Raw genomic sequence first — 52,992 nt, 5'->3', positions numbered from 1 at the left:
AGGCCTGCGCCTCATAGCGCCCGAGGCCGGTCAAAAACGACCGGATTCTGGAAGGTTACCTCCCAGAATGACTGACGCCTTGGGCTAGAAAACGGCGAAAGCGAGGCCAATGGCCGGCTCTGCCAACCCTTTTTCCGCAGCCTGTTAGGAAGCTTTAAAAAATCTTGGTTAAGCGCCTAATGTCCTGAATCGCGGACCGACATGAGCCAGGGAATTGTTGTATTGAGCCGTATCGACGCTTCGCCTTTTGCCAAATTGCTCATGGCCCTGCTTGTCTTCGCGGTCATTATCGTCGGCTGGCGCCTCTATGGCCGCTATCGCGAATCCCACGCGGCCCTGCCCGAAGCGGGCGTGGCAAAGGGCGATTGTGCGCTCTGGTTCGTGGGCAGCTCGTCCATCCATCGCTGGACCAGTCTGGAAAAGGACATGGCGCCATGGGCGACGGAAAATCGGGGCATCAACGGTGCGGTGCTGACCGACATCCTGCCCCGTTTCGCCAATATCAAACCCGGTGAAGGGCGTCCGCGCGCGCTGATCCTCTATGTGGGTGAAAATGACATCGCCAGCGGCGTGCCGGTGCGCACCGTGATGCGGCAAATGGCCCAGCTGTTCGACCTGCGCGACCGGTTGCTGCCCGATGTGCCGGTGCTGCTGCTGTCGGCCAAGCCCAGCCCCGGCCGCGCCGCCTTTCTGGGCGAACAACGGCTGTTCAACGCGGCGGCGCAGCATTTCCTGCCCCATATGCGCAGCGCTTATTATGGCGACATCACCACGCCGCTCTTCGCCGACGGCAAGCTGGGCGACAATTATCAGCCCGACGGCGTCCATATGAATGCCCATGGCTACGCCATATGGTCCGATGTGGTGCGCCAGCGCCTGCACGCTATCCTGCCACCGGACGTGACGCGCCATTGCGCGCCCTGACGCTCAGCCCAAAGCGCCGCGCATCAATATGACGTGCAGGAATCGCGGCCCATGGGCGCCGCGCACATAGGTGCCCTCGATATCCGTGGTCCCTGACACGCCGGTGATCCAATAATGGGCGCGGGGCTGCGGCCCGACTAATGGGGCATCCTCCAGATGCGCGGCGATATCCTCCACCGCCAGCAGCACGATATGATGCAGCGCCAGGAAATTGGGTAGCATCGGCGCCTGCGGTGTCGTCTCGAACACCAGTGATCCGGTTTCGGCGATCCCTTTGCGCGCGATCGCCAGCGCGGCGACCTCGTCCGGCGCGGCAGCCTCATGCAGGGTGAAACCGCTCCAGTCGCATGCGCTCAGGCGCGGATCGCGCGGCAGGCAGAGGGTATGCGGCTCGCCCTGCGCCGCCAGATAGCGCGCGACCGCCGCCGGCAGGTCGGCAATCGTGTCGATCGCATCATGGCTGGCGCTGACGCTGGGGAGCGCCAGCCGGGCCAGAAATTCCGCCTCCAGCGCGCCTGTATCCACCGCCGGCCGCTCCGGCGCGATCAGCAGCGCGTCGGCCGCGGCCTTGTCCGGCGCCGCGCCTTTCAGCTTGGCCAGAATGGCGTCCCGCGCGCTCATGTGCGGCGCCCCTTCTTATATTGGTTCATGAAGGTCTGCGGCGCAGGCTTGGGCATGTCGCGATAGCGCGTCCATCCGCCCGCCAGCGGCATGCTGCCGATCCAGCCCTTCGTCCCCAAAATCTGCATCACCCGCACCGCAACGCCGGTGCCGAATCGATACAGTGCCGGCCGCCGCGCCACCCAGGCCCAAATCCCCAGCCCCCAGCGCATCGACGTCGGCTCCAGCCCCTCGCGCCAGCTCTTCTCGCGCCACCCGCGCAGCAGCGTGGGCAGGGGGATGCGCACCGGACACACTTCCTGACACTTGCCGTTCAATGTACAGGCGCTCGCCAGTTCGCGGCTTTGCTTCAGCCCGTCGAACACGGGCGTCAGCACCGCGCCCATCGGTCCCGGATAAGTGCCGCCATAGGCATGGCCGCCAATCTGCCGAAACACGACGCAATGATTCATGCACGCGCCGCAACGGATGCAGCGCAGCATCTCAGCCAGCCCCTCTTCGCGCATCTTCGTGCGGCCATTGTCGACCAGCACGATGTGCATCTCCTCCGGCCCGTCGCGATCATCCGCCCGCTTCGGCCCGGTATAGAAGGTCGTATATTGGGTCAGCGCCGCCCCGGTGGCCGATCGCGCCAGCATCCGCAGCATATGGATGGCGTGCGGCATGCTCGGCACGATCTTCTCGATCCCTGCCGTCACGATATGGACGCGCGGCGGCACCAGCGACAATTCGGCATTGCCCTCATTGGTGACGGTGCAGACCGCGCCTGTATCCGCGATCAGGAAATTGGCGCCCGATATGCCGACGTCCGCGCCCAGCATCTGCGTGCGCAATTCCCGCCGCGCGCTTTCCGCCATGGCGGCGATCGTCTCTTCCTCATGCGGGCTGCGATGCTTCGCCTTGAACAGCGCCGACACCTGCTCGCGCGTCTTGTGCATGGCGGGCCAGATGATGTGCGACGGCCGTTCGTCGGCCAGCTGGATGATATGTTCGGCCAGATCCGTCTCGACCCGCACGATCCCCGCTTCGGCCAGCGCATGGGGCAGGCCGATTTCCTCGCCCAGCATCGATTTGGACCGCGCCACGCTCTTTGCGCCCGCCGCCTTGCAGATGTCGATGACGATTCGGCAGGCCTCGTCCGCCGTGCTGGCCCAATGGACCTTGGCTCCTGCCGCTATCGCCTTGGCCTCGAACTGCTCCAGATAGGCGCCCAGATGCGCGACGACATGGTCCTTGATCGCCGCCGCCCGGTCCCGCGCCGCCTCGAAATCGGGAAAGGAGTCCACCGCCACCGCGCGCTTGGCCTCGGCCGTGCCGGCGGTCCGCTCGACCGCGACCTTCAATATCCGATCGGCCAAAGCCAGATCGACGCGATCGGTGAAGCCGCTCATGCCTCTTCCCCGATCGCCGGGCCGTCGCCCATGCCGGCGATCAGCTCGATCGCGTGGAACGCGCGCACCTTGCTGCCCTTTCGGTTCAGCTTCCCCGCCATGTTCATCAAACAGCCCAGATCGCCCGCCAGCAGCAGGTCCGCCCCCGTCGCGTCGATGGCATCGGCCTTTTCGCCGACGATCGCATTGGAAATGGACGGATATTTCACGCAAAATGTGCCGCCAAAGCCGCAACATGTCTCCTCGCCCTGCAATGGCGCGAAGCTGAGGCCCGCCACGCTTTTCAGCAACCGGCGCGGCTGGGCCTTGATCCCCAGTTCGCGCAGGCCCGAACAGCTGTCATGATAGGTCGCCTTGGCGTCCAGGCTCACACCCTCGGGCCGCCAGCCGCAGACTTCGTCCAGATAGGCCATGATCTCGAACGTCTTGCCCGCCACCGCCTGCGCGCGCGGCAGCCATGCCGCATCATGTTCGAACAATTCGGGATAATGGCAGCGGATCGTCCCCGCGCACGACCCCGACGGCGCCACCACCGCCTCATAGGGTTCCAGCGCCGCGATCGTCTGCTTGGCCAGCGCCACCGCATGGTCCCGGTCGCCGCTGTTCAGCGCGGGCTGGCCGCAGCAGGTCTGCCCTTCCGGCACCACCACCTCGCACCCAGCCGCCTCCAGCGCGCGGATCGCGGCAAAGCCGATGCGCGGCCGCATCAGGTCGACAAGGCAGGTGACGAACAGGGCGACTTTATGTGTCATAATCCATGGCGTTTCGCGAAATCGAGGAACAGGTCCGGCCAGGGTGCCGGTGCGGCGGGCGGGGCGACCAGGCCAAAGCCATGGCCGCCATTTTCGAACAGATGGCATTCGGCCGCTATGCCGCGTGCGCGCAGCGACGCCAGCATCGCCAGGCTGTTGTCCACCGGCACAGCGGGGTCGTCGATCGCATGCGCCAGGAAGACGGGCGGCGTCTCCGCGCTGACATCCTGATCCAGCGAATAGTCGCGCATGCGTTCCGGCGACGGCGTCTCGCCCAGCAATTGCGTGCGCGACCCGGCGTGCACGAACGGCCCCTCCATCTGGATCACGGGATAGATATAGGCGGCGACGGCGGCCTTGATCGGTTCCCGATCGGCGGAATCGACCGGCTTGTAACTTTCGACCGGCGTACGGCTGGTGAGCCAGGCGGCCAGATGCCCGCCCGCCGAAAAGCCCATCACGCCCACCCTGTTCGCATCATATCGCTCGCGCGGCGCCAGCGCCCGAACCAGCCGCAAGGCGCGCTGGGCATCCTGCAACGGCGCCTCCGCGCCTGCCGCCCAACCGTCAGCGGGCAGGCGATAGAGCAGCGAGAAACAGGCATAGCCCGCCGCCGCCAGCCGCCGCGCCACATTATAGCCCTCATGGCCGATGGCGACCCGGCTGTAACCGCCGCCGGGGATCAGCAATATCGCCGCGCCATTTGGCTTTGCGGGCCGCAGCAACGTCAGGGTCGGCGTCACGACATGGGCAAAGACGCCATCGTCCGGTCCGCTATCGGGCCGGCGCAGCGTCTCCACCTCCTGCACGGTCACCTGCTCGCCGCCCGGCGCCTTGCCCGGCCAGATCGGAAAGCGCTCGAACCCCTGGGGCAGCGGGAAGGGGCCGGTCTTGACCGTCTGGCCCAGCGCCGGCCCGGCCATCGCCGCGCTCGCTATGGTGCCGGCCAACAAGGTGCGGCGATCGATCGAAGTCATCGGCGATGGGTTCCTCTCCGGTTGGCGTGTCGCCCTTATTGCAGGTTCACATACATGCCGCCATCGACCAGCAGCGCGGCGCCGGTGATATAGGCGGCCATATCCGACGCCAGAAACACGATCGGCCCGGCCAGATCCTCCGGCTGGCCCAGACGGCCGAGCGGCGTGCGCGCCTCCATATATTGGCGCTTCTCCACATCGGCCAGATCATCCTTGTTGATCTCGGTCAGGATGGTGCCGGGCAGCACGCTGTTGCAACGGATGCCATATTTGCCCAGAGCAATGGCCGTGGACTGCATCAGCGAATGCACGCCCGCCTTGGTCGGGGTGTAATGGGTCTGATATTCCCCGCCGACCAGGGCGGAAATGGACGATACGGCCACGATCGACCCACCATGGCCTTGCTTGACCATCTGCTGCGCGGCGGCCTGCACCATGAAATAGGCGCCGTGCAGGTTCACCTTGAAGGTCCGCTCCACCACATCGACCGGCATGTCCAGGAAGGCGTGGAAGGGGCAGATGCCCGCATTGCTCACCATGACGTCGACCTTGCCGAAGGCTTCGACCGCCTTGGCCACGAAATCCTGCGCCGTCTGCGGATCGGCGACATCGCCCTTCACCGCTATGGCGCGCTGGCCCAGCGCCTCGATCTCCGCCACGCAGCTGGCCGCCGGTCCATCGCTGTTCGCATAGTTGATGACGACGTCGGCGCCATGCTGGGCGGCGCCGATCGCGGCGGCGCGGCCGATGCCGGTCGATGCGCCGGTGACGAGGACGGTCTTGCCTTCAAGCAGCTTCATGGGATCGCTCTTCCTTCAGATGATATCTATCGCCGCACCGGGCGGCGGGGGGATTTGACGCCGGGGGTCCAGCCCAGGTCGCCGCTGATCTTCTGCGCCGTCTCGCGAACGGCGGTGCTCAGATCCTGCATCCGCTCGTCGTCCATATATTGGGCGGCGCTCGACAGACTGATCGCGGCGACGATCGCGCCGGACGCGTCGCGGATGGGCGCGGCGACGCAGCGTATCTGGTCCTCATTCTCCTCCAGATCGAAGGCGCGGCCTTCGCCGACATAGCTGCGCATCCGCTCCAGCCACACGCCATAATCGGCGGCATGGGTGCCGGTTTCATATTCGGCATCGAACATCCGGCGCCACACCGGCTCGGGGTCGTCCAGCAACAACGCCTTGCCAAGGCCGGTGGAGGTCAGCGGATGGCGGTCGCCGATCCGGCTGGAAATTTCCACGCGACGGCGGCCGGGTATCTTGTCCAGATAGAGCGCCTGTTCGCCATCCAGCCGGCCCAGATGCACCACATCCTCGCTGGCGGCGGCCAGCATTTCCAGATGCGGCCGGGCGATCTGCACCACGTCCGCCTGACTCTGCGCCAGAAATCCCAGCTGCAATAGTTTCGGCCCCAGCTGATAGCCCTCGCGCGGCAGGAAGGTCAGGAAACCCCGCTCCACCATCGCATTGGCCAGCCGATGCGTGGTCGACCGGGTCAGGCCCATCCGTTCGGACAGGTCGGCCAGCTTGATCGGCCCGTCGATCACCTGGTCGAGCAGGTCCAGCCCACGGTGCAGCGTCTGCGACCCGCCCGCTTTCGCGGCAGCCTTATCCTCTCGCGCCAAATTTTCCGACCCATCCGATTCTGGGTTTGACGTTTTCTGTCTCATCTAATAACACTCTATCCCACAAAATGAGAAAAACAAGGGTGAAGGAGAGGCCGACCTGATTCTTCCGGTCCCGCCAAACTGACACTCTGGTCCCGCTCTCTGCGGCACCTATCATATTGTGAAAGTTTTTGCCTGCCGTTCCCACATGTTGAACGCGGGCTGGGTTGAGGGAGTTTTCGCGTGCCGATCGTGACGTTGCCTAAGATCAAGCATGTCCGCGCTTTCACCGTGCGCGGCGGTGGTGCCGACTATCATGACCAGGGCGAAGGCCACTGGATCGACGACCATATCGCGACGCCTATGTCGAAATATCCCAAATATCGCCAGTCGCGCCAAAGCTTCGGCATCAACGTGCTCGGCACGCTGGTGGTGGAGATCGAGGCGGAGGACGGCACGGTCGGTTTTGCCGTGACCACCGGCGGCGAACCGGCCGCCTATATCGTGGAAAAGCATCTCGCCCGCTTCCTGGAAGGGCGCGCGCCGACGGATTATGAGAAAATCTGGGACCAGATGTATTTCTCGACCCAATATTATGGGCGCAAGGGGCTGGTCATCAACGCGATTTCCGGCGTCGATCTGGCGCTCTGGGACTTGCTGGGCAAGCTGCGGCAGGAACCGGTCTATCATTTGCTGGGCGGCGCGGTGCGCGACGAACTGCAATTCTACGCCACCGGCGCGCGGCCCGACAAGGCGAAGGAATTCGGCTTCATCGGCGGCAAGATGGCGCTGCACCACGGCCCGGCCGAAGGTGTCGAGGGCCTGAAGAAGAATATCGCCGAACTGGCCGATATGCGCGCGAAGGTGGGCGACGATTTCTGGCTGATGTGGGATTGCTGGATGGCGCTCGACGTCGACTATGCCACCCGCCTCGCCATCGCCGCCCATGACCTCGGCCTCAAATGGATCGAGGAAGCGATCAGCCCGGACGATTATTGGGGCTATCAGCAGCTCAAGCGCAACGTGCCCAAGGGCATGCTGGTCACGACCGGCGAGCATGAAGCCACCCGCTGGGGCTTCCGCATGCTGCTGGAAATGGATTGTTGCGACATCATCCAGCCCGATGTCGGCTGGTGCGGCGGCGTCACCGAATTGCTCAAGATCAGCGCGCTGGCCGACGCCCATGGCAAGATGGTCGTGCCGCATGGCTCGTCCGTCTACAGCTATCATTTCGTCATCACCCGCCACAACTCGCCCTTCGCCGAATTCCTGATGATGCATCCGGGACCGACGGAGGTGGTGCCGATGTTCTCGCCCCAATTGCTGGGCGAACCGGTGCCGGAAAATGGTCGGATGAAGGTGAGCGCGCTCGACAAGCCGGGCTTCGGCGTCGACCTCAACCCCGACATCGCGATGCACCGCCCTTATACCCACTGATTGCCTGAAGAGAGAAACCTCCCATGAAATTCGTTCGTTTCGGCCAGCGTGGCCAGGAAAAGCCCGGCGTCATCGACAGCTACGGTAACATCCGCGACCTGTCCGGCATTGTCCCCGAACTGACCGTCGCAACCCTCGCCACGGCGCAGGCCGCCGACATCGCGTCCTTGCCGATCGTCGAAGGCGAACCGCGCTATGGCGTGCCGGTCAAGGGCATCGGCAAGATCGTCGCCATCGGCCTCAATTATGAGGATCATGCGATCGAATCGAACCTGCCGATCCCGACCGAACCGATGATGTTCATGAAGGCGCTGTCCTCGCTGAACGGCCCGAACGACGAAGTCGTGCTGCCCAAAAACAGCACCCATGGCGACTGGGAAGTCGAACTGGGCGTCATCATCGGGCAAACCTGCCGCTTCGTCAGCGAAGAAGATGCCCTGTCGAAGGTCGCGGGCTACACCCTCGTCAATGACGTGTCGGAACGCTTCAACCAGAAGCAGCGCGGCACCCAGTGGAGCAAGGGCAAGGGCCACGACACCTTCTGCCCGGTCGGCCCCTGGTTGGTGACACCGGACGAAGTGGGCGACGTCCAGAATCTCGACATGTATCTCACCATCAATGGCGAGCGGATGCAGACCGGCAATACAAAGACGATGATCTTCAACGTCGCCCAGCTCATTGCCTATGTCAGCGAATATATCACTCTCTATCCCGGCGACCTGATGATCACCGGCACCCCGCCGGGCGTGGGCGAGGGCAAGAAGCCAGAAGCCATTTACCTCAAGGCCGGTGACGTCATGGAACTGGGCATCGAAAAGCTGGGCGTCCAGACCCAGAACGTGTCGCAATGGCGCCACCTCGGCGACGAGGTGCTCGGATGAGCGTCTATGCGGGCCGTTTCGCGGGCCGTAACGCGATCATCACCGGCGGCGCGTCGGGCCTCGGCAAACAGGTCGCCGCGCGCATCGTTGCCGAAGGCGGGCAGGTGGCGCTTTGGGATCTCAATCCCGAAGCGCTCGCCGCCACTGGGCAGGAGGTCGGCGCGGCCCATGTCGTCGCCCTCGACGTCAGCGACTATGCTGCCGTCGCCGCCGCCGCGAAGGAAACGGCCGCAGCGCTGGGCAAGGTCGATATCCTGATCTGCTCGGCGGGCATCACCGGTGCCACGGCCACGGTGTGGGACTATCCGGTGGACAGCTTCCAGCGGGTGATCGACATCAACCTCAACGGCCTCTTCTACTGCAACCGGGAAGTCGCGCCCTTCCTGCTCGAAAATGGCTATGGCCGGATCGTCAACCTCGCCTCCGTCGCAGGCAAGGAAGGCAATCCCAACGCCAGCGCCTATAGCGCCAGCAAGGCAGGCGTCATCGGCTTCACCAAGTCGCTCGGCAAGGAACTGGCGGGCAAGGGCGTCATCGCCAACGCGCTGACCCCGGCGACCTTCGAAAGCCCGATCCTGGCGCAACTCCCGCAGAGCCAGGTCGATTATATGCGCTCGAAAATCCCGATGGGCCGCCTCGGCCTGATCGAAGAATCGGCCGCCATGGTCTGCTTCATGGCCAGCGAGGAATGCAGCTTCACCACCGCGTCCACCTTCGACACGTCGGGCGGCCGCACGACCTTCTAATGCGCAACAACCGTTCGTCCTGAGTAGCCATTGAGCGAAGTCGAAATGGCGTATCGAAGGACCGCTCAGACAGTCCGTCGATACGGGGCTTCGACAAGCTCAGCCCCTACTCGGGACGAACGGCATGTTTTTGAAAAGCGGTATATCCGGCCGAAGACCGGGCTGTCCGCAGGGGAGATTTGATGGCTGACCTGCCCTTTGTCGATGCCCATATCCATCTGTGGGACTTGCACCATATCCGCTACGACTGGCTCAGTCCGCCCTTCTCGGACTATGGCCCCAATGGCAGCGTCGAATCCATCGCGCATGATTATGGCATCGCCCACTATCGCGCCGACCTCGCCCGCTGGAACGTCGTAGGCGCCGTCCATGTCGATGCCGGCGCCGCTGCGGACAGCGCGTTGCGCGAAACCCAGTGGCTGGATGGCCTTGGCCAGATCGAAGGCCTCCCCACCGGCCTCGTCGCCTTTGCCGCGCTGAACGACCCCGATGTAGACGCGCTGCTGGCCGCGCAGGCCGCCCATCCCCGCGTCAAGGGGATCCGCCACATCGTCAACTGGCATCCCGATCCAAAGCGCACCTATGGCCCGGTCGACCTGACCGTCGATCCGATATGGCAGGCGGGCTATGCGCTTCTCGCCAAACATGGCCTCTCCTTCGACCTGCAATGCTATCCGGGGCAAATGCCGGGCCTTGCCGCGCTGATCGAACGCCATCCCGACATTCCGGTCATCATCAACCATATGGGCATGCCGGTCCTGACCGACGCCGATGGCCTTGATGACTGGCGCCGGGGCATGAAGGCGCTCGCCGCGCTCCCCCATGTGGCGGTGAAACTGTCCGGCATGGGCTTCATCCGCCGCGACTGGAGCCTCGATCACGTAGGCGGCCTCGTCCGCGAAACCATCGACCTGTTCGGCATCGACCGCTGCGCCTTCGCCAGCGACACCCCGACCGACAAGCTGTTCGGCCCGATCGACCGCTATATGGAGGCCTATCACGCCATCGTCGCGGATTTCCCGGAAGCCGACCGCCGCGCCCTCTTCGCCGGCAACGCCAATCGCCTCTATCGTCTGGGACTGGACCTATGATCGGAAATCCCCTGCTCGGCGTCCTCTTCCACTGGCTGGGCGGCTTCGCCTCGGCCAGCTTCTATGTCCCCTTTCGCGGCGTCAAACGCTGGAATTGGGAGATTTTCTGGATCACTGGCGGCCTTTTCTCCTGGGTCGTCGCCCCCTGGTTCTTCGCCTCTGTCCAGACCAATGACCTGATGGGCGTGATGGCTCAGGTGCCGTCCTCGGTCGTCGGCTGGTGCATCTTCTTCGGCATACTCTGGGGCTTTGGCGGCCTCACTTATGGCCTGACGATGCGCTATCTCGGCCTCTCGCTCGGCATGGCGGTGGTGCTGGGCCTTTGCACCGTCTTCGGAACCCTGATCCCGCCCATCTTCGACGGCAGTTTCATGACGGAAATCGCCGGCACGCTGCATGGCCAGATCGTCCTCCTCGGCCTCGCTGTCACGGTGCTGGGCATCGTCGTCGTCGCCCGCGCCGGCGCCCGCAAGGATGAAGCCCTGTCCTCAACACAAAAGGCTGCCGCCGTCGCCGAATTCGATTTCAGGAAGGGCATCGCCGTCGCCATCTTCTCCGGCATCATGTCCAGCTGCTTCGCCTTCGGGCTGGCGGCGGGGGAACCGGTCAAGGCGCTGTCTGCCGCCGCGGGCACCGGCCCGCTCTGGACCGGCCTGCCCACGCTGTGCCTCGTCATGTTCGGCGGCCTCATCACCAATGCGCTCTGGTGCGGCTGGCTGATTATGAAGAACAAATCCGCCGGCCAGTGGTTCGGCGCCCCCGACGCATCGGGTCAGCGCCCCAAGCTGCTCCCCAATTTCCTGCTCTGCGCGCTCGCCGGCACCGCCTGGTATTTCCAATTCTTCTTCTACACCATGGGCGAAAGCCAGATGGGCCGCTTCGGCTTTTCCAGCTGGACGCTGCACATGGCCTCGATCATCATATTCGGCACATTATGGGGCTTCGCCTTCCGTGAGTGGAAGGACGCCGCCCCCGCTATCCGCCGCATGGTATGGAGCGGGGTTGGCCTGCTGATCCTGGCCACCATCATCATCGGCTACGGCAACCGGCTCGCCTGATGCTGGGGGCTGATCTGGTCTGGCCGCTGCACGGTGCGGCAACGGGCGCCTTCACGCTGGCGGATGAAGCGGCGGTACCTGAACAGGCCCCCGAAAAGGCCGTCGTGACCGCCGTCGATCGCCCGGTCCTGCTCGGCTATGCGCCCGAAACGCCCAATGGCCGCGCGATGCTGATCCTGGGCGGTGGCGGCTATACCGCGCTGATGGCGGGGCGGGAGGGGGTGCAGGTCGCGCGCTGGCTGACCACGCTCGGCTATCACGCCTTCGTTCTCATCCACCGTTTCCCGCATGCAGGCACCAGCCCCTCCGCGCCGCTGGATGACGCACTGGCGGCGATGCGGATGATCCGCGCCATCGCCCTCGCGCCGAACGGACTGGGCGTGGTCGGCTTGTCCTCGGGCGGTCATCTCGCCGCCTGCCTGATCGCCGACTATCCGGCCGAATGGGGTAAGGCGGCCCCACAACGGCCCGACATACTTGTGATCGGCTACGCCCCCATCTCCACCAATGCGAAGGGGCGCACGATCATCGCGGACAAGCCGCCCTTGCCACCGCTGGAGAAACAGGCGCTCTACGACGCGCTTCAGCCCGACGCGCAGCTTTTGCCCGACCCACCCCCGACCTTCATCGTCTATGCCGGCAATGATCCGGTCGTGCCGGTCGCCAACGCCCACCGCCTGCACGACGCGCTCAGGGCAGCGGGCGCTAGTCCGGAACTCCATATCTTCGCCGACGCCCCGCACGGCTTCGCGCTCGATACGCCGGACCTGCCGGTATCGCTCTGGCCCCGCCTGTGCGAAGCCTGGCTGCGGCAGATGGGGTTTCTTTAGGCCAAAAAATGCCCGGCCCTCAATGCCGCGCCGGCACCGCATCCGACTGGCGACGGATCAGCTGATAATCCAGCTTCACCTTGCCGATCACCCCGTCCGCGCCCTCATCCTGGCTGCGGAACCGCATCGCCAGCAGGCCGATCGCCTCCCGGCTCATGTCGCGGATCGGCTGGCGAATGGTTGTCAGCGCCGGCCAGATCGCGCTGGCCAGCGGCGTATCGTCGAACCCGCAAATACTGATCTCGGCCGGCACATTGACCTTGCGTTGATGCGCCACCGTGATCGCGGCGGCCGCCATATCGTCGTTGCAGGCGAAGATCGCCGTCGGCCGCTCGTCCAGCGCCATCAACCGCTCCGCCGCATCCAGCCCCGACCGGTAACTGAAATCCCCCGGCACGATCAGCGCCTCGTCCAGGTCCAGCGCATGATGCACCAGCGCATCCTTATAGCCCTGCAATCGCCGCGCGCTCGACCGGTGGCGCGGATTGCCCTCGATAAAGCCGATCCTCTTATGCCCCAGTTCGATCAGGTGCCGGGTCAGGTCATAGGCGGCATGGCGGTCGTCGGTGCTGACGCTCAGCATATCGGGCACATCCTGGTCGGTGGCGATGGCCACGATGGCGATGTCGCGCGCGCGCAGCCCTTCGACCAGTTCCGCCCAGTCGCACAGCGGCGGCGGCAGGATCACGCCCGCGACATGGGCCTGCGCCACCTGCTCGACGATTTCGGCGGCAAAGGCGCCCGGCGCGCATTGCTCGACCACCAGATGCAGGTGACGCTGCGGCGCCTCGCTCATCGCGCCGAGCAGCAATTCGCCCAGATAGGCGGACGTGGTCGAATGGCTGTGGAGCAGCGCCACGCGCCGGTCCGCGCTCCCCGCCAGCGCGCGCGCCGATGCGTTGGGAACATAGCCCAGCGCCTTGACCGCCAGGTCCACCGCCCGCCTCGCCTTGGCGCTGACCAGCGCCTTGCCGTTGACCGCGCGTGATGCGGTCATGATCGACACGCCCGCATGGGCGGCGACTTCCTTGATCGTGGGCGGTTTCTTCTTCGGCTCGCTCTTCTGCATCGGCCATGCCTAGCCGCTTTTACAGCGGGTTAAAATCATGGGATGGGATTAGATCGTCGATGATCTGTCCTATCCGCGATCGCCCATGATAGAATGCCGGAAACAGGGACGCGCGATTGATAGATTATGTCCAACTGCGATTCTAATATTTCAACCTTGGCGGGAACTGTGCGAAGTTAAGCGCCGCCCGTTCCTTTGCCGGCCGCCCACCGACAAGAAAAAGGCCCGCCGGTCGCGGGGACCGGCGGGCCTTCTTCATGCCTCGATCGAACGATCAATATTGGATGGTGACAGTCACCGCGCGGCGATTCTGCGCCCAGCTGGCTTCGTCCGACCCCAGCGCCGCCGGCCGTTCCTTGCCATAGCTGACGGTGGTCAGCCGGCCCGGATCGATCCCCAGCGAGGCGAGATAGTTCTTGGCCGCATTGGCGCGGCGCTCGCCCAGCGCGATATTATAATCGCGGGTGCCGCGTTCGTCGGCATGCCCCTCGATCGTCACGCGCACCGACGGATTCTGGCGCAGCCAGGCCGCCTGACTCTGCAAGGTCGCCTGATCCTCGGCATCGACATCATATTGGTCCAGGCCAAAGAAGATGCGGTCGGCCGCGACCGACGCCAGGAAATCTTCCTGGCTGCCCTTGACCGGGCCACCCGAACCGACCGGGCCGGTGGGGGCCGTCGTGCCGCCGGTGCCGCCGGGGGCGGGGGGCAGTTCGGCCGGCGGCTTCTTCGAACAGGCTGCCAATGCGATGATGGCGGTGGCCATCACCAAGGTCCGGGACAGTTTCATGGGTGTCTCCTTCGATATTTTTTTATGCCGCCCGCTAAGACGTCATCAGGGTCCGTGAAGTTCGTTACGCTGTCAAGACGACTAGGTTCCCCATGAACATCGCCGCCTGAACGCAGGATTACGGCAGCAACGGTCCCCAGGCCGGGTCGGATCCGCTGAGCGGCGTCGGAATCCGGCGCTCGTTCACCCCCGTCAGATCGACCTGCCACACCTGGCTGCTGCCCTGCTTGCCGGGCGTCGTGCGGAAAAATTGCAGCACGCGGCCGTTGGGCGACCAGGTCGGCTGCTCGTCCTGCCAGCCATTGGTCAGGATGCGCTCATTGTCGCCGCTCGGCGTCATCACCGCGACCTTGAAGTCGCCCGACAGCTTGGTGAACGCGATCAGGTCGCCGCGCGGCGACCATTCGGGCGTCGCATAGCGGCCGCCGCCATGGCTGATCCGGCGCTGGTTGGAACCGTCTGCGTTCATGACATAGATTTGCTGCCCGCCAGACCGGTCGCTTTCGAACACGATCTGGCTGCCGTCGGGCGAATAGCTGCCGCCCACGTCGATGCCCGGCGATGTGGTCAGCCGGACTGGCGTGCCGCCATTGGCCGACACGCGATAGATGTCGGTATTGCCGGCCACCGCCATCGAAAACAGGATATTGCGGCCATCGGGGGACCAGCGCGGCGCGAAGGTCGCGTTGCTGCTTTCCGTCACCAGCTTCTGCTGCCCGGCGCCGATGTCGTAGATGAACAGCCGTACCCGGCTGCCCAGATAGCTGACATAGAGGATCGATTTGTAATCGGGCGAGAAGCGCGGCGTCAGCGCCATCGACTGGCCGTTGGTGATGAAGCGATGGTTGGCGCCGTCGCTATCCATGATGGCCAGCCGCTTGACGCGATTCCCCTTGGGACCGCTCTCGGCGATATAGGCGATGCGGCTGTCGAAGAAGGGGCTTTCGCCCGACAGGCGGGCATAGATGGCGTCGGCGCATTTATGCGCGGCCCGGCGCCAGTCGCGAGGTGCGACGACATAGCCCTGCCGCGTCAATTCCTGCTTCAGCGCCACATCGTACAGGTAGCAGCCCACGGTGATGTCCGCCTCGCCGCCGGTCGTGCGCACGAAGCCCTGCACCAGCGCCTGATAGGCGCCCCATTTGGCATAGACCGGGTTCGTCACCTCGGGAAAGGCGAGCGCTGGCAGGCCGCCCGGCCCGGAAGGATCGAACAGGCCGGAGCCTTTCAGGTCGGACGCGATCACTTCGGCGATCTTGCGGCCCAGTTCGCTGGCCGTACCGGCGGGCGTGGCCACATCCTGCTGCGCGGGCAGGGATGGCACGGCGACCTTGACATTGCTGTCGATCTCGCCGGTCACATCGACCGACAGCTGTGCCATGGCGGGCGCAGACAATATGGCGGTCAGCGCGACGGTGGCCATCGCCAGGCGGCGTAAAATGCTGGTCTTCATCGGTTCAGCCTCGCGTCAAAGCGGAGTGGCCGGAGCCATTTCCATTGGTCGTAAAATTCGGGTGGCATGTTGCGGAAGGGGGATGCCAGCTTCACCGCCTGGATCGCCCGTTCCGCATGCAGCTTGGCTTGCGGTCGGTTGCTGGCGGTCACGCCCTGCTGGTCGATGACTTCGGGCGTGCCGATAACCGCGCCGCTCTTGTCCAGCCGTACTTCCAGCAGCGTCACCAGCTGATCGGCATCCGCGCCCGAAGGCGGGCGCCAGTGCGGCTTCAACTGACGGCGCAATTCCGCGTCCAGCGCCGACTTCTGCGCCGGCCCCATGGCGGCGGCGGGCGGCGGCGCGGGCGTGCGCGGCGCATCCTCCTTGCTGTCGATGCCTTTGAGGAAATCCTTGCCCAACAACGATCCCTTGGGCTTGTCGGCCTTGCCGGCGCCAGCAGCCTTGGCCGGCGCGTCGCTCTTGCCCTTGGCATCGCTCTTCGCCTTGGACGGTGCGGCGGCGGTCGCCTTGGGCTTTTCAAGCGCAGGCTTCGCCTTGGCGGCGGGCTTTTCCGGGGCCGGCTTCGCCTTGGGCGCGGGTTTTTCCGGCGCCGGCTTGGGCTTGGCCGGTGTCTTGGCGACCTCTTTCTTGGGCGGCGCGGGCTTGGGGGCGGGTTTCGGCACCTCCTTCACCACTGGCTTGGGCGGCGTCGGCTTGGGCAGGGGCTTGGGCACCGGCTTGGGTTCGGGCGGCGCAGGCGTTGGTTCGGGCGCCGGGGCCGGCTCGGGCGCCGGCTTGGCGTCCTCGGTCGGTCCCTGCTCCGGCGCGACGCTGGGGGGCGGGGGCTGGGTCGAAATCTGCGGCGCGGTCGATTGCAGCGCGACCTCGTCCACCAGGCTGATGTCCATCGGCGGGGACTTCAGCTTCAACGGGTTGGGGGTGGACAGGAAACCGGCAGACAGCAGCCCGAACAGCAGGACATGTCCTGCCGTCGCGACGCCAAGGCCGATCTTTTCCGTACGCTCCATATTGCTGACCTATGGCCCCTATTCTGAACTGCCGCTGTCCGAACCGGCGCTATCCGCACCGCCGGCATCGGTGCTGACCAGCGATACCTTGTTCAGGCCGGCGCGGTTAAGCTCACCCATCACCCGCATCACCCGGCCATAATCCAGCGCCGTGTCGGCGCGCAGGAAGATTTGCGGCGGTTCGGGCTGGCCGGCATGGGCCGATGCGATCTCGGCCAGCCGATCGGGCAGGTCTGCGTCGCCGATCTGGTCGTCGTTGATGAACAGGCCGCCGTCGCGGTCGATCGACACGATCGTCGGCTTGGCGTCCGCATCCAGCCCCTTGGCCCGCGTTTCCGGCAGGTTCACCGGCACGCCCGTCACCAGCAGCGGCGCGGTCACCATGAAGATGATCAGCAACACCAGCATGACGTCGACCAGCGGCGTCACGTTGATGTCGGCCATCGGCGCACGCCCGCGTCCGCGCCGGGCGGAAGGAGGACCGGACATCGCCATCAGCGCGCTCCCTTGTTTGCAGCGATGCCCAAGGTCATCGCTGCGCCTCCAGTTCACGGCTCAACGTCGCATAGAAGCTGTCGGCAAAACGGGTCAGCCCCGCTTCCAGCCGGTTGATGCCATGGCTGAACCGGTTGTAGGCGATCAGTGCCGGGATCGCCGCGAACAGGCCGATGGCGGTCGCGAACAGCGCTTCCGCAATGCCCGGCGCCACGACGGCCAGCGAACTATTCTGCTCCGCCGCGATGCTGGTGAAGGCGCGCATGATGCCCCACACCGTGCCGAACAGGCCGATGAACGGCGCGGCCGACGCGACCGTCGCCAAAATGTTCAGCCGATCCGACAGCCGATCCACTTCCGACGCGATCGTGCTCGACATGGATGTCGCCAGCCGGTCGCGCGTGCCGTCGCGGTCGATCACCTTCTGCGCGGTGGAGCGGCGCCATTCGGTGACGCCTGCCGCCATCACCTTGGCCGCCGGAAATTCCGTCTTGCCGCGCGATTCATAAAAGCGGTCGATATCCTCCGCCTTCCAGAAATCCGCCTCGAACTTGCGGCTTTCCTTGCTCGCCTTGCGCAGGCTGAAGCTGAAGCTGATGATGATCGCCCAAGTCCAGATGCTGGCCAGCAACAGGCCCAGCATCACGCCTTTCACGACGATGTCGGCCTGAAGGAACAGGGCCAGCGGGGAAATGGTCGCGGCGTCGGTAATGGCGCCGGCAGGCAGGTTGAGCGTCATGGGTGAAGGTCTTCCCCTTGCAACAGGCGGGTGAAAATGTCGGTCCAGGCCTTGGGCTGGCGCTGCGGGCGACCCTGCGGCGTCAGCCAGGCGACGGAAATGCTGGCGTTCGTCAACTCTTCCGCGCCGCACCTGACTGACTGATGAATGACACAGCTGGCGGCGCGCACCGCCGTCACATGGCTCACCACCATCAGGTCGTCGTCCAGCCGGGCGGGGCGGCGATATTTGATCTGAAGGTCGGTGACGGCATAGACGCCGGCACCCCCTTCATGATTGGCGCGCTGGTCGATGCCCGCGACGCGCAGCATGTCGGACCGGGCGCGCTCCATATAGCGCAGATAATTGGCGTGGTAGACGAGGCCCGACAGGTCGGTATCCTCGAAATAGACGCGCACGGGGAAATGATGCACGGCGGCAATGAAGCGTCCGGTGGCCGGCGCAGGCATCATTTCGGAAACAGACATGCCGGGCTTTTAACCATGGCCGCCGCGCAGCGCAAAGCCGGAAATAGCGGCCTTATGCAATCCGTCCGCCATGATGGCACATTCCATCGCCCGATGTAATGTGCGGTAGCCCAGATGCGGCAGTGCAGCTAAAGACGTATGCAGTCATAATGGAGAGACAGGCATGACGGATATTCGGACGGTAGGCGTGATCGGCGCGGGTCAGATGGGCGCTGGCATCGCGCAGGTCGCGGCACAGGCGGGCTATGACGTCATACTGTCGGACATCGACCTGCCCCGCGCGGAAAAGGGGCTGGCCGGCATCGCCAAGCTGCTGACCCGCGCCGTGGAAAAGGAAAAGATCAGCCAGACCGACGCCGACGCCGCGCTCGCCCGCATCACGCCGGCCGGCGACATCGCGCCGCTGGCCGGCGCGCAACTGGTGATCGAGGCCGCGACCGAGCGGGAAGAGGTGAAGCGCGCCATCTTCGCCAATGTCGGCAAGATACTGGCTCCGGACGCCATCCTCGCCACCAACACCTCGTCCATCCCCATCACCCGGCTGGCGCAGGCCGCGCCGGATGCCGGCCGCTTCGTCGGCGTCCATTTCTTCAACCCCGTGCCGGTGATGGTGCTGGTAGAGGTCATTCGCGGCCTCGCCACTTCGCCCGAGACGGTCGCCGCTGTGGAGGGTTTCGCCGCAAAGATCGGCAAGACCACGGTCCACGCCTTCGACGCGCCGGGCTTCGTGGTGAACCGCATCCTGCTGCCGATGCTCAATGAAGCCGTGTTCGTATTGGGCGAAGGCGTGGGTAGCGTCACCGACATCGATCAGGCCTGCAAACTGGGCCTCAATCACCCGATGGGGCCGCTGACCCTGCTCGATTTCGTCGGCCTCGACACCGCGCTCGAAATCCTCAACGTCTTCCTCACCACCACCGGCGACCCCAAATATCGCCCGGCGCCGCTGCTGGTCAAATATGTCGAGGCCGGCTGGTACGGCCGCAAGACCGGCAAGGGCTTCTACGACTATTCGGGTCCGGAGCCTGTGCCTACGCGCTAACCCCCGTCTTTACGCTCGTCATTCCCGCGAAGGCGGGAATCCATCTCCGGCCCTCCCGCCATCATGTGACGTTGAGAGATGGGTTCCCGCGTTGACCTACGGTCGCCCTTCGGGTCGCGGCGATGACGGCGTTTTTTGGCGCTTCGCTGTTCTTCAGCCCGCGCTCAACCCATGTTTCTTCATACAATGGCGCAACTGGTCGTAGGTCAGCCCCAGCCCCTTGGCCGTCGCCCGCTGATTATAGCGGAACCGGTCCAGCGCAGCGCGGATGATGGCCGCCTCATGCCCATCCACCGCCGCACGCAGGTCGGTCACATCCTCAAATGCGATGGGCAGCGCAGCGATGGCCGCCGGGGCAGGGGCCTCGCCCGCCGGTGCCGCACTGGCCCTCGGCATCATCGGCTTGGGCTTCCAGGGTGAAGCGAAGGGATCGAAGGTGATGCGGCTGATCGGCCGCCCAGGCTCGTCCCAGCGATAGACGGCGCGCTCCACCACATTGCGCAATTCGCGCACATTGCCCGGCCAGCCATAGCCTTCCAGTTCGGCCGCGCAGGCGGCGGTAAAGCCCGGCCATTGCGGCCAGTCCCGCTCGGCCGCCATGCGCCGCCCGAAATGGTCCGCCAATACGCTGATATCCCCCTCCCGCGCGCGCAGCGGGGGCAAAGTGATGACCTCGAAACTCAGCCGGTCGAGCAAATCGGGCCGAAACCGCCCGGCTTCGGCGGCGGCGGGCAGGTCCTCATTGGTCGCCGCGACGATGCGCACGTCCACCTGCACCGCGCGCGACGCGCCGATCCGCGTGACCTCGCCATATTCCACGACGCGCAGCAGCCGTTCCTGCGCCGCCATCGACAGCGTGCCCAGTTCGTCCAGGAACAATGTCCCGCCATCGGCATCCTCGAACCGGCCGGGCCGCGCCTTGGTCGCGCCGGTGAAGGCGCCCTGTTCATGGCCGAACAATTCCGCCTCGATCAGTGTCTCGGGCAAGGCCGCGCAGTTCATGACGATCAGCGGCTCGCCCCAGCGCGGCGACAGGTGATGCAGCCGCTCGGCGATCAGCTCCTTGCCGGTACCGCGTTCGCCGATCACCAGCACCGGCCGATTGAGTTCGGCCGCGCGGCCCGCCTGCTCGACCGCGTCGAGAAAGGCGAAGCTCTGGCCGACAAACTGCGTATTTTTCTCCATGCGCCAACTTATGGTGAAATTTCCCACTCCTTGGCAAGTGGCCTATTGCGTCCCTCATGCCAAAAACCGTTCAAAGTCGCACAAATCCGCCATTTTTTTGAAATTGGCACGGCCTCTGCAAAGCTGGGGACAATCCGCAATCAATCGCGGAACCTATGAAGGCCAAGTTTCAGGGAGTATGACCATGACCAACCAGAGCAACAGCGTTCGCGAAATCGGCCAGCTGATGTCGGTCGCCATTGCCGCCGTGCTGTTCGGATCCACCATGATCCTTTCGGCGGTCGGCCCGGCCCGCGCCAGCGAAGTCACTATTCTCGCGACGCAACAGACCCCCGCGACCCTGCGCTATCTGGCGTAAGGCCGCACACCCGGCCGGGGCGGGACTTGCCCCCTCTCGCCCGCCCCGGCACTTGAACCAAATACGACCAGGAGTGACGTTAAAATGGGTATTTTCTCCCGCACCCGCGACATCATCGCTGCCAATGTGACCGACCTTCTCGACAAGGCGGAAGACCCCGCGAAGATGATCCGCATGATCATCCTCGAAATGGAGGAAACGCTGGTGGAAGTCCGCGCCTCGGCTGCGCGCACCATCGCCGACCAGAAGGAAATGCGCCGCCACATCGCCAAGCTGAACGGCTTGCAGGACAGCTGGACCGAAAAGGCGCAGCTTGCCCTGTCGAAGGATCGCGAAGACCTGGCCAAGGCCGCTTTGGTCGAACGCCAGAAGGCCGCCGACATGGCCGATCATCTCAATCATGAGATCGAGACGCTGGACGAAGCGCTGCGCGCCTCGGAAGAGGATATCGCCAAGTTGCAGGGCAAGCTGCGCGAAGCCCGCGCCCGCCAGAACAGCCTGGTCACTCGCATGCAGAGCGCCGAAAACCGCCTGCGCGTCCGCGAAGCCTATGCCGGCGAAAAGGTCAACGACGCCTTTGCCCGCTTCGACATGCTGGAACGCCGCGTGGACATGGCCGAAGGCCGCGCCGACGCGATGAGCCTTGGCGCGCAGCCCAAGACGCTGGAAGAAGAGATTGCGGAATTGAAGTCGGCCGACAAAGTCGATGCCGATCTCGCCGCGCTCAAGGCCAGCATGAACAGGGAAGGCTGATCCGATGGAAGAGGTTTTCCTGCCCGTCATCGTCTGCGGCATGCTGTTCATCGGCATGCCCTGGCTGATCTTCCACTATGTCACCAAGTGGAAGCAGGCGCCCAAGATCACCGACGAGGATGAGAAGCTGCTGGACGACCTCCACCTTCTCGCCCGTCGTCTCGAAGAACGGCTCCAGACGGTCGAACGGATCGTCGCGGCCGACAATCCCGAATTTCGCCCGCAACGCCCATCGAGTGACGATGGCTTCGATTTCGACCGGAGGAGCTGACATGACCGCCCGCCGCACCAAATTCTATCTCGACAAGGCCAATGGCAAATGGATGGGCGTATGCTCCGGCATCGCCGACTATAGCGGGATCGACGTGACTTGGGTTCGCGTCGGGGCGGTGCTCGTCACCCTGATGGGCGCTTTCCCCTGGACCCTGATCGCCTATGTCGTGGTCGCCTATTTCGCCGAAAACAAGCCGAGCGGCCTCTATGCGGACCGCGATGACGAGAAATTCTGGCAGGGGGTGCGCACCAACCCGACGCGCTCCACCCGCGACGTCCGGTCCAAATTCCGCGACATCGACCGCCGCCTGGCCGACATCGAAATCTATTATACCAGCCGCAACACCCGCCTCGCCGACGAGATCGACAGCCTGCGCTGAACCGTCGGTCGGGATGTATAACAGGGAGACACAGTCATGAATTTCGGTGGTCCCTTCTTCGTCCTCGCCATCATCGCCATGTCGACGCTGGGCTGGATGTTCACCACCTGGGTCCGTGCCCGCCACGGCTATCCGGTGGAAAATGAGTGGACTGGCACCGTTCATCGAACGGAACCTGACGCCGGTCGAAAAATCGACCTTTTATCAAGCGAAAACGAAAAGCTGGTTGGCCGCATCAGCCGTCTCGAAGAGCGCATCGCGGTGCTGGAGAGGATCGCCACCGATCCCGCCACCCGCACCGCGCGCGACATCGACGCACTGCGCTGACCGACCAGGCAAGGGGAGTAATCATCATGTTTCCATTCGAAGCCTTTGCGCCCGTGGCGGTCATCGTCGGATCGCTCGCGGTCGGCGGCTGGATCTTCACCACATGGCTGCGCATCAAGAACGGCTACCCGCTGGAAAATAGCTGGGGCAAGGCGGTCTATCCGCAGAAGAATGAGGAAATGGTCGAGCGTATCAAGCTGCTGAGCCAGGAAAATGCCCAGCTGCGCGCGGAGATCGGATCGATGAAGGATCGCCTGATCGTGGTCGAACGCATCGTCACCGACAGCAGCCACCAGCTCAATCGCGAGATCGAACAGCTGCGCGGCCCCGCCAACTGATCGCACGACATCATCAAGGGACAAGACAGATGATCGACAATCCTTTTTCCATGGTCGTCCTTATCGTGGCGATCATCGCAATCTCGCGGGTGTTGCAGGCCAAATATGGCGTCGTGCGCCACGGCAAGGGCGAAACGCTGATCCAGCGCGGCCCCGACCCGGAAACGGAACGGCTGCGCGCGGAAGTGAAGGCGCTCAAGGATCGCGTCGCCGTGCTGGAACGGCTGGCGACGGATGGCTCCTCCGCGCTGGAGCGGGAATTCGAAAAACTCCGGGACCGCGACTGATTGTCGGTTGACCGGGCAGGGAGGCTTATATGCAAGACCCCTATCTCTACATCACCCTGGCGGCGGCCAGCCTGGCCGGCCTTTCCATCCTCACGGCCGCCGGTCTGCGCGGCTGGAACGGCTGGCTGGAGCTGAAGCGCGCCGAACTGATCCGCTACAGCCAGAGCGAAGACAGCGGTCCCCCCACCGCCGCTGCCCGGATCGAGGTCGCCGACCTCAAGGAACGCATCCGCAAGCTGGAAGCGATCGCGGCGGGCGTGGATCTGTAAGCAGCACCCCATCCGCCCGGGCTGAGCGATGCCCTCTACCGAGCGGAGCTTTTATACTGCTGCGTTCCCCGGCGTAGGCCGGGGTCCAGTCCCACGCTCTGAACTGGACCCCGGCCTACGCCGGGGAACATTACATGATTTGGCTTTATGGCGTTCTCATATCGGCTCCCGCACACGCTGACGGCCGGCGGATGGTAAAAAGGGCGCGGTGACTGCTCACCACGCCCTTTATCTTGTCCGTCGATAACCGGGTCAGCCGCGCAGGCTACCGCCCAGCTTCTGCGCAGCCTTGACCACCGCAGCGCTGATCGCTTCCAGCTCTTCCTGGCTGAAACTCTTCTCGCCCGGCTGCAACGTCACCTCGATGGCGAGCGACTTGAAGCCGTCTTCCACGCCCGGCCCGACGAAGACGTCGAACAGGCGCACGTCGACGATGCTCTTCTTGTCCGCGCCCTTCACGCCGCGCACCAGCGCATCGGCCTCGACCGTGTCCGGCACCACGAAGGCGAAGTCGCGCTTCACCGCCTGCAAGGCCGGCGGGGCATAGGGCGCGCGCATGAAGCCGCTCTTGCGCTTGCCCGGAATGGCGTCGAGGAAGATTTCGCCCGCGACTACGGTGCCCGTCAGCCCGAACTGCTTGGCAAGGCTGGGATGCAGCACGCCATATTCGGCCAGCACTGCCTTAGGCCCCAGCCGCAACGTACCCGACTGACCCGGATGATAAGCGGCGGACGCTTCCCCGAAATTCTGGAGGTTGCCCACCGGCGCACCGGCGGCGGCCAGCAGCGCGATCACTTCACCCTTGGCATCGAACGCATCGAACGCCTGCGCTTTGCCCGACTGCCAACCGCGCGCGGTCTTTTCACCCGCCAGCACGAAGCCGACGGTCGCCCGCTCGCCCTGCTTGAAATAGCGACGGCCCAGCTCGAACAGCCGCACGCTCGTCGCGCTGCGATCGACATTGCGCTTCGTCGCCGACAACAGGCCGGGCAGCAGCGAAGGCCGCATGACCTTCAGATCCTCGGAGATCGGATTGGCCAGCGTCCAGTCACCCCCACCTACGGCAGCGGCTTCCTTTTCGGAAATGAAAGACCAGTTGATCGCTTCGGCCAGCCCGCGCGCAGCCGCCGTGCGGCGCACGCGACGCTCGACCAGTTGCTCGGGCGTGGCGGTCGGGCGAGCGACGCCCGGCACGCGCGGCAACGGGGTGGAAGGCACATGGTCCAGGCCCACGATGCGCACCACTTCCTCGACGATATCGGGCCAGCCATCGACGTCGCGGCGCCAGGTCGGAACCGTGATGGTACAGCTGGCCGGCACGCTGACGGGCATGCCGTCCTGATATTCGAGGCCGCCACCGGTGGCGCTGACGACAAAGCCCAGGCTTTCCAGGATGCGCTGCTGCTCGTCGGCCGGCACATCCACTCCGGCCAGCGCCAGGCACTGGTCGGGGCTGTAGGCGACGGTCTTGGGCGTAGCAGGCGGGGTGCCGGCGCGGGTCGCCTCGCTCGGGCTTCCACCGCACAGCTTCACCACCAGATCGGTCGCGATCGACAGGCCATCGTCCAGAAACGCCGGATCGACGCCACGCTCGAACCGCCCACGCGCGTCGGACGTCAGCGTCAGCTTCTGCCCCGTCACCGCGATCCGCTCCGGCGTGAAATAGGCGCATTCGATCAGCACGTCGGTCGTGCCGTCCTGCGCGCCCGAATGTTCGCCGCCCATGATGCCGCCAATGTCGTGCACCGCTTCATCGTCGGCGATGACCGTCATCGTCTCGTCGACGGTATAGGTCTTGCCATTGAGCGCCAGCACCTGCTCGCCGGCCTTGCCCTTGCGCGCGACCAGCCCGCCCTTCAGACTCGCCATGTCATAGACATGCAGCGGCCGGCCGAGGTCGATCATGATATAATTGGTGATGTCGACCAAAGTGCTGATCGGCTTCTGTCCGATCGCCTTCAACCGCTTGGCCATCCATTCGGGCGACGCGCCATTGCGCACGCCGCGCACGGTGCGCGCGAAGAAGGCCGGGCACCCGTCCACATCGTCCGTCCGCACATCCGGCCCCGGACCTGCGCCCTCGATCACCGGCACGATGATGGCGTTCAACGTGCCGAGGCCCGCCGCCGCCAGATCGCGCGCGATGCCGCGGACACCCATGCAATCCTGCCGGTTGGGCGTGATGGAAACATCGATGACCGGATCGTTCAACCCCGCCCAGTCGGCATAGACCTGCCCCACCGGCGCATCCGCCGCCAGTTCGATGATGCCGTCATGATCCTCGCCCAGCTCCAGTTCGCGGAAGCTGCACATCATGCCGTTGGATTCGACGCCACGGATCGCGGTCTTCTTCAGCACCATGCCGTTGACCGGCACCACCGCGCCCTCGACCCCGAACACGCCGATCAGGCCCGCGCGCGCATTGGGCGCGCCGCACACGACCTGCAACGGATTGCCGTCGCCATGATCGACGCTCAGTATCTGCAACTTGTCGGCCTGCGGATGCCTCTCGGCGGTCAGCACCTTGGCGATCTTGAACGCGCCCAGCTTGTCCGCCGGGTTCTCGACGCCCTCGACCTCCAGCCCGATGGCGTTCAGCGTCTTGAGGATCGTCGTCAGGTCGGCATCGGTCTTCAGATGCGTCTTGAGCCAGCTCAGGGTGAACTTCATGCGCCGACTCCTCCGCTCAGCGTGGGCACATCCAGCGCCGAGAATCCATAATGTTTCAGCCAGCGCAGATCGCCGTCGAAGAAGGCGCGCAGGTCGTTCATCCCATATTTCAGCATGGCAAGCCGATCGACCCCGGTGCCGAAGGCAAAGCCCTGCCACTCGTCGGGATCAAGCCCGCACGCCTCGATCACGCGGCGATTGACCATGCCGCTGCCCAGCACTTCCAGCCAGCCGCCACCGGCCGCATCGCCGTCGCCGCCGATCACGCGCTGGCCATTGGTCAGCGTGTAGCCGACATCGACCTCGACCGACGGTTCGGTGAAGGGGAAATAGCTGGGGCGCAGGCGCAGGACGATATCCTCGCGCTCGAAAAACGCCTTCAGGAAGGTTTCCAGCGTCCATTTCAGGTGACCGAGCGTAATGCCCTTGTCGATCACCAGCCCCTCGATCTGGTGGAACATCGGCGTGTGCGTGGCGTCGCTGTCGCTGCGATAGACGCGGCCCGGCGCGATGATGCGGATCGGCGGCGGCGTCCCGTTCATCATCGTGCGGATCTGCACCGGCGACGTATGGGTGCGCAGCAGCATCCGCTTCTGCCCTTCTTCGTCCGGGAAGTAGAAAGTGTCGTGCATCGCGCGCGCCGGGTGCGTCTCGGGAATGTTGAGCGCGGTGAAATTATGCCAGTCGTCCTCGATCTCCGGCCCGGTGGCGACCGAAAAGCCCAGGTCCGCGAAAATCTCGGCCAGTTCGTCCATCACCTGACTGACGGCATGAACGCTGCCCTGCGCACCCAGATCGGCCGGCAGGGTCATGTCGACCCTCTCCGACGCCAGCTTCGCGTCGAGCGCAGCCTGCTCCAGCGCGGCCTTCTTGTCGGTCAGAGCGGCAGTCACGCTCTCGCGCAAATCCTGGATCGGCGGGCCTTTTTCCATCCGCTCGTCCGGCGACATGCCGCCCAGCGTCTTGAGCAGGCCGGTCACGACCCCGCTCTTGCCCAACGCCCCAACCCGCAGCGCCTCCAGCGCGTCGAGCGTGCCGGCGGCGGCGATGTCGGCGATCAGGCCGGCTTTCAATGCGCTAATTTCGGTCATAATTTTCAAACCTTCGTCATTCCCGCGAAAGCGGGTTCGACCGAGGCACGTGACTCGGTCAAACATCTCCTGACCTGCCGGTCATTCGCTACGTACAGAGGACAAAGGCTCAAAGCCAAAGCCCAGCGCCAGATCGTCCCAATCGGGATTGCCGGCTTCGATCAGCTCAATCTTCCACTGCCTGTTCCATTTCTTGATCCGCTTTTCCCGCAGGATGGCGCTGTCCATGCTGTCATGCGGTTCGAACCAGACCAGGCGCTTGACGCCGTAGTCTTTCGTGAAGCCTTCGATCAAGCCGTTTCGATGCTCATAGAGGCGCTTTATGAGGTCGGCGGTGACGCCCGTATAGAGCGTGCCATTGCGACGGCTCGCGAGGATGTACACGGTTGGACTGATCTCGCGCTTCATCGCAACCTCGGGAGATAGGTTCCCGCTTGCGCGGGAATGACGACGTTGGCGATATTAAGCCCGCGCCCCCAGCAACGCCCCGCCAAAACCGATGAACATCAACCCCGTGCCGCGGTTGAACAGCTTCTGCCGGTTGGCCGGCGCCAGCCAGCGGGCCAGCCGCAGGCCGCCCAGCGCATAGACGCTATACCAGAAGCTCTCGATCACCACGAAACTGACGATCAGGATCGCAAGCTGCAACCAGAAGGGACGCGCCAGATCGATGAACTGCGGGAAAAGGGCTGCGGCAAAGATGATCAGCTTGGGATTGGCCAGCCCGGTCAACAAACCGGAGCCATAAAGCGCGCGGGCCGAACGGGCATGGGTCGCCTGCGCCTCGCCACCGCCGACGGGCGCGCACCATGCCTTGATCCCCAGCCACACCAGATAGGCGACGCCGGCATAGCGCAGCACGTCGAACAGACGCGGCGACGCCTTCAGCAACGCGCCAAGGCCCAGCGCGGAGGCGACCAGGCACAGCAGCACCGCGCTCATCAGCCCCGCCATCGTGGCCAGCGCCTTGCGCGGGCCATGGGCGATGCTCTGCGTCATCACATGCAGCATGTTGGGCCCCGGCGTGGCCGAAATCAGGAAAACCGCCGTAACGTACAACCACCAGAGATGCAGCGACATGGGATGGTTCCTCGGTGCTGAGGCTCAACCAATCTCCGTTCGCCCTGTTCAAGCGAGCCACCTGTCTCGCTTGAATGTCGAAGGGCGCGTGCCTGCCTCGAAAGGCGCAGCACGAACGAAGGGCGAGTAAAAACAAAAAGGGCACCGAAGCATCTGCCCCGGCGCCCTTTTTAAGACGATCTTGCGATCAGTCCGCTCAGGCTGCGGGCAGCGCAGCCTTCGCCTGGGCGATGATGGCGCTAAACGCCTCGCCTTCGTGCATCGCGATGTCGGCCAGGACCTTCCGGTCCAGTTCGACGCCCGCCAGCTTCAGACCATGCATGAACTGCGAATAGGTCAGGCCTTCGGCGCGAACGCCGGCGTTGATGCGCTGAATCCACAGACCACGGAACGAACGCTTCTTAACCTTACGGTCGCGATAAGCGTACTGGCCGGCCTTTTCGACAGCCTGGCGAGCGACACGGATCGTATTCTTGCGACGGCCATAATAGCCCTTCGCCTGATCCAAAATCCGCTTATGCTTCGCCTTGGTGGTAACACCACGTTTTACGCGTGCCATGTGCCTCTACTCCTTACTTCAGGCCGTAGGGCGCCCACAGGCGCACATGGGCAACATCGGAATCCGACAGGACGGACGTGCCGCGGTTCTGACGGATATACTTGGCGTTATGGCTGATCAGGCGGTGACGCTTGCCAGCGACGCCATGCTTCACCTTGCCGGTGGCGGTGAACTTGAAGCGCTTCTTCACACCGCTCTTGGTCTTCATCTTGGGCATTTTCGTCTCCTTGGTTGGCGCGACGATTACAGACAGCCCCGGCAGCCCTAGTTAGCCGGGCGGTCCCACTGAATATCGCGAACGGCGCGCATAGGGGCCTATGCTGCAAAAGGCAAGCGATTCGCCGCCTTTTTACGGCAGCATCTCAATGCCAAGCTTTAATGACCGTGATGATGGCCATGATCATGCCCGGCCGCATGCAGCGCTTCCAGCACATCCTCCAGCCGCGCCGGATCGCCCAGCGCCAGCACATGGCCTTCGCTGTCCGCCGTCAGCGGCTCGCCATTCCAGTCGCACATCAGGCCGCCCGCGCCCTCGACCACCGGCACCAATGCGGCAAAGTCATAGCTTTGCAGGCCGGATTCGATGACGATGTCGAGGAAGCCTGACGCCAGCAGCCCGTAATTATAGCAATCCCCGCCATAGACCGGCCCCTGTCGCGGCGATCCGCCCGACACGGCGGCGACCAGCGCCATATAATGGGGCACGTCCCCTTCGGCGAAGAGGTGAGGGCTGGTGGTGGCGATGCCTGCCCCCTCAAGCGCCTTGCAGGCCCGCGTGCGCACCGGCCTGCCATTGAAGGTCGTGGGTTGTCCGCTCATCCCGGCCCAGCGTTCCTGCGCGATCGGCTGGTCGATGATGCCGATGGTCGGCCAGCCGCCCTGCGTTAGCGCGATCAGCGTGCCGAATATCGGCCGCCCGGCAATGAAGCTGCGCGTCCCGTCGATCGGATCGAGTATCCACACCCGCTCCGCATCCTCGCGGACCGATCCATATTCCTCGCCGATGATGCCGTCATCCGGGCGTTCCTTCTCCAGGATCGCGCGGATCGCGGCTTCGGCGGCGCGGTCGGCCTCCGTCACCGGCGATTTGTCCGCCTTGATCTCCATATCGTAGCGGGCGCGGAAAAAGGGGCGGATGGCGGCGCCGGCGGCGTCGGCAAGGCGGTTGGCAAGGGCCAGGTCGTCGCGGGTGGTCATGCCTCTCGCCTAGCGGTTGCGCCGGCTTTGCGCTAGACTGAACGGCGCAAGAGAGAAGGAGAGGAACATGCCCGGTTCGCCCGTCATCCCATGCCTGCGCTATGCCGACGCGCCCGCCGCGATCGACTTTCTATGTGCCGCCTTCGGCTTTGCCCGCCACGCCGTCCATCCAGATGAAGCCGACCCCAAGATCATCCACCATGCCCAGCTGACCCTGGGCGACGGCATGATCATGCTGGGCAGCGTCAAGGATATGGAGGGCGAATCGCTCTACACCTGGTCCACCGCCCGCGACCTCGGCGGCATCACCGCCTGCGTCTATATCGTCGTGCCGGATCCCGACGCCCATTGCCTCCATGCCCGCAACGAAGGCGCGGTGGTGGTGGACGAACCGCATGACAATCCGGGCTATCCCGGCCGCGGCTACACCGCGCTCGATCCCGAAGGCAATGTGTGGAGTTTCGGCAGCTACGATCCCTGGACCGATTAAGTCTTCGGCAACCCCGCCGTTCTACCTTCCGATCGGAAAAGGGGCACGTTTATGGCCATGGTCGGCTGGATATTGAGCTTCATCGCTCTGTTTGCGGGACTCGCGCTGCGGCAGGACATGCCGATCGGTGGCTCGGCGATGTTGTCCGATATGCTCATCGGCCTCGCCATTCTGACCTGCCCCATGGTCTGGCAGGGCAAGCCGCTCGGCATATCGCGCGGCCAGCGCATCGTCGTCGCGCTGATCCTCTTTTGTGCGACGCCGCTGGTCTTGTTCCCAGCGGCGTAACGCCGTCCTCAATCGAACAGGCTGGACACCGACGCAGTTCGGTCGAACGATCCCCCGGATCGTTCGCCAGCCCATCCTCCTTTTAGTCGAACAGGCTGGACACCGAACTCTCGTCCGCGATGCGCTTGATCGCCTCGCCCAGGAGCGGGGCGATGGGCAGGTGGCGGATGCGCTTGGACGTGTTCACCGCCTCGGTCCCCTGGATCGAATCGGTGATGACCAGTTCCAGCAGCTCCGACGCATCGACACGGGCGACCGCGCCGCCCGACAGCACGCCATGGCTGACATAGGCGATCACGTCTTCGGCGCCCTGGGCCTTGAGCGCCGCGGCGGCGTTGCACAGCGTACCGGCCGAATCGACGATATCGTCGATCAGGATGCAGAAACGGCCCTTCACGTCGCCGATGATGTTCATCACTTCGGATTCGCCGGCGCGCTCGCGGCGCTTGTCGACGATGGCGAGCGGGGCGTTGTCCAGCCGCTTGGCCAGCGCACGGGCGCGCACCACGCCGCCGACGTCGGGCGACACGACCATGATATTCTTGTCGCCGAAGCGCGCCTGAATATCGGCCGACATCACCGGCGCACCGAACAGATTATCGGTCGGAATATCGAAGAAGCCCTGGATCTGGCCAGCATGCAGATCGACCGACAAGACGCGGTCGGCGCCCGCTGTGGTGATCAGGTTGGCGACCAGCTTGGCGCTGATGGGCGTACGCGGGCCGGGCTTGCGGTCCTGCCGGGCATAGCCGAAATAGGGGACGACAGCGGTGATTCGCTTGGCCGACGCGCGCTTGAGCGCATCGATCATGATCAGCAATTCCATCAGATTGTCGTTGGTCGGATAGGCCGTCGACTGGATGACGAACACGTCTTCGCCGCGGACATTCTCATGAATTTCCACGAAAACTTCCTCGTCCGCGAAACGGCGGACGCTGGCGTCGGTCAGGGGGATTTCGATATAGTCGGCGATGGCGGCCGCAAGCGGCTTGTTCGAGTTGCCGGTCATGAGTTTCATGGCGAAAATCCCCAGGCTAATTGGCGTGACGAATTGATGACGATGCGCGAAACGCGGCCCCTTTAGCGGCGCATGGCGCATGTGGAAAGGCGCTTTTGCGCCGTAGGGCAAAATGGACCAGCCATTTTGAGAAGGTGCGCGAAGCGGGCCTTGGGTTCGAAAATGCGGCATCGAAAGACAGAGCATTTTCGCTGTAGCGAAAAATGCTCTAGGGCGCGGACATGACCGAAAAACTCGTGATCGCGCTCGCGCAGATGACCCAATATATGGGCGACCCCAAAGCCAATGCCGACGCCATGCTGGAATGGCGCGCGCGGGCGCAGGGCGCGGACCTGGTCGTCTATCCCGAACTGCAACTGATCGGCTATCCGCCCGAGGATCTGGTGCTCAAGCCCGCTTTGCTGGATCAGGCCAATTATCATCTGGACCGGATGGCGCAGGAAACCGCCGATGGCGGCCCGGCCATGCTGGTCGGCACCGTCGTCGCCTCGCAAGGTGTGCTGTTCAACGTCGTCGCGCTGCTGGAAAATGGTGCCGTCACGGCCATCCGCCAAAAGCGCGAACTGCCCAATTACGGTACCTTCGACGAAAAGCGGCTTTTTGCTCCCGGTCCGTTGCCCGCGCCAATCTCTTTCAAGGGCGTGAAGATCGGCATCCCCATTTGCGAGGATATCTGGTTCCCCTTCGTCACCGCGCATCTGCGCAGCGAGGGCGCGGAAATCCTGATCAGCCCCAATGGCAGCCCGTTCGAAGTGGACAAGGACGATCGCCGCCTCAACGCCGTCGCGGGCACCCGCGTCCGCGAAACCGGCCTGCCGCTCGTCTATCTGAACCGCGTGGGCGGGCAGGATGAACTGGTGTTCGACGGCGCCTCCTTCGTCATGAACGGCGACCTCAGCGTCGCGCAGCAGCTTCCCGATTGGGAAGAAGCGCTGGTGCTCACGACCTGGGAGAAATGGGACGGCCAGTGGGTCTGCCTGCCCGGCGAGCAGCACGCACTCGATCCGCGCCCGGCCGATATCTACAACGCCATGGTGCTGGGCCTGCGCGACTATGTGAACCGCAATCGCTTCCCCGGCGTGGTGCTGGGCCTGTCGGGCGGCATCGATTCCGCCCTCTCCGCCGCCGTCGCGGTCGATGCGCTGGGCGCCGACCGGGTCTGGTGCGTCATGATGCCCTCGCGCTTCACCAGTCAGGAAAGCCTGGATGACGCGGTCGAATGCGCACGCCTGCTCGGCGTCCGCTACGACACCATCCCCATCGAGCCGGCCGTCGCCGCCTTCGACTCTATGCTCGGCCCCGTCTTCGAAGGGCGCAGCCGCGATCTGGCCGAAGAGAACATCCAGTCGCGCATCCGTGGCGTCACCCTGATGGGCCTCTCCAACAAATATGGCCATATGTTGCTGACCACCGGCAACAAGAGCGAGATGTCGGTCGGCTATGCCACCATCTATGGCGACATGGCGGGCGGCTATTCGGTGCTGAAGGACGCCTATAAGACGACCGTGTTCGACCTCTGTCGCTGGCGCAATGCCAACGTCCCGTCGCTGGGCGAGGGGTTCGGCCCGTCCGGTCCCGTGATGCCCGAACGCGTCATCACCAAGCCGCCCAGCGCCGAACTGCGCGACAATCAGCGCGACGACGACAGCCTGCCGCCCTATGAGATACTGGACCCGATCCTCTATGGCCTGGTCGAGGAGGAATTGTCGGTCGACAAGCTGGTCGAGCGCGGCTTCGAGAAGGAGACGGTCGCTCGTATCGAGCGCCTGCTCTACATCGCCGAATATAAGCGCCGCCAGTCGCCCCCCGGCGTGAAACTGGGCATCCGTAATTTCGGCCGCGACCGCCGCTATCCGATCACCAACGGCTTCCGCAGCATCTAACCAACCCCAACCCGTTCGGTTCGAGCTTGTCGAGAACCGGACGGGTTTAGGATCAGATAATGACCGTCATCACCCGCTTCGCCCCGTCGCCCACCGGCAATCTCCATGTCGGCAATATCCGCGCCGCGCTCCATAATTGGCTGTGGGCGCGCAAATCCGGTGGCCAATTCCTGCTGCGCCTTGATGATACCGACCTCGAACGCTCCCGCCCCGAATATGCGGATTCGATCAAAGCCGACCTGCAATGGCTCGGCCTCCATTGGGACGGCGAGGAAAAACAGTCCGACCGCTTCGCCCTCTATGAAGCGCGGTTCGAAGCGCTCAAGGCATCCGGCCATGTCTACCCCGCCTATGAAACGAGCCAGGAACTGGACCTGCGCCGCAAGATCCTGCTCGGGCGCGGCCTGCCGCCGGTCTATGACCGCGCCGCCCTGGCGCTGACCCCGGACCAGATCGCCGCCTATGAATCCGAGGGTCGCACGCCGCACTGGCGCTTCAAGCTGGACCATGACCAGCCGATCACCTGGACCGACCTGATCCGCGGCGACCAGCGCTTCGACCCGAAATTGCTGTCCGACCCGGTCATCCGCCGCGCCGATGGTTCGTGGCTCTACATGCTCCCCTCGGTCATCGACGATATCGCCATGGGCGTCACCCATGTGTTGCGTGGCGAGGATCATGTCTCCAACACCGCGACCCAGATCCAGATGTTCACCGCGCTCGGCGCACAACTCCCGGCCTTCGCCCATGAAGCGCTGCTGACCGGCAGCGAGGGCAAGCTGTCCAAGCGCCTCGGCTCGCTGGGCGTCGCTCATTTCCGCGACATCGGCCTCGAAGCCATGAGCGTCGCCTCCCTGCTCGCGCGCCTCGGCAGTTCGCAGCCCATCGAGCCGTTCGCCGATATGCAGCCCCTGATCGACAGTTTCGACTTCGCCCATTTCGGCCGCGCCCCCGCGCGCTTCGACGAAGCCGAACTGGCGACCCTCAACCAGAAGATCGTCCATCTGCTTCCCCATGAAGCGGTGGCCGATCGCCTGCCCGACGGCGTGGACGCCGTGGCATGGGCCGCGATCCGCCCCAATCTGGAAACGCTCGCGGGCGCAGCCGACTGGTGGCGGATCGTCACCGGCCCGATCACTGCCCCACAAGTGGTGGACGAGGATCGCGATTTCCTCGCCAGCGCGCACCGCATCCTCTCCGACACTGCCTTCGATGCCGACATCTGGCGCACACTGACGAACGCGCTGAAGGAAGAGACGGGCCGCAAGGGCAAGACCCTCTTCCTCCCCTTGCGCCGAGCGCTGACGGGTCTGGACCACGGCCCGGACATGGCGCAGCTTCTGCCGCTGATCGGCAGGGATGAGGCGTTGGCGCGCCTCCAGTCCTGAACGCGACTGCCGATCAGGCAAGGCTCTTTCGTCATCGTCATCCCGGGCTTGACCCGGGATCCCGCTTATCTTCGTCCGTCACAATTGATGCCGGGTCAGGCCCGGCGTGACAAATGAAGCTATGGCATCAACGAGCAAAAGCGGACGCTTCACTTGCCCTCTCCCGTCTTTACGGGAGAGGCTACGGAGACTTGGCAGCTTGCTGCCTAGTCGGTGTCGGTGAGGGTCTTTTTTCTTTATGGACGAGCACTTCCTGCCGGTAAGAAGAAAGACCCTCACCCAACCCTCTCCCGTGAAGAACGGGAGAGGGCTAAGATAAGCAGACCGTCCACAATTCAGCCATGCCCCAACTATCCTCTCCCTTCCGCACCAATCGCGGTTGGGAAAGCCTCGCCCCTCCTATTCCCCTTCCAAAATAGGATTTGGCCTGATCTGTCCTGAAGGATGGACCAGTCTGCCCATCACCACCACCCATCACCGCCTACGCCGCTCCAACAGAAACGCAACTGTGACCTATCCGGCGCGTCCCCGCCGCGTGGCCGTCGCGTCCCCATGACCCAACAGGCGCAGCCCCGGCGCGTCGGCGGCGCATGGTCGTCGCGATTCCGGCTCAAAGGCGCAAAAACACGCCCGCATCGACGGTGTGAACTTTGGTGCAATGACCCTGTCGGTCGAATCCGTGACCTTTTCAGGCCCGCAGCGCGTCCAGCGCCTTGCCCACGGCCGCAATGCCTTCGGGCGACGCGGCAAAGCCCATATGGGTGCAATCCACCTCGATCGCCTTATCGCGTTCGCCGGCCCGACCGCGCGAACATTCCGGCAGGATCACGCCGTCGCGCTTCGACCACAGGGCCACGGTCGGAACCGGCGGCTTGGCTTCGCGGGTGCAGGGGAAGGGCGGGCGATCAACCGGCGAACCCGATACCAGCTGATACAGCCGCCAGGCATGGTTGGCGCGCGGATCGCCGGAAAAGGGCGTGCCCATCGTCACCACGCCACCGACCTTGTGCGCGGCGAACTTGGCATATTCGCGCGCGTAAAGCCCGCCCAGGCTCCAGCCCACCAGCGTCACCGGCGCGCCGGTCTGCTTGCGAATCGCGTCCACGCGGCGGTCGATCTTGTCCAGACTATCGGGCTTCGGCCCGAAATTGCGGCCCATGCCCCAGTCATGCGCGGCATAGCCGGCCGCGTTCAAAATATCGCGCAGCCAGCCCATACGCTGTTCCGACGCCATCAGGCCGGGGATCAGTAATATGTTACGCCCATCGCCCTGCATTTGCCCGGCCAGCAGGGCGGCCTGCGCCCGCGTCCGCTTCAGGTCGAACGGCACGCTCAGATTGCCCAGCAATTGCTGCACAGGCGGAAGCTGCGCCGCGCGCGGTCCGGACGCGAGGCGATCTTTCCAGAAACTGCTGACAGCTTGAGCGTAAGGCGGCACGACGATGATGATCCCTGAACCCTGCCGCAGGTTTCGCGACGAGAAACGATGACATTATCGTGACAACGCAGAGCGCGTCTATGGGTTTCGCCTCATGCGATCAACGGTTCGTCGTTTGTGACAGGCAATTAAGGGGCGAGAGGCGACGTCTGATTTACCGCCGCGCCCTCGGTCCCGCGCAATTCCCGCGGTTCCAGGATCGCCGCCGTCTCGATCAGGTCCAGCGCGCGCCGCGCTTCCAGATAGCGGCGGGTATATTGCATCCATCGGTCCGCCACGGCCCGGCCCGGCATCCGCTCCACTTCGGCCAGCGCGGCACTGACCCGGCCGCCGTCGATATAGCGCAGCGCCCGGTCCATCGCCACCTGCGGCCGGGGGGAGGGGGTGGATGCCTTGCGGATGGTGATCAGCTCGCGCGCCTCATGCTCCAGCGCGTCCCACCATCCGGCATCGGCCGGGGGCGTCGTCAACTGGGTGGACACGTCCATCAGCCCGCCGCGCAAATCGGCCAAGGTGATCGGCTCGCGCGCGGCGTTGATGATGGCGGCGACGGCGCGCGGCTGGGCCTGGCCGAAGCGCAGTCGCAACTGCCCCTCGATATAACCGAGCGGCGTCCCGTTATCGAGCGCACGGCGCGCGGCGAAGGCGACCAGCAGCCCTTCGGCCCGCGCGGCATTGCCCGACGCGGCCTGCGCTTCGACGGTGATACGGTTCAGCCGTTCCTCCAGCTGTATGACGCGCCCGTCCAGCATCTGCGCGGCATCGGTGGTCAGGGGGCGGGCGGCCACGGCCGGGTTGCCTGCCCCGATCAGGCCCTGCACTGGCGCAGGCGTGGCCGGCTGAGGCTGCGGATCCCCCCAGCGGCGCTGGATCTGCGGCCAGGCCCAGACGGTCAGCACGACGCCCAGCGCAAAGGCCAGCAGGGTCAGGATCAGCAGCGGCAACAGGCTGCGCCGACGCGCGGGCGGCGGTCCGGCGCCGATCGTGCCGACCCCATCCTCGTCGTTCATGCGGACCCTTTCGTCTGTCATTGCCCCGTCATTCGCACAATCGAAGGGCGAGGGCCAGCATCTCGTCATCGCGCGGCAGGGCAGGGGCCTGCCCACTGGCCCAGCCAGGGCCGCACGCGGCCAATGTCGCCGCGCTGATCGCCACGATATGCAGGCTTTTCCGCCCTTCCCGCCCGATCTGTTCCGCCAGCCGCACGGCGGCGCGCGGCGAATGGACCAGCAGGATCGACCCCGGCACCGCGTCGGCGATCAGTGCCGGATCGGGCGGCAGGGCGGTCATGCCGTACACCGCGATCCGCGTCAGTTCGAGCGGCCCTATCTCCATCGGCGCGACCGTCGTGCCGGCCAGATGCAGCACCCGACCATGTCCGTCGCCCGCGATCCGCGCCGCGATCGCGCTGCCGTCGCTATCGCCGGCGATGACGGTGGGAAAGCCGGCCTCGGTGAGTGCCTGCGCCGTGTTGGCACCCACCGCATAGGTTGGCAGGCCGCGATAATGCAGCAGCGCCGGCCCGGCGAATGTCACGCCATTGGCGCTGGTCAGCAGCAGCGCGTCGAAATCCTCCGGCACCGGCGGCGCCCAGTCGATCGGCTGGGGCGCGAACAGCGGATGCACCCGCGCATCCAGGCCCAGCGCAGCCGCCTTGGCCGCCGTCCTGCCCGCCGCCGGTTCGGGGCGCAGGATCAGGACGCGCCTCACCCCTCGAACAGCGCGCGCAGCGCCGGGCTGGCCCGCTCCAGCAGCGTCTGGCCGATCGCTTCGGCCGCCGGCTCGTCCCCACGCAGCAGCCGCGCTTCCTCACGTACCGTTTCCTGCCCATCCGGGCTGATGATCTCGGCGACCAGATACAGGCCATCCGCCTCCACCCGCGCCAGTGCCGCGATCGGCGAATGGCAAGTGCCGCCAAGCCCCTTCAGCACGCCGCGCTCGGCCATCACCGCGTCGAACGTGTCGCGATCGTTGATCGCCGCCAACGCCGCGACCACGGCGTCATTGGCGGCCAGCGTCTCGATCCCCACCGCGCCTTGCGACGGCGCAGGCAACATCAGGTCGATCGGAATCGTTACGCCGACATCGCTCTGGTCCAGCCGGTCCAGCCCCGCCGCCGCCAGCAAAGTCGCATGCACCTCGCCCGTCGCCAGCTTGGCCAGCCGCGTGGCGACATTGCCGCGAAACAGGGTGATGGTCGCGTCTGGCCGCAACCGCTTCACCTGCGCGGCGCGGCGCGGCGAACTCGTCCCCACCAGCGGGTTGGCAGGCAGCGCGTCGAAACTCTCCACCCCGACCAGCCTGTCGCGCACATCGGCGCGCGGCAGCATGGCGGCGATATGGAAGGCGTCCGGGCGCAGCGTTTCCACATCCTTCATGCTGTGGACCGCAAAATCGATTTCGCCCGTCACCAGCGCCCGGTCCAGTTCCTTGGTCCACAGCGCCTTGCCGCCGATATCGGCCAGCGCCCGGTCCTGTATCCGGTCGCCGCTGGTCTGGACGGTAACGATCTGCACGGCACCCTCCGCCCAGCCATGGACGGCGCGAAGGGCGCGGGCGGTCATATGGGCCTGGGCCAGTGCCAGGGGCGATCCTCTGGTGCCGAGGCGCAACGGTCGATCAGTGAAAAGCATATGCGGCTTGCTCTAATGGCCGTGGGCATTAGATGGAAGCGACAATGACCATCATCCTCGGCCTGGAATCGAGCTGCGACGAAACCGCGGCGGCGCTTGTGACGGCCGATGGCCGAATCCTGGCGCATCGCCTCGCCACGCAAGAGGAAGCGCACCGCCCCTATGGCGGCGTCGTCCCCGAAATCGCCGCCCGCGCCCATGTGGAAGCGCTCAGCCCGTTGATCGAGGCCGCGCTTGCCGACGCAAAGATGACGCTGGCGGATGTAGACGTGATCGCGGCGACCGCTGGCCCCGGCCTGATCGGCGGCGTGATGGTCGGCCTCGTCACCGGAAAGGCGCTCGCCCATGCGGCCGGCAAGCCGCTGGTCGCGGTCAATCATCTGGAAGGGCATGCGCTTTCGCCGCGCTTGGCCGATCCGACGCTGCAATTCCCCTATCTGTTGCTGCTCGTATCGGGCGGCCATTGCCAGTTGCTCCATGTGAAGGGGCCGGGCGATTATGCGCGCCTGGCCACCACGATCGACGATGCGGCGGGCGAAGCCTTCGACAAGACGGCCAAGCTGCTGGGCCTTGGCTATCCCGGCGGTCCGCAGGTGGAAAAGGCGGCGGCGCAGGGCAATCCCAAGGCGGTGCCTTTGCCGCGCCCGCTGGTCGGCACGTCCGAACCGCATTTCTCCTTCGCCGGCCTCAAAAGCGCGGTGATGCGCGCTGTCCAGTCGGGCCAATATGCGACCGAAGACATCGCCGCATCGTTCCAGCAGGCGGTGATCGACTGCCTGATCGACCGCACCCGTCGTGCGCTGGCGACAAGCGAGGGCGTCACTGCGCTCGTCGTGGCGGGTGGCGTGGCCGCCAATCAACCGATCCGCACCGCGCTCGAACAGCTGGCCGCAACGCATGACCTGCCCTTCGTCGCGCCGCCGCTATGGCTGTGTACCGACAATGCGGCGATGATCGCCTGGGCCGGGGCGGAGCGCTATGCGGTCGGCCTTGTCGATGATCTGACCGTACCCGCCCGGCCGCGCTGGCCGCTCGACCCGGCGGCGGAAAAGGCCCGTGGAGCAGGAGTGAAGGCATGAAGGCTGGAGTCATAGGGGCAGGTGCCTGGGGCACGGCGCTGGCCCAATTGCTGGCCAGCGACGGCCAGCCGGTCGCCCTGTGGGCGCTGGAGCCCGATGTCGTGGATGCGATCAATCGCACCCATGAAAATCCGCTCTATCTCGCCAATATTCCGCTCTCGTCCTCGATTGCGGCGACGGGCAGCATGGCCGATCTGTCGGATTGCGACCTGCTGCTGGTGGTCAGCCCCGCCCAGCATCTGCGCAGCGTCGTCGCGCAGGCGCCGGCCGGCGTCCCGCTCGTCCTGTGTTCCAAGGGGATAGAGGCCGGCACCAGCCTGCTCATGTCGCAGGTCGCGCAAGAGGCGCAGCCGACCTCGCCCATCGCCGTCCTGTCCGGCCCCACCTTCGCCCATGAAGTGGCGAAGGGCCTGCCGACCGCCATCACCCTGGCCTGCGAAGACCGCGAGCTGGGCCAGCGCCTGGCCGCCCGGATCGCCCGGCCGGCCTTCCGCCCCTATCTGTCGGACGACGTCATCGGCGCGGAGATCGGCGGCGCGGTCAAGAATGTGCTGGCCATCGCCTGCGGTGTTGCGGAGGGGGCGGGCCTGGGCCTCAACGCCCGCGCTGCGCTGATCAGCCGGGGCTTTGCCGAAATGACCCGCTTTGGCCTGGCGCGCGGCGCGCGGGCGGAAACGCTGGGCGGACTGTCGGGGCTGGGCGACCTGGTCCTCACCTGCTCCTCCACCAATTCGCGCAACTTTTCCCTCGGCAAGGGGCTGGGTGGAGGCGGCAGCGCCACCGACCTCCTGTCCAACCGTCGCACCGTGGCGGAAGGGGCGCATACCGCGCCCGTCCTGCGCGATGCCGCCCGCGCGGCCGGCGTCGAAATGCCGGTGGTGGAGGCGGTCTGCGCCCTGCTGATGGAGGCCGCGCCGCTGGCGCAGGTCATCGACGCGCTGCTCGCCCGGCCGCTGCGCCCTGAATAACCCGTCGCGCTGCCGCTGCATTGCGCCTACAACGAACAGATATAGCAACAGAGAATGACACAAGGGGTTCACAGTTCGTTGGCGACAGAGGCGTCTCCATCCAAGGATCAGGATGATATCGCCGCTCTGGCCAAGGGCGGGCGGACCAATATCTTCGGTTTCCTGCTGCGACTGGCTGCGCGCCTGCCATTCCTGTTCATCGCGGGGCGCTGGTATGGCGCCGAAGCGCTGGGTCGCTTCGCCTATGCCGTGCTGGTGGTGGAATTCGTCGCCCAGATCGCGACGCTGGGCCTGAAGCGCGGCCTGGCCGGCGCATTGTCGCAGACGGAACGGCCGCATAATCATGTCGTGACCGACGCGATGGTCGTGACACTGCTCGCGGCCTTGCTGGGTTCGGCGATCCTCATCGCCTTTCCGCAGGCGATGTTCCCCAACAGCAGCATCAACGGCCTCGACCGGTTGCTGGCGCTGGTGGTGATCGGCGTGGCGGGATCGGACGTGGCGCTGGCCGCTTGCGCCTATCGCTTCGATGTCGGCGCGACCGTCCGGGCGCGGTCCATCATCGAACCCTGGACGATCAGCATCGGCGCCTTCGCCTTCGCTTTCTACTCGACCCGCGACGGCCTCATCCTCTCCTATGCCGTGTCGATGATCGCGGCTTTTGTCGCGTCCATCATCCCGATGATCCGCCATTATGGCCGGCCGACCGGCTGGCGCCCCGATCCGGGCCGGCTCTGGCGCCTCGCCCGTCGCAACCTGCCGCTGGCGGCGGCGGACGGGGTCGAATGGGGATCGCGCCGGCTCGACATGGCGATATTGGGCCTGTTCGTCAGCCCGGCGGTGATCGGTATCTATTATGTCGCGCAGCAGGTCGCGTCGCTGCCGCAGAAATTGAAGACCAGCTTCGACCCGATTCTCGGCCCGGTCATCACCCGCAACCTCGCCGAAAACAATTTGGCCGCCATCGCCAAGCAGGTCAGCCAGGTCGGCTTCTGGATCATCGCAGCGCAGGCGGGCATCGCCCTGGCGCTCGGCATTCCGGGCGAAGCGGTGATGGGTCTGGTCGGTCCGCATTTCGTGGGCGGCACCGGCGCGCTCGCCTTCCTGCTGCTGGCCGAAGTGGTCGCGGCCACCGCCGTCGTCAGCGAATCGGCGCTGGTCTATATCGCCCGCCATCGCAATCTCATGATCTCCCTCTTCATGATCGGGTTGCAGGCGGCCTTCAGCTTCGCCCTGATCTTCGCGGCGCGGGCGCTGGGCATGGAAGTCATGTGGATCGCCGCCGCGCCGGCGCTGGCGCTTTGCCTGGCGCTGGGCGTGAGCGCCTTCGTCAAGGCGCGGCTGCTCTCCAGCCTGCTCGACGCGCCGATCAACGCCTGGCGCTGGCCGCTGCTGAGCGCGGCGGGTGTGGCCTGTATCGTCGGGGCGGGCTTCGTCGCTCTGCCGGCCCGTTTCGAATGGGTCGAACTGGCGGTCGGCGTCTGGGCGATATTGGGCGCCTACGGCCTCGTCATCTGGCGCTGGGGCTTCGGCTCCGACGACCGCGCCCTGTTCCGCAAGCAGAAGCCCGCATAAAAAAAGGCCCGCCTCTCGATGGAGAGGCGGGCCTTTTTCGGTCAGGTCAGGCGAACAGCTTGTCGCGGATCACGCCCAGATCTTCCTCGGGGCGCGCGCCCCAATGCGAGATGACTTCGGCGGCGGCGGCGGCGCCCAGCGCCAGCGCATCTTCAACGCTGCGCCCGTCGATATGCGCGGCCAGGAAGCCGGCGGCGAACAGATCGCCCGCGCCGGTCGTGTCGATGATCTGCGCGACCGGAGCGGCGGGCGCTTCATGGCGTACGCCGTCGACGATGGCGACCGCGCCCTTTTCGCTGCGGGTCGACACCAGCACCGGCACCTTGTCGGCGAAGCGCGCCAGCGCGGCATCGAAATCGTCGACCTGCGCCAACGACTGGATCTCGCCCTCGTTCGAAAAGAGGATGTCGATCAGCCCCTGTTCGATCAGGTCGATGAAATCGGCGCGATGGCGGTCGATCACGAAATTGTCGGACAGGGTGAAGGCGACCTTGCGACCGGCCTCATGCGCGGCCTCGATCGCGGCGCGCATCGCCGCGCGCGGCTGCGCCGGATCCCACAAATAGCCTTCCAGATACAGGATGCCGGCCGAGCGGATCATGTCCAGGTCCAGCGCCGCTTCGGGCAGGAATTGCGAGGCACCCAGGAAGGTGTTCATGGTCCGCTGCGCGTCCGGCGTCACCAGGATCAGGCAGCGGGCGGTCGGAATGTCGCCCTGCACCGCGGGCGTGTCGAACCGGATGCCCAGCGCATGGACGTCATGCGCGAAGACCGCGCCCAGCTGGTCGTCATTGACCTGACCGATGAAACCGCACTTCTTGCCCAGCGCCGCCAGGCCGGCCAGCGTGTTGGCGGCCGATCCGCCGCTGATTTCCTTGGCCTGGCCCATGTCGGCATAGAGCGTCTCTGCCATGTCGGCGTCGATCAGCTGCATGCCGCCCTTGGTCAGGGCATGCTGCGCCAGAAAGGCGTCGTCGCTGCGGGCGATCACGTCGACGATGGCGTTGCCGATCGCGACGACATCCAAAGTGGGGGCAGAAGCGGTCACGCACTATCCTTAGTCTGATGGAAGAAATAAAATTTCACGGCCTTTACCGGTCCGGCCGGCCCCATGCAACTTTCCCCTGCAACGCCGGTGATTGACCTGATGGCCGGGCGGTAGGATAGCTGGGCGATGGTCCTGACCGCTGCCCTGCGCGCCTTTCCCTCCATCTTTCACGGCGCAGCGCTGCGCCTGTTGATCAAGACGATCATCCTGACCCTGCTGCTCTTCGCCGGGCTGGCGGTCGCTTTCTGGTTCGGCTTCCACGCGCTGCGGCTGCATTTCGGCTGGGGCGGCGGCACCAGCTGGGGCAATTGGGGCGAGGCGACGGCGACCGCGCTGCTGATGGTCGCGTCCGGCTGGCTGCTGTTCCGCGCCACCGCGATGGCGGTGATGGGCCTGTTCGCCGACGATATTATCGAGGCGGTGGAGCGCGACGATTATCCCCATGTCACCGCGCGCCCGGTCGGCTGGGCGCGCAGCCTGCGCTTCGCCTGTCGATCGGTCGCCCGGACGGTCGGCTGGAATCTGCTCGCGCTGCCCGCCTATATCCTGTTGCTGGTGACGGGGGTGGGGACGATCGGGCTGTTCCTGGCGCTCAACGCCTATCTGCTTGGCCGCGACATGGCCGACATGGTGGAGCCGCGTCATCCGACCCTCCCGCCGCTCAGTCGTAGCAGCCGGTGGCTCATGGGCCTCGTTTCGGCGCTTCTGTTCCTGGTGCCGGTCGCCAACCTGCTTGCGCCGATCTTCAGCGCGGCTATGGCGGTCCATATGCTGCTGGGCCGAAAGACGAAGACATCATGAAGACCTTCCGTTCGGGCCTGACGTCCCTGCTGGCCCTGCCGCTGGCCGCCTGCGGCGCCGGGACGGTCGTGCCCCCCGCCCGGCCGATCGCGCCGCCGCCCGGACCGCCGGCCAGCGCCTTCATGAAGCAGGGACCGCTGATGGGCGCCGACGCGCGGCGGTTGACCCAGATGTTCGGCGAACCCCGGCTCGACATTCGCGAGACGACGGTGCGCAAATTGCAGTTCGCCAACGGCCGTTGCATCCTCGACGCCTATCTTTATGCGCCCGCGCGCGGCAAGGAGCCGGTCGTCACCCATGTCGATGCGCGCAGCCCGACCGGCACCGACGTCGATCCCGCCGCCTGCGCCACGGCGTTGCAGGCGAAATAGGCGCAGCGGCAAAGTTCACACCGTTACACGGCCTTTCGCCCCGAAGCGCTCGCAACACGCTCGCGAGGCGTCCCCAAGGCTTTACCAACGCCTCTCCAAGGCTTCCGCGAAGCGTGCGCGCATGCGCCTGTGATTGCTGCCGTGGGCGGGAGGGGAAAAGCGAGGCCATCCACGAGGATAGATCAGAGCGAATCCTACATTGGAAGGATTTTGCTTGGACCGATGGGACGAGGCGAAACCAGCTATAAGCCCCTCCCTTTTAAGGGAGGGGTTGGGGTGGGTGGTGAGCGAAGCGAGCCTTCTGCCTATAGACGATAGAGCGCCGCTGCGCGGCGTACCCACCCCCAGCCCCTCCCTTGGCAGGGAGGGGAGAAATACCGGCCGCTCTTTCCCCGCCGTTTACCCCGTCAGCTTCCCGATCGCCCATGTCGCCGCTTCCGCCACGACCGGGTCTTCGTCCGCGACCAGCGCCTCCAGCCGTGCCAGCAAACGCGTGTCACCGCTATTGCCCGCCGCGATCGCGGCGTTGCGGACCATGCGGTTGCGGCCGATGCGCTTGATCGGGGAGCCGGAGAAAATCTCGCGAAAGGTCGCGTCGTCCAGGTCGAGCAGGTCGCCGATCGCCGGCGCGGCCAGTTCGGCGCGGCCGATGAACGCCTTGTTCGCTGCGGCATGATCGGCGAACTTGTTCCACGGACAGACCGACAGGCAATCGTCGCAGCCATAGACGCGGTTGCCGATCCCGGCGCGCAAATCCTCCGGGATCGGCCCCTTATGCTCTATGGTGAGGTAGGAGATGCAGCGCCGCGCATCGACCACATAGGGGGAGGGGAAGGCGTCGGTCGGGCAGGCGTTGATGCAGGCGCTGCAACTGCCGCAATGGTCGCGCTCGCCGCTGTCGGGTTCCAGCGCCATTTCGGTGTAGATGGCGCCCAGGAACAGCCAGCTGCCATGGTCGCGGCTGACCAGATTGCTATGCTTGCCCTGCCAGCCCAGGCCCGCGCCCTGCGCCAGCGGCTTTTCCATCACCGGCGCCGTATCCACGAACACCTTGAGCGCACTTGGTTGCTGCTCCACCAGCCAGCGGGCCAGCGCCTTGAGGGCTTTCTTGACGACGTCATGATAATCCTTGCCCTGCGCATAGACCGAAAAGCGCGCCCGGTCGGGCACATCGGCCAGCCCCAGCGGATCGCGCCCCGGCGCATAGCTCATGCCGAGCATGATGACGCTGCGCACGTCTGGCCACAGCCCCTTGGGCGACCCCCGCTGTTCGGCCCGATCCTCCATCCACAGCATGTCGCCATGATGGCCCGCGTCCAGCCATTGGCGCAGCCGCTCCCCGGTCTTGGGCGCGACATCGGCGGGCGCGATGCGGCAGGCGGCAAAGCCCAGCCGCGCCGCTTCCGCCTTCAGGCGCTGTTCCAAGGGGTGGGCCAAGGTTTTAATAGGCACGGGCACGGGTCCAGACTATCAGGGCGGGATGATCGGCGACATAACGGCCTCGTCCCCCGCCTCCATCCCGGCCTATGCCGTAGAGGGGCATGGGCTTGTCAAGACTTTCGGCAGCTTCCGTGCGGTGGATGGCATCGACATCGCCGTGCCGGCGGGCACCATCTATGGCGTGCTCGGCCCCAATGGCGCGGGCAAGACGACGCTGCTGCGCACGCTGCTGGGCATCATCGACCCGGATGAAGGGCATCGCACCCTGCTGGGCGAGGCGCAGCCGCTGCGCATGGCGAGCCAGGTCGGCTATCTGCCCGAAGAGCGCGGCCTTTATCCCTCGATGAAGGCTTATGAAGCGGTCGCCTTCATGGGCGCGCTGCGCGGGTTGCCGCTGGCCGAGGGGCGCAAGCGCGCGAAGGCGATGCTGGACGCGCACGGCATGGGCGCGGCGATGGACAAGCCGATCCGGCAATTGTCGAAGGGCATGGCCCAGACGGTGCAGCTGTTCGGCACCATCGTCCATGGTCCCCGGCTGATCGTGCTGGACGAGCCTTTTTCCGGCCTCGACGCGATCAATCAGGAGAAATTGGAGGCGTTGATTCGGCAGCAGGCGCGCGATGGCGTCACCATCCTCTTTTCCACCCATGTCATCGCCCATGCCGATCGGCTGTGCGAGCGGATCGCCATCGTCGCGGGCGGGCGCATCCGGTTCGAAGGGACGCCGGGCGATGCGCGCGACCGGCTGCGATCGCAGGTGCGGCTGCGCACGCGGACGAGCGATGGCGCCTGGCGCCGCGCTTTGCCGGCCGACACGATGGCGGAGGAGGGGACATGGCATTTCGCCCTGCCCGACGAAGGGATCGAACCCTTGTTACGCGCGCTGATCGATGGGCAGGCGGGAATCGAAAGCCTGTCGATCGAGCGGCCGGGCTTGCACGACGCGTTCGTCGCGATCGCGGGGGAAGCGGCGGCGCGCCAGATGCAGGGTGACGTTCCGCAGGAGGCGCAGCCATGATGCAGTTGTGGCGCGCCGCCTTCGTCATCGCCCGGCGGGATTTCACCGCCGTCGTGCTGTCGCGGACCTTCATCCTGTTCCTGCTCGGGCCGATGCTGCCGATCCTGATCGGTTTCGCCTTTGGCGGGCTGGGCGACAAGATCAGCAGCACGGATTTGCGCCCGATCGTGGGCGTCGCCATGTCGGCGGCGGACGCGGGCGCGCTGGAGCGGGCGCATGATCGGCTGGCGCAGCGTATGGGCGACCAGTCCTTGCCCCGCCTGCGCACGGTGCCGTCCGCACCCGCGCCGCGCATCCAGCTGGCCCGGCCGGATTCGGAGGTTGTGGCGATCCTGTCCGGCACGCTGAACAGCCCCGTACTGACCGGCAAGGTGGAGGATCTGGACAAGTTGCAGGGCGACATCAGCCTTCTGTCCACCGCCGCCCTGACGGAGCGCACGTTGAAATTCGTGACCGTCGAGCGGCAGGAAGTGACGACCAGCCTGGGCGCGCAGGCGCAGGCGCGCTTGTTGATCGGCCGGGTGGCGCAGGTGGTGATGTTCTTCCTCACCATCCTGCTCGCGGGCATGATCCTGTCCAATCTGGTCGAGGAAAAGACCAACAAGATCATCGAGATATTGGCCGCCGCCGTGCCGATCGACGCGATCTTCCTCGGCAAATTGATGGCGATGCTGGCGATGAGTTTCGTGGGCATCGCCTTTTGGGGCGGCACGGCCTTCGCCATCTTTCTGGGCCTGCATGGCGGGGGCGGGGCTTTGCCGGCGCCGGCGGTGGGCTGGCCGCTCTTCCTGATGCTGGCGGTGCTATACTTCGCCATGGCCTATACGTTGCTCGGTTCGCTCTTCCTGGGCATCGGGGCGCAGGCGGCGACGGTGCGTGAGGTGCAGACGCTCAATATGCCGATCACCATGGCGCAGATGCTGATCTTCTTCTTCGCCAGCTATGCGGTCGATCATATGGGGTCGCCAGCGGAGGTCGCGGCCTGCATCTTCCCGTTCAGTTCGCCCTTCGCCATGATCGCGCGGGCGGCGCAGGACGGGGCGGTCTGGCCGCATCTGGTCGCTCTGGTCTGGCAGGCGAGCTTCGTGGCGCTGATCATCCGGGTGGGCGTGCTGCTGTTCCGCCGGCATGTGATGCAGTCGGGCGGCAGCTGGTGGAAGCGGCTGTTCAGGCCGGCGACCCATTGATCCTTAGCGCATTTTGAAGTCCGCTTTGATCCGATAGAGGCGCAACGGCGCCTTGGCGGGTATCGGTTCCAGCCAGGCGGGAATCCTGCCCCTGGCGAGCAGCGCTGCCAGCCCCTTGGCATTTTCCTGTCCGTAAAGCCGATATTCGGTCAGGCCGTCGCAGGTCAGGATGTAGCGGGCGCGGGTTCGGCCGATCACGATGCGCGCCTGATCGGGCGCATCGACGAACCCTTCGATCACGGCGGTGATGCCGGCCGCGTTGCGATGATGGGCGGTGCCGATGACGCTGTGGTGCGTCTGGACGAGAATGTCGGGGCCAAGGTCGAGCGGCGCGAACAGGGTGCTTGTGGGAAGCGCCTTGAGCGGGGCCAGCACGGAGGCTGCACGGCAATTGGCGCTGACGGCCTTGGCAGGTTCCGGTTTGGCGGCAATGGCTACCCAGGCGGCGCACAGGCCGGCAGGCGTCAGCAATACCAGCGCGACCGACCCCAGCACCCGCACCAGCGCCATGGGGGACGCCTGCGCCTTGTCGAACAGGCGCAGCAACAGCCAGGCGATGCCGGGCAGGGCAAAGACATGGGCGACCGACAAGGCCCGCATCACCAGCAACGACACAAGGGTCGCGCCGGCCAGCAGCATCAGCAGCGTCAGCCAGCGCATCCGCGCTTCGCCATGGGTGTGCCGTGCGGCCATCAGGCTGGCGCCAAGGCCCAGCAGCGGAGGCAGCAGGATGACGCCCTGCATCGACAGGCTCTGTTCCCAGATCGGCCGGCCTTCCATGACTTGCAGATACCAGAGCCGATAGGCCACCGGGCCCAATGCGGCGAAAGGATCGCCCGACAGGCATGGTCCGCCGGTGACGAGGAAGGTGGCGAGGGCTGCCCCACCGCCGATCGCGGCGATCAGGAAGCGGGATCGGGCGGTTGCGGTGCCAACCAATTGCGCCGCAAGCGCGACCGTCAGCGCCAGCGCGACCAGCGGCCAGAGATAGACGAAGGACAAGGCATCGCACTGGCGCGCCAGCAAGGCTTGCGGCCCGCGCAGCAGGGCGAGCAGTATGAGCGCGCCGCCGCCCAGCAGCAGCGCAAAGCCGATGAAGCGCGGCGCCTGATCCCGTGCATGCCAGTGGCGCAGGGCGAAAGTAGCAGCGAACAGCGCACCATAGGGCAGCGCCTCGCTCGAAATCTGGAGCCAGAGGGCGAGCGCAAGGCCCGTAACGATCCCCCCGCGCAACGGCCGGGTATCGATCGCGCCGCAGAGCGCCAGCGCGGCCAGCATGATCTGCCAGCCATGATGGTCGATGCGCAGCGGGGTGAATTGCACCAATATGCTGGGCGCGGTCAGCAGCAGCGCGACGCTCAGCAGGGCGATGCCGCTGCCGGCCACACGGCGCGCGGCGATAAGGAGAGCGACGGTCAGGCCACCCAGCAGCAACAGCGGCACGGTGGCGCAGGCGACCAGTTCCGCACCGGCCGCGCCGATCATGGGGGTGAGCAGCAGCATCAGTGCCGCGATGGGCATGTCGACGATCCGCGACCAGTGCATCGGGCCGCCGACCGGCGGGTTCACGCGATGCTGGCTGACGTCCCAAAAGGCTTGCCCGCCGATCCAGTCGCGCACCTGCGCCAGCCGCATCGCATCATCGGGATCGCGAAAGCCCAGCGTCGGCAGGTCGCCCCGGAACAGCCAGAGCATCGCCATGCTGCACAGCAGCCATAGCAGCAGCGCCCATAAGGTGGCGCGCGGGGCGTCAGGCGCGCGCGAAAATACCATATTTGCGGATCGCATAGACGGACAGGAAACTGACCGGCACCGACAATAGCTTGGCGAGTGCCGGCGCGATGCCAAGAGCGCTCAGCACACCGACCAGCGCCATGGTGATGCCCATGCCGATCGCGGCGCTGACGATGAAGCCGATGCGCTGCACATGCGTTGGGCCGCCCTCCAGATCGAAGACGAAGCGGACGGAAATGATCCAATGGACGATCAGGCCGACCAGATAGCCGCCCAGCGCGGCCATCATCGGCGCGGCGCCGCCATGGTCCAGCATCAGGAAGGTGGCGAAATCGCTGCCCAGCGCGCAGATGCTCGCCAGCAGATAGCGGGCGAACATCAGCCGTGCCAGCAGCGCGCCGATCCGCGCTGTCATGCGCGTCAGGCGGCCTTCAAGCGCGAAGGGACCGCGCGGACGCTGGACAGGGCAGCCTGCGCGTCTGCATCTTGGCCTTCATCGCCAGCCTCATGATATTCGGCATCTTCATTGACCTGCCACACGTCATGGACGCGCGCGCCTGCGACGATGTTGCGCACGGTCAGCATCGCCGTCATCATCGCATGGTCCTGATTATTATAGCGGTGCATGCCGTTGCGGCCGACCAGATGCAGCGTGGGGTAACGGGCTTCCAGTTCGCTGCGCATCGCCAGCACATTGGCGGCATAATCGTCGTCATAGACGGGATAGGCCTTTTCCTGCCGCACCACCGCACCGCCCACGACATCGTCAGGGCTGCACAGGCCAAGCTGCGCCATTTCACGGGTAGCGAGCGCGATCAGATCGGCGTCGGGCGCGGACCACAGGCCGTCCCCTTCGAAACAGAAATATTCCAGGCCCACGCAGGCGAGCGAAGGATCGGGCACCATTTCGGGCGACCAGCTGCGGAAATTCTGGATGCGGCCGACCTGCACCTTGCTGTCGTGGATATAGATCCAGTTGTCGGGGAAGATATCCTCCCCCTTCACCATCAGCGCCACGGTCAGGAAGTCGCGATATTTCAGCTCCATCGCCTGCGGCAGCGTCTCGGGCAGGGGGTGAATACGGCCCGCCAGCTCGCGCATCGGCGCCGACGAAATCACATGGGCGGCATCGATGATGACATCGCCGTCCGACCCGGTCGCGATCAGGCGCCAGCGGTCGTTGGCCTTATCCTCTTCCAGCCGCTTGAAACTGTGCGCCATCAGCACCTGGTTGCCGCCTTCGACCACCTTGTCGCGCGCGGCTTCCCACATCATGCCGGGGCCAAGGCGGGGATAGCGGAACGTTTCCAGCAGCGTCTTGGTCGCCATGCCGTCATTGGGCTTCTTGTTGAGGCCAAGGCTGCGCTTCAGCCCATCGACCACCGCGCCCCAGAGCGACAGGCCCTTGATCCGCTGCGCCGCCCAGTCGGCCGACATTTCGTTGCAGGGCATGCCCCACACCTTCTCCGTATAGGTTTTGAAGAAGATGGAGAAAAGCTTGTGACCGAACGCGTTGACGGTCCAGTCCTGGAAGGAGCGGACGTTGCGGTTCGGGAAGAGCCGCGCCTTGGCGAAACTCGCCATGCACAGAGTCGAGCGCCAGATGCCGAGGTTCCACAGCGCTTCGAACGCGCGGAGCGGATAGCTGTAGAATTTGCCCTCGTAATAGATTCGGCTCATCCGCGGACGCTGGATGAAATCGTCGGGCAGTATCTCGTTCCACAGGTCCACGACCTGCTGCGACTTCGAGAAGAATCGGTGTCCGCCAATGTCGAATCGGAAACCGTCCAGTTCCACCGTGCGGCTGATGCCGCCGACATAGACCGGGTCTTTCTCGATCACCGTGACGTTAAGTCCCTGCTTTGTCAGCAGATAGGCGGCGGTCAGCCCGGCCGGGCCGGCACCGATGATGGCAACGTCGACGCTGTGATCGGTACGCGGCATGGCAGGCAGTTCCCCGAGAGATATTTCGTGCCTCCGGGACTGAAGGAAATCCTCTAAGGAGTGGTTAATAGGCGGTAAGCATGACGGGCTGCCACGACAAAGGGCCGCTCCAATATTGTGGAACGGCCCTTGCGATTTCCCTTCGTGGGGAAATGATTCGGCGATTTGGAGCAGCCGATCCGATTGCATCGGCTCGGCTGCTCCAAGTTTTCGGTTTGCCGCGTTTTCCGAGTCAGCAGGTGGTTCCACCTGCTTAGAAAACGCTCTAGCTCTGGCGCTGGGCCAGGGTGCTCAGATCGGCGCGCGCCCCGTCGATCGCGCTGCCATAGCAATCGCGATAGCCGTCGGTAGCGGGCAGGACCGATCCGTTCACATAGCCGCATACCTGCTTGGACGCGCGGACAATGCGGGAATCGGCGCGGCGCATGCCGTTGGTGCTGGCAAGGTTGAGGTCGGCCACCGACACGGCGATGCTGCGCGTTTCGGTGCCGGCATGGCCATCCACCACCACATCCATGTCGTTGCTGCCGGCGCTTG

The 52,992-nt window shown here is 65.3% G+C and carries 59 protein-coding genes (1 of these 59 running past the window's edge); 27 read left to right on the top strand and 32 right to left on the bottom strand.

The window, feature by feature from the left end; translation table 11 throughout:
* Window positions 1-261: 261 nt before the first annotated feature.
* Window positions 262-924: a GDSL-type esterase/lipase family protein gene (locus F4U95_RS15810; RefSeq protein ID WP_246171611.1), complete on the top strand. Its 663-nt coding sequence runs from the start codon at window positions 262-264 to the stop codon at window positions 922-924.
* Between the two features lie 3 nt (window positions 925-927).
* Here the strand turns inward: F4U95_RS15810 and F4U95_RS15805 are convergent, their stop codons facing one another.
* Genes F4U95_RS15805 through F4U95_RS15780 form a run of 6 tightly spaced genes read right to left on the bottom strand, consistent with a single transcriptional unit; the run spans window position 928 to window position 6,340 of the window.
* On the bottom strand, window positions 928-1,545 hold the full coding sequence (locus tag F4U95_RS15805) for a LutC/YkgG family protein (RefSeq protein ID WP_150426332.1): 618 nt from the start codon (window positions 1,543-1,545) through the stop codon (window positions 928-930).
* Complete coding sequence (locus tag F4U95_RS15800) at window positions 1,542-2,936, bottom strand: lactate utilization protein B (protein ID WP_150426331.1); 1,395 nt, start codon at window positions 2,934-2,936, stop codon at window positions 1,542-1,544. Before F4U95_RS15800 ends, F4U95_RS15805 begins: the two co-directional genes overlap by 4 nt.
* The gene (locus tag F4U95_RS15795; RefSeq protein WP_246171610.1) at window positions 2,933-3,688 is read right to left on the bottom strand and encodes a (Fe-S)-binding protein; all 756 of its coding nucleotides are present in this window, start codon (window positions 3,686-3,688) and stop codon (window positions 2,933-2,935) included. Before F4U95_RS15795 ends, F4U95_RS15800 begins: the two co-directional genes overlap by 4 nt.
* Window positions 3,685-4,665: an alpha/beta hydrolase gene (locus F4U95_RS15790; protein ID WP_150426330.1), complete on the bottom strand. Its 981-nt coding sequence runs from the start codon at window positions 4,663-4,665 to the stop codon at window positions 3,685-3,687. The genes F4U95_RS15795 and F4U95_RS15790 overlap by 4 nt, the downstream gene beginning before the upstream one ends.
* A 35-nt stretch (window positions 4,666-4,700) precedes the next feature.
* Window positions 4,701-5,465, bottom strand: a complete 765-nt coding sequence (lra1, locus tag F4U95_RS15785) for an L-rhamnose 1-dehydrogenase Lra1 (protein WP_150426329.1) — start codon at window positions 5,463-5,465, stop codon at window positions 4,701-4,703.
* A 26-nt stretch (window positions 5,466-5,491) separates the two neighbouring features.
* Window positions 5,492-6,340, bottom strand: coding sequence for an IclR family transcriptional regulator (locus F4U95_RS15780; RefSeq protein WP_150426328.1), 849 nt, complete (start codon window positions 6,338-6,340; stop codon window positions 5,492-5,494).
* Window positions 6,341-6,529: 189 nt separating this feature from the next.
* Between F4U95_RS15780 and rhmD the strand changes: the two genes are divergently transcribed.
* The 6 genes from rhmD (at window position 6,530) to F4U95_RS15750 (ending at window position 12,320) form a co-directional block, all read left to right on the top strand.
* Window positions 6,530-7,714, top strand: coding sequence for an L-rhamnonate dehydratase (gene rhmD, locus F4U95_RS15775; RefSeq protein ID WP_150426346.1), 1,185 nt, complete (start codon window positions 6,530-6,532; stop codon window positions 7,712-7,714).
* A 23-nt stretch (window positions 7,715-7,737) separates the two neighbouring features.
* Window positions 7,738-8,595 (top strand): 2,4-didehydro-3-deoxy-L-rhamnonate hydrolase, encoded by an 858-nt coding sequence (locus F4U95_RS15770; RefSeq protein ID WP_150426327.1) that lies wholly within the window; start codon window positions 7,738-7,740, stop codon window positions 8,593-8,595.
* Entirely contained in the window at window positions 8,592-9,341 is a 750-nt protein-coding gene (locus F4U95_RS15765; protein ID WP_150426326.1) for an SDR family NAD(P)-dependent oxidoreductase, read from the top strand. Before F4U95_RS15770 ends, F4U95_RS15765 begins: the two co-directional genes overlap by 4 nt.
* A gap of 182 nt (window positions 9,342-9,523) precedes the next feature.
* Entirely contained in the window at window positions 9,524-10,432 is a 909-nt protein-coding gene (locus tag F4U95_RS15760; protein WP_150426325.1) for an amidohydrolase family protein, read from the top strand.
* A complete protein-coding gene (gene rhaT, locus F4U95_RS15755; RefSeq protein ID WP_150426324.1) occupies window positions 10,429-11,490 on the top strand; it encodes an L-rhamnose/proton symporter RhaT in 1,062 nt (353 codons plus the stop codon). Before F4U95_RS15760 ends, rhaT begins: the two co-directional genes overlap by 4 nt.
* The gene (locus F4U95_RS15750) at window positions 11,490-12,320 is read left to right on the top strand and encodes an alpha/beta hydrolase (RefSeq protein WP_150426323.1); all 831 of its coding nucleotides are present in this window, start codon (window positions 11,490-11,492) and stop codon (window positions 12,318-12,320) included. The genes rhaT and F4U95_RS15750 overlap by 1 nt, the downstream gene beginning before the upstream one ends.
* 19 nt (window positions 12,321-12,339) lie before the next feature.
* Here the strand turns inward: F4U95_RS15750 and F4U95_RS15745 are convergent, their stop codons facing one another.
* The 7 genes from F4U95_RS15745 to F4U95_RS15715 form a co-directional block, all read right to left on the bottom strand.
* On the bottom strand, window positions 12,340-13,389 hold the full coding sequence (locus F4U95_RS15745; RefSeq protein WP_120251289.1) for a LacI family DNA-binding transcriptional regulator: 1,050 nt from the start codon (window positions 13,387-13,389) through the stop codon (window positions 12,340-12,342).
* 274 nt (window positions 13,390-13,663) lie between these two features.
* Entirely contained in the window at window positions 13,664-14,179 is a 516-nt protein-coding gene (gene pal, locus F4U95_RS15740; protein WP_120251288.1) for a peptidoglycan-associated lipoprotein Pal, read from the bottom strand.
* Window positions 14,180-14,297: 118 nt separating this feature from the next.
* Window positions 14,298-15,632 (bottom strand): Tol-Pal system beta propeller repeat protein TolB, encoded by a 1,335-nt coding sequence (tolB, locus tag F4U95_RS15735; protein ID WP_150426322.1) that lies wholly within the window; start codon window positions 15,630-15,632, stop codon window positions 14,298-14,300.
* Window positions 15,629-16,642, bottom strand: coding sequence for a cell envelope biogenesis protein TolA (locus F4U95_RS15730; protein WP_150426321.1), 1,014 nt, complete (start codon window positions 16,640-16,642; stop codon window positions 15,629-15,631). Before F4U95_RS15730 ends, tolB begins: the two co-directional genes overlap by 4 nt.
* Window positions 16,643-16,660: 18 nt before the next feature.
* Complete coding sequence (locus F4U95_RS15725; protein ID WP_120251285.1) at window positions 16,661-17,137, bottom strand: ExbD/TolR family protein; 477 nt, start codon at window positions 17,135-17,137, stop codon at window positions 16,661-16,663.
* Between the two features lie 34 nt (window positions 17,138-17,171).
* Window positions 17,172-17,876 (bottom strand): protein TolQ, encoded by a 705-nt coding sequence (tolQ, locus tag F4U95_RS15720; RefSeq protein ID WP_150426320.1) that lies wholly within the window; start codon window positions 17,874-17,876, stop codon window positions 17,172-17,174.
* Window positions 17,873-18,343: a YbgC/FadM family acyl-CoA thioesterase gene (locus F4U95_RS15715; RefSeq protein ID WP_120251283.1), complete on the bottom strand. Its 471-nt coding sequence runs from the start codon at window positions 18,341-18,343 to the stop codon at window positions 17,873-17,875. Before F4U95_RS15715 ends, tolQ begins: the two co-directional genes overlap by 4 nt.
* Before the next feature lie 163 nt (window positions 18,344-18,506).
* Here F4U95_RS15715 and F4U95_RS15710 point away from each other — a divergent pair, with 163 nt between their 5' ends.
* Window positions 18,507-19,385, top strand: a complete 879-nt coding sequence (locus tag F4U95_RS15710) for a 3-hydroxybutyryl-CoA dehydrogenase (protein WP_150426319.1) — start codon at window positions 18,507-18,509, stop codon at window positions 19,383-19,385.
* Window positions 19,386-19,538: 153 nt separating this feature from the next.
* Here the strand turns inward: F4U95_RS15710 and pspF are convergent, their stop codons facing one another.
* Window positions 19,539-20,570: a phage shock protein operon transcriptional activator gene (pspF, locus tag F4U95_RS15705; protein ID WP_150426318.1), complete on the bottom strand. Its 1,032-nt coding sequence runs from the start codon at window positions 20,568-20,570 to the stop codon at window positions 19,539-19,541.
* 184 nt (window positions 20,571-20,754) lie between these two features.
* Here pspF and F4U95_RS24810 point away from each other — a divergent pair, with 184 nt between their 5' ends.
* From F4U95_RS24810 to F4U95_RS15670, 8 genes are all read left to right on the top strand, one after another.
* Complete coding sequence (locus F4U95_RS24810; protein ID WP_170267498.1) at window positions 20,755-20,928, top strand: hypothetical protein; 174 nt, start codon at window positions 20,755-20,757, stop codon at window positions 20,926-20,928.
* A gap of 84 nt (window positions 20,929-21,012) precedes the next feature.
* A complete protein-coding gene (pspA, locus tag F4U95_RS15700) occupies window positions 21,013-21,681 on the top strand; it encodes a phage shock protein PspA (RefSeq protein ID WP_120251279.1) in 669 nt (222 codons plus the stop codon).
* Window positions 21,682-21,685: 4 nt separating this feature from the next.
* The gene (gene pspB, locus F4U95_RS15695; protein ID WP_120251278.1) at window positions 21,686-21,952 is read left to right on the top strand and encodes an envelope stress response membrane protein PspB; all 267 of its coding nucleotides are present in this window, start codon (window positions 21,686-21,688) and stop codon (window positions 21,950-21,952) included.
* Window position 21,953: 1 nt separating this feature from the next.
* A complete protein-coding gene (gene pspC, locus F4U95_RS15690; RefSeq protein WP_120251277.1) occupies window positions 21,954-22,334 on the top strand; it encodes an envelope stress response membrane protein PspC in 381 nt (126 codons plus the stop codon).
* A 36-nt stretch (window positions 22,335-22,370) separates the two neighbouring features.
* Window positions 22,371-22,661 (top strand): hypothetical protein, encoded by a 291-nt coding sequence (locus tag F4U95_RS15685; protein WP_120251276.1) that lies wholly within the window; start codon window positions 22,371-22,373, stop codon window positions 22,659-22,661.
* Between the two features lie 26 nt (window positions 22,662-22,687).
* Entirely contained in the window at window positions 22,688-22,999 is a 312-nt protein-coding gene (locus F4U95_RS15680) for a hypothetical protein (protein WP_120251275.1), read from the top strand.
* Between the two features lie 29 nt (window positions 23,000-23,028).
* A complete protein-coding gene (locus tag F4U95_RS15675; protein ID WP_120251274.1) occupies window positions 23,029-23,286 on the top strand; it encodes a hypothetical protein in 258 nt (85 codons plus the stop codon).
* 29 nt (window positions 23,287-23,315) lie between these two features.
* On the top strand, window positions 23,316-23,555 hold the full coding sequence (locus tag F4U95_RS15670) for a hypothetical protein (RefSeq protein WP_150426317.1): 240 nt from the start codon (window positions 23,316-23,318) through the stop codon (window positions 23,553-23,555).
* A 252-nt stretch (window positions 23,556-23,807) separates the two neighbouring features.
* Here F4U95_RS15670 and pheT read toward each other — a convergent pair whose 3' ends face one another.
* The 7 genes from pheT to hisN all read right to left on the bottom strand — a co-directional run bounded on the left by pheT (window position 23,808) and on the right by hisN (window position 30,152).
* Window positions 23,808-26,225, bottom strand: a complete 2,418-nt coding sequence (pheT, locus tag F4U95_RS15665) for a phenylalanine--tRNA ligase subunit beta (RefSeq protein ID WP_150426316.1) — start codon at window positions 26,223-26,225, stop codon at window positions 23,808-23,810.
* A complete protein-coding gene (gene pheS, locus F4U95_RS15660) occupies window positions 26,222-27,316 on the bottom strand; it encodes a phenylalanine--tRNA ligase subunit alpha (protein WP_150426315.1) in 1,095 nt (364 codons plus the stop codon). Before pheS ends, pheT begins: the two co-directional genes overlap by 4 nt.
* A gap of 81 nt (window positions 27,317-27,397) precedes the next feature.
* A complete protein-coding gene (locus tag F4U95_RS15655) occupies window positions 27,398-27,724 on the bottom strand; it encodes a GIY-YIG nuclease family protein (protein ID WP_150426314.1) in 327 nt (108 codons plus the stop codon).
* A gap of 54 nt (window positions 27,725-27,778) precedes the next feature.
* A complete protein-coding gene (locus F4U95_RS15650; RefSeq protein WP_150426313.1) occupies window positions 27,779-28,396 on the bottom strand; it encodes a LysE family translocator in 618 nt (205 codons plus the stop codon).
* A 196-nt stretch (window positions 28,397-28,592) separates the two neighbouring features.
* Window positions 28,593-28,955 carry a 50S ribosomal protein L20 gene (gene rplT / locus F4U95_RS15645; protein ID WP_120251268.1) on the bottom strand — a complete coding sequence of 121 codons (363 nt, stop codon included), beginning with the start codon at window positions 28,953-28,955 and terminating at the stop codon, window positions 28,593-28,595.
* A gap of 13 nt (window positions 28,956-28,968) precedes the next feature.
* Window positions 28,969-29,172, bottom strand: a complete 204-nt coding sequence (gene rpmI / locus F4U95_RS15640) for a 50S ribosomal protein L35 (RefSeq protein WP_056690492.1) — start codon at window positions 29,170-29,172, stop codon at window positions 28,969-28,971.
* A 158-nt stretch (window positions 29,173-29,330) separates the two neighbouring features.
* Window positions 29,331-30,152, bottom strand: a complete 822-nt coding sequence (hisN, locus tag F4U95_RS15635) for a histidinol-phosphatase (protein WP_120251267.1) — start codon at window positions 30,150-30,152, stop codon at window positions 29,331-29,333.
* Between the two features lie 67 nt (window positions 30,153-30,219).
* Between hisN and F4U95_RS15630 the strand changes: the two genes are divergently transcribed.
* Window positions 30,220-30,642: a VOC family protein gene (locus tag F4U95_RS15630; protein ID WP_150426312.1), complete on the top strand. Its 423-nt coding sequence runs from the start codon at window positions 30,220-30,222 to the stop codon at window positions 30,640-30,642.
* A 51-nt stretch (window positions 30,643-30,693) separates the two neighbouring features.
* On the top strand, window positions 30,694-30,930 hold the full coding sequence (locus F4U95_RS15625; RefSeq protein ID WP_120251265.1) for a hypothetical protein: 237 nt from the start codon (window positions 30,694-30,696) through the stop codon (window positions 30,928-30,930).
* 82 nt (window positions 30,931-31,012) lie between these two features.
* Here F4U95_RS15625 and F4U95_RS15620 read toward each other — a convergent pair whose 3' ends face one another.
* Window positions 31,013-31,948: a ribose-phosphate pyrophosphokinase gene (locus F4U95_RS15620; RefSeq protein WP_120252232.1), complete on the bottom strand. Its 936-nt coding sequence runs from the start codon at window positions 31,946-31,948 to the stop codon at window positions 31,013-31,015.
* Window positions 31,949-32,169: 221 nt separating this feature from the next.
* Between F4U95_RS15620 and F4U95_RS15615 the strand changes: the two genes are divergently transcribed.
* Complete coding sequence (locus tag F4U95_RS15615; protein WP_150426311.1) at window positions 32,170-33,831, top strand: NAD+ synthase; 1,662 nt, start codon at window positions 32,170-32,172, stop codon at window positions 33,829-33,831.
* A 59-nt stretch (window positions 33,832-33,890) separates the two neighbouring features.
* The gene (gltX, locus tag F4U95_RS15610; RefSeq protein ID WP_150426310.1) at window positions 33,891-35,219 is read left to right on the top strand and encodes a glutamate--tRNA ligase; all 1,329 of its coding nucleotides are present in this window, start codon (window positions 33,891-33,893) and stop codon (window positions 35,217-35,219) included.
* 688 nt (window positions 35,220-35,907) lie between these two features.
* Here gltX and F4U95_RS15605 read toward each other — a convergent pair.
* The 4 genes from F4U95_RS15605 to hemC form a co-directional block, all read right to left on the bottom strand.
* A complete protein-coding gene (locus F4U95_RS15605; RefSeq protein WP_150426309.1) occupies window positions 35,908-36,657 on the bottom strand; it encodes an esterase/lipase family protein in 750 nt (249 codons plus the stop codon).
* 128 nt (window positions 36,658-36,785) lie between these two features.
* Window positions 36,786-37,688, bottom strand: a complete 903-nt coding sequence (locus F4U95_RS15600) for a hypothetical protein (protein WP_246171609.1) — start codon at window positions 37,686-37,688, stop codon at window positions 36,786-36,788.
* A gap of 7 nt (window positions 37,689-37,695) precedes the next feature.
* A complete protein-coding gene (locus F4U95_RS15595) occupies window positions 37,696-38,367 on the bottom strand; it encodes a uroporphyrinogen-III synthase (RefSeq protein WP_150426308.1) in 672 nt (223 codons plus the stop codon).
* On the bottom strand, window positions 38,364-39,290 hold the full coding sequence (gene hemC / locus F4U95_RS15590; RefSeq protein ID WP_150426307.1) for a hydroxymethylbilane synthase: 927 nt from the start codon (window positions 39,288-39,290) through the stop codon (window positions 38,364-38,366). The genes F4U95_RS15595 and hemC overlap by 4 nt, the downstream gene beginning before the upstream one ends.
* A 44-nt stretch (window positions 39,291-39,334) precedes the next feature.
* Between hemC and tsaD the strand changes: the two genes are divergently transcribed.
* From tsaD to F4U95_RS15575, 3 genes are read left to right on the top strand one after another with little or no spacing between them, the layout of a single operon-like run.
* A complete protein-coding gene (tsaD, locus tag F4U95_RS15585; RefSeq protein WP_150426306.1) occupies window positions 39,335-40,369 on the top strand; it encodes a tRNA (adenosine(37)-N6)-threonylcarbamoyltransferase complex transferase subunit TsaD in 1,035 nt (344 codons plus the stop codon).
* On the top strand, window positions 40,366-41,337 hold the full coding sequence (locus tag F4U95_RS15580; protein WP_150426305.1) for an NAD(P)H-dependent glycerol-3-phosphate dehydrogenase: 972 nt from the start codon (window positions 40,366-40,368) through the stop codon (window positions 41,335-41,337). The genes tsaD and F4U95_RS15580 overlap by 4 nt, the downstream gene beginning before the upstream one ends.
* A gap of 54 nt (window positions 41,338-41,391) precedes the next feature.
* On the top strand, window positions 41,392-42,912 hold the full coding sequence (locus tag F4U95_RS15575; protein ID WP_120251257.1) for a lipopolysaccharide biosynthesis protein: 1,521 nt from the start codon (window positions 41,392-41,394) through the stop codon (window positions 42,910-42,912).
* A 46-nt stretch (window positions 42,913-42,958) separates the two neighbouring features.
* On the opposite strand, the gene F4U95_RS15570 is transcribed toward F4U95_RS15575, so the two are convergent.
* The gene (locus tag F4U95_RS15570; protein ID WP_150426304.1) at window positions 42,959-43,960 is read right to left on the bottom strand and encodes an adenosine kinase; all 1,002 of its coding nucleotides are present in this window, start codon (window positions 43,958-43,960) and stop codon (window positions 42,959-42,961) included.
* Window positions 43,961-44,086: 126 nt separating this feature from the next.
* On the opposite strand from F4U95_RS15570, the gene F4U95_RS15565 reads away from it, so the two are divergent.
* Both F4U95_RS15565 and F4U95_RS15560 read left to right on the top strand, forming a co-directional pair.
* Complete coding sequence (locus F4U95_RS15565) at window positions 44,087-44,761, top strand: EI24 domain-containing protein (protein WP_150426303.1); 675 nt, start codon at window positions 44,087-44,089, stop codon at window positions 44,759-44,761.
* Window positions 44,758-45,132, top strand: coding sequence for a hypothetical protein (locus tag F4U95_RS15560; RefSeq protein ID WP_150426302.1), 375 nt, complete (start codon window positions 44,758-44,760; stop codon window positions 45,130-45,132). Before F4U95_RS15565 ends, F4U95_RS15560 begins: the two co-directional genes overlap by 4 nt.
* Window positions 45,133-45,531: 399 nt before the next feature.
* Here the strand turns inward: F4U95_RS15560 and queG are convergent, their stop codons facing one another.
* Entirely contained in the window at window positions 45,532-46,557 is a 1,026-nt protein-coding gene (queG, locus tag F4U95_RS15555; RefSeq protein ID WP_150426301.1) for a tRNA epoxyqueuosine(34) reductase QueG, read from the bottom strand.
* A gap of 55 nt (window positions 46,558-46,612) precedes the next feature.
* Here queG and F4U95_RS15550 point away from each other — a divergent pair, with 55 nt between their 5' ends.
* On the top strand, window positions 46,613-47,590 hold the full coding sequence (locus tag F4U95_RS15550; protein ID WP_150426300.1) for an ABC transporter ATP-binding protein: 978 nt from the start codon (window positions 46,613-46,615) through the stop codon (window positions 47,588-47,590).
* Complete coding sequence (locus F4U95_RS15545; protein ID WP_150426299.1) at window positions 47,587-48,777, top strand: ABC transporter permease; 1,191 nt, start codon at window positions 47,587-47,589, stop codon at window positions 48,775-48,777. The genes F4U95_RS15550 and F4U95_RS15545 overlap by 4 nt, the downstream gene beginning before the upstream one ends.
* 3 nt (window positions 48,778-48,780) lie before the next feature.
* Here the strand turns inward: F4U95_RS15545 and F4U95_RS15540 are convergent, their stop codons facing one another.
* The 4 genes from F4U95_RS15540 to F4U95_RS15525 form a co-directional block, all read right to left on the bottom strand.
* On the bottom strand, window positions 48,781-50,550 hold the full coding sequence (locus F4U95_RS15540) for a hypothetical protein (protein WP_150426298.1): 1,770 nt from the start codon (window positions 50,548-50,550) through the stop codon (window positions 48,781-48,783).
* Window positions 50,528-50,926 carry a GtrA family protein gene (locus F4U95_RS15535; RefSeq protein WP_150426297.1) on the bottom strand — a complete coding sequence of 133 codons (399 nt, stop codon included), beginning with the start codon at window positions 50,924-50,926 and terminating at the stop codon, window positions 50,528-50,530. The genes F4U95_RS15540 and F4U95_RS15535 overlap by 23 nt, the downstream gene beginning before the upstream one ends.
* Window positions 50,927-50,931: 5 nt before the next feature.
* Window positions 50,932-52,455, bottom strand: coding sequence for an NAD(P)/FAD-dependent oxidoreductase (locus F4U95_RS15530; protein WP_150426296.1), 1,524 nt, complete (start codon window positions 52,453-52,455; stop codon window positions 50,932-50,934).
* A gap of 265 nt (window positions 52,456-52,720) precedes the next feature.
* Window positions 52,721-52,992, bottom strand: partial view of a UrcA family protein gene (locus tag F4U95_RS15525; protein ID WP_120251248.1) — the 3' portion only. 61 nt of this gene lie beyond the right edge of the window; the window shows 272 of its 333 coding nt (coding positions 62-333); its start codon lies off the right edge, out of view — the gene reads right to left on this strand; it ends in the stop codon at window positions 52,721-52,723.

It is taken from the genome of Sphingobium limneticum (assembly GCF_008710165.1).
GTDB classification, from domain to species: domain Bacteria; phylum Pseudomonadota; class Alphaproteobacteria; order Sphingomonadales; family Sphingomonadaceae; genus Sphingobium; species Sphingobium limneticum.
This window is presented reverse-complemented; position numbering and strand designations above follow the sequence as displayed.

Bases quoted from the DNA above. Each gene is read 5' to 3' on its own strand.
- F4U95_RS15810 (WP_246171611.1), top strand. From the start codon at position 262: ATGGCCCTGCTTGTCTTCGCGGTCATTATCGTCGGCTGGCGCCTCTAT.
- F4U95_RS15805 (WP_150426332.1), bottom strand. From the start codon at position 1,545: ATGAGCGCGCGGGACGCCATTCTGGCCAAGCTGAAAGGCGCGGCGCCG.
- F4U95_RS15800 (WP_150426331.1), bottom strand. From the start codon at position 2,936: ATGAGCGGCTTCACCGATCGCGTCGATCTGGCTTTGGCCGATCGGATA.
- F4U95_RS15795 (WP_246171610.1), bottom strand. From the start codon at position 3,688: ATGACACATAAAGTCGCCCTGTTCGTCACCTGCCTTGTCGACCTGATG.
- F4U95_RS15790 (WP_150426330.1), bottom strand. From the start codon at position 4,665: ATGACTTCGATCGATCGCCGCACCTTGTTGGCCGGCACCATAGCGAGC.
- lra1 (WP_150426329.1), bottom strand. From the start codon at position 5,465: ATGAAGCTGCTTGAAGGCAAGACCGTCCTCGTCACCGGCGCATCGACC.
- F4U95_RS15780 (WP_150426328.1), bottom strand. From the start codon at position 6,340: ATGAGACAGAAAACGTCAAACCCAGAATCGGATGGGTCGGAAAATTTG.
- F4U95_RS15770 (WP_150426327.1), top strand. From the start codon at position 7,738: ATGAAATTCGTTCGTTTCGGCCAGCGTGGCCAGGAAAAGCCCGGCGTC.
- F4U95_RS15765 (WP_150426326.1), top strand. From the start codon at position 8,592: ATGAGCGTCTATGCGGGCCGTTTCGCGGGCCGTAACGCGATCATCACC.
- F4U95_RS15760 (WP_150426325.1), top strand. From the start codon at position 9,524: ATGGCTGACCTGCCCTTTGTCGATGCCCATATCCATCTGTGGGACTTG.
- rhaT (WP_150426324.1), top strand. From the start codon at position 10,429: ATGATCGGAAATCCCCTGCTCGGCGTCCTCTTCCACTGGCTGGGCGGC.
- F4U95_RS15750 (WP_150426323.1), top strand. From the start codon at position 11,490: ATGCTGGGGGCTGATCTGGTCTGGCCGCTGCACGGTGCGGCAACGGGC.
- F4U95_RS15745 (WP_120251289.1), bottom strand. From the start codon at position 13,389: ATGCAGAAGAGCGAGCCGAAGAAGAAACCGCCCACGATCAAGGAAGTC.
- pal (WP_120251288.1), bottom strand. From the start codon at position 14,179: ATGAAACTGTCCCGGACCTTGGTGATGGCCACCGCCATCATCGCATTG.
- tolB (WP_150426322.1), bottom strand. From the start codon at position 15,632: ATGAAGACCAGCATTTTACGCCGCCTGGCGATGGCCACCGTCGCGCTG.
- F4U95_RS15730 (WP_150426321.1), bottom strand. From the start codon at position 16,642: ATGGAGCGTACGGAAAAGATCGGCCTTGGCGTCGCGACGGCAGGACAT.
- F4U95_RS15725 (WP_120251285.1), bottom strand. From the start codon at position 17,137: ATGGCGATGTCCGGTCCTCCTTCCGCCCGGCGCGGACGCGGGCGTGCG.
- tolQ (WP_150426320.1), bottom strand. From the start codon at position 17,876: ATGACGCTCAACCTGCCTGCCGGCGCCATTACCGACGCCGCGACCATT.
- F4U95_RS15715 (WP_120251283.1), bottom strand. From the start codon at position 18,343: ATGTCTGTTTCCGAAATGATGCCTGCGCCGGCCACCGGACGCTTCATT.
- F4U95_RS15710 (WP_150426319.1), top strand. From the start codon at position 18,507: ATGACGGATATTCGGACGGTAGGCGTGATCGGCGCGGGTCAGATGGGC.
- pspF (WP_150426318.1), bottom strand. From the start codon at position 20,570: ATGGAGAAAAATACGCAGTTTGTCGGCCAGAGCTTCGCCTTTCTCGAC.
- F4U95_RS24810 (WP_170267498.1), top strand. From the start codon at position 20,755: ATGACCAACCAGAGCAACAGCGTTCGCGAAATCGGCCAGCTGATGTCG.
- pspA (WP_120251279.1), top strand. From the start codon at position 21,013: ATGGGTATTTTCTCCCGCACCCGCGACATCATCGCTGCCAATGTGACC.
- pspB (WP_120251278.1), top strand. From the start codon at position 21,686: ATGGAAGAGGTTTTCCTGCCCGTCATCGTCTGCGGCATGCTGTTCATC.
- pspC (WP_120251277.1), top strand. From the start codon at position 21,954: ATGACCGCCCGCCGCACCAAATTCTATCTCGACAAGGCCAATGGCAAA.
- F4U95_RS15685 (WP_120251276.1), top strand. From the start codon at position 22,371: ATGAATTTCGGTGGTCCCTTCTTCGTCCTCGCCATCATCGCCATGTCG.
- F4U95_RS15680 (WP_120251275.1), top strand. From the start codon at position 22,688: ATGTTTCCATTCGAAGCCTTTGCGCCCGTGGCGGTCATCGTCGGATCG.
- F4U95_RS15675 (WP_120251274.1), top strand. From the start codon at position 23,029: ATGATCGACAATCCTTTTTCCATGGTCGTCCTTATCGTGGCGATCATC.
- F4U95_RS15670 (WP_150426317.1), top strand. From the start codon at position 23,316: ATGCAAGACCCCTATCTCTACATCACCCTGGCGGCGGCCAGCCTGGCC.
- pheT (WP_150426316.1), bottom strand. From the start codon at position 26,225: ATGAAGTTCACCCTGAGCTGGCTCAAGACGCATCTGAAGACCGATGCC.
- pheS (WP_150426315.1), bottom strand. From the start codon at position 27,316: ATGACCGAAATTAGCGCATTGAAAGCCGGCCTGATCGCCGACATCGCC.
- F4U95_RS15655 (WP_150426314.1), bottom strand. From the start codon at position 27,724: ATGAAGCGCGAGATCAGTCCAACCGTGTACATCCTCGCGAGCCGTCGC.
- F4U95_RS15650 (WP_150426313.1), bottom strand. From the start codon at position 28,396: ATGTCGCTGCATCTCTGGTGGTTGTACGTTACGGCGGTTTTCCTGATT.
- rplT (WP_120251268.1), bottom strand. From the start codon at position 28,955: ATGGCACGCGTAAAACGTGGTGTTACCACCAAGGCGAAGCATAAGCGG.
- rpmI (WP_056690492.1), bottom strand. From the start codon at position 29,172: ATGCCCAAGATGAAGACCAAGAGCGGTGTGAAGAAGCGCTTCAAGTTC.
- hisN (WP_120251267.1), bottom strand. From the start codon at position 30,152: ATGACCACCCGCGACGACCTGGCCCTTGCCAACCGCCTTGCCGACGCC.
- F4U95_RS15630 (WP_150426312.1), top strand. From the start codon at position 30,220: ATGCCCGGTTCGCCCGTCATCCCATGCCTGCGCTATGCCGACGCGCCC.
- F4U95_RS15625 (WP_120251265.1), top strand. From the start codon at position 30,694: ATGGCCATGGTCGGCTGGATATTGAGCTTCATCGCTCTGTTTGCGGGA.
- F4U95_RS15620 (WP_120252232.1), bottom strand. From the start codon at position 31,948: ATGAAACTCATGACCGGCAACTCGAACAAGCCGCTTGCGGCCGCCATC.
- F4U95_RS15615 (WP_150426311.1), top strand. From the start codon at position 32,170: ATGACCGAAAAACTCGTGATCGCGCTCGCGCAGATGACCCAATATATG.
- gltX (WP_150426310.1), top strand. From the start codon at position 33,891: ATGACCGTCATCACCCGCTTCGCCCCGTCGCCCACCGGCAATCTCCAT.
- F4U95_RS15600 (WP_246171609.1), bottom strand. From the start codon at position 37,688: ATGACAGACGAAAGGGTCCGCATGAACGACGAGGATGGGGTCGGCACG.
- hemC (WP_150426307.1), bottom strand. From the start codon at position 39,290: ATGCTTTTCACTGATCGACCGTTGCGCCTCGGCACCAGAGGATCGCCC.
- tsaD (WP_150426306.1), top strand. From the start codon at position 39,335: ATGACCATCATCCTCGGCCTGGAATCGAGCTGCGACGAAACCGCGGCG.
- F4U95_RS15580 (WP_150426305.1), top strand. From the start codon at position 40,366: ATGAAGGCTGGAGTCATAGGGGCAGGTGCCTGGGGCACGGCGCTGGCC.
- F4U95_RS15575 (WP_120251257.1), top strand. From the start codon at position 41,392: ATGACACAAGGGGTTCACAGTTCGTTGGCGACAGAGGCGTCTCCATCC.
- F4U95_RS15565 (WP_150426303.1), top strand. From the start codon at position 44,087: ATGGTCCTGACCGCTGCCCTGCGCGCCTTTCCCTCCATCTTTCACGGC.
- F4U95_RS15560 (WP_150426302.1), top strand. From the start codon at position 44,758: ATGAAGACCTTCCGTTCGGGCCTGACGTCCCTGCTGGCCCTGCCGCTG.
- F4U95_RS15550 (WP_150426300.1), top strand. From the start codon at position 46,613: ATGATCGGCGACATAACGGCCTCGTCCCCCGCCTCCATCCCGGCCTAT.
- F4U95_RS15545 (WP_150426299.1), top strand. From the start codon at position 47,587: ATGATGCAGTTGTGGCGCGCCGCCTTCGTCATCGCCCGGCGGGATTTC.
- F4U95_RS15540 (WP_150426298.1), bottom strand. From the start codon at position 50,550: ATGGTATTTTCGCGCGCGCCTGACGCCCCGCGCGCCACCTTATGGGCG.
- F4U95_RS15535 (WP_150426297.1), bottom strand. From the start codon at position 50,926: ATGACAGCGCGGATCGGCGCGCTGCTGGCACGGCTGATGTTCGCCCGC.
- F4U95_RS15530 (WP_150426296.1), bottom strand. From the start codon at position 52,455: ATGCCGCGTACCGATCACAGCGTCGACGTTGCCATCATCGGTGCCGGC.